The following is a 57,043-nucleotide window of genomic DNA, read 5'->3' on the forward strand; positions in this document are numbered from 1 at the left end:
ATGCGTACCAGCTTCGTGAACCCCCTCCCCCGCGAGGACATGTACGCACTCTCCCGCTACCTCAATGAAGCGATGGAAAAGATGGACGCCGCCGCGGAACTGGTGGCCCTGTACAAGCTTGACCGGCTGCCCCGGCGCGCAGCGGACCAGCTGGAGATCATCAGCAGGCAGGCCGAGCTGACCGTGGATGCCATGCGCCGGCTGGACAACCTGGACGACCTCGAGGACTACTGGATCGAGATCCTCCGCCTGGCGAAGCGGGCCGAAAGGACCCACCGCCTATGGGTGGCGGACATGATCACCGACATGAAATGGGCGCAGTACTCCCGCAACCGGGACGTGGCCAACCAACTGGTGGAGGTCACCAAGGATATGCGGCGGATCGCCACGCAAGTGGGCAGCATCATCGTCAAGGAATCCTGAGGTGGTGGCGGCCATCTTCGGCGTGGTGGTCCTGCTGACCGCCGGGTTTGCCTTCCTCAACGGCTTCCGGGATGTCTCGAATGCCGTGGCACTGGCTACGCGCACCCGGGCGCTGACCCCCAGTGTGGCAGTACTGCTGGCCGCCTTCTTCAACTTCATTGGCGCCCTGCTGAGCGCCACCCTGGCTGTCGCGGTGAGCCAGCACTGGATCACGCTGCCGCCGGGAACGGATGGCCTGAGCATCCTGGTTGCCGGGCTAATCAGCGCTTCCGTCTGGGGGCTGCTGATGTGGTGGCGTGGCATTCCCGCTTCCTCCACCCATGCCCTGGTGGGCGGCCTTGCGGGTGCCGGCCTGGCCAGCCTCGCCGTGGGCGGGGCAGGCGTGGGCGGCGTGGACCAGTCGCTGCTGTTCCAGGTGGTCCTCCCCCTGGTCCTGTCCCCGCTGGTGGCCTACAGCGGGGCGTTCCTGATGGTTTTTCCGGCCACCTGGGCGGCGCGGTACACCCAGCCCAATGTGGTGAACCAGCGGTTCCGCCGCAGCCAGGCCATCGCTGCGGGGGCTGTGGCATTCGGCCACGGCCTGCAGGACGGCCAGCGGGTCAGCGCGGTGCTGCTGCTTGCCCTGCTGGCCGCCGGCTATACCGACGGCGGGACCATCCCCCTGTGGGTGGCACTGGTCTCCGCGGTGATGATTACGGCCGGGACCTTGGGCGGCGGGTGGCGGATCTCGCACACCATCGGCTACAAGGTCACGCGCGTTGATCCGCTGCGGGGTTCAACAGCCCAGATCTGGAGTTCGATCATGCTGTTCGTGGGCGCCATCGCCCTGCATTGGCCGCTGTCCACCACCCACACCGTCACTTCGGCGGTTCTGGGCGCGGGCGAGAACCAACACTTTTCGGTGACCAACCGGAAACTGGTCATCCGGATCCTGGGGCTCTGGGCCCTGACCCCCGCCGCCACGGCCGCCACTGCGTTCGTGCTGGCACTGGCCATGTCGCCGCTTGTCGGCTGAGCGGCGGCCAGCCGTCCCGGGCGGTTCCTTGCAGCCCTGTACAGCCCGCCGCGGGTGACGTAGATTCAAAAGTACGTCCCTTGGCAATGCCGGGGACAGCCGCCCGCCGCCGTGTGCAGGCCCCGCGGGCGTTCGCCGCTGCAGCCAATCGGCGGCTTGGATGCACATTGCGGAAAAGAGCAGGCACCATGTCCATCCCGGATTCGCGCCGCCCTGCGCCCCAGCCGCGGCAGCTCCGATGCGAGACCTGCGGAACCGAACACCAGCTCACCATCCACGCCATCACGGCCCTCGGGGCCGGGGGCGGCGACCTCGTCACGGTCTCCTACACCTGCAACGACTGCAGCCTGTTCCAGGAGCACCTCGCCTATGCGTCCGACGTAGCCGCTGCCCTGCATCAGGTGCGATGGATGGCGCAGGTGATCATGTTCGGCGACGACTACATCCATTGCGGCTTCCCCATGGAAGAGGCCGAGTTCGAAATTGAACGGCTTTGCTACCGCAGCAGCAACAGCGGAAGCGGCCTCAGCGCCGTATGCCTGCCCACCCGGGTCCTGCGCTGCCGCTGCGGCTTCCAGCTGGAAGTTCCGGAATAGCCCCGGGACTTCCGCCGCATGCGCTATAGCGCTGCCGGAAAGGCAGGCGGCAGTTCCTCGAGGACCTCCGCCAGCTCCTCGGTTGTCAGGTTCGCCGCCTTGCACAGCTGGTCCTGCCCCACACCGGCGCCCGCGGCCTGCCGCAGTGCCTGCATCAGGGCTCCTTGCGCCGCATCGAGCTCCCAGTGCATGCTTTCGAGATGAGAGCTGGTCCGCCAGACGGCCGCCAGCAGATCACCGTCTTCACTGTCTCCGGAGCCCGGGACGGCCTGCCCCGCCGCTGCAAAAGGCTCGGCGGCCACGTCCTGCAGCATGGGAAAACCAAGGGCGAAGGGGTCTACGGGCTGGGAGTTGAAGGCCGGAGCGTGGGCTGAGCCGTAAAGCTGATGGCTCCGGGGATTGCTGGCGATCTGTGTCAAGGCAAATTCCTAGGCGTCTTATTACTAGCTCGAAAAGTATCTAGTTCAGCGTACTAAATACTTTCGGTGCTGGCTAGCTTCAGGGTTGAAGACCCGGTGGATGACGCCGCCGGCGTGCGCAGCAGTAGCTGGGGCTTATCCGAAGCGGCCGGAGACGTAGTCTTCAGTAGCCTTCTGGACGGGGTTGCTGAAGATGGTGTGCGTGTCACCATACTCAATCAGCTTGCCGGGCTTGCCGGTGCCGGCGATGTTGAAGAACGCCGTCCTGTCCGAAACACGTGCTGCCTGCTGCATGTTGTGGGTCACGATCACAACGGTGTACTGGTCCTTGAGCTCGTTGATGAGGTCCTCAATGGCCAGGGTGGAGATGGGGTCCAGGGCGGAGCACGGCTCGTCCATGAGGATCACCTGCGGCTCCACGGCGATGGCACGGGCGATGCAGAGACGCTGCTGCTGGCCGCCGGACAGGCCGGAGCCGGGCTTTTCGAGGCGGTCCTTGACCTCGTTCCACAGGTTGGCGCCCTTCAGGGAACGTTCCACCAGGACGTCGGCCTCACCCTTGGAGATCTTCTTGTTGTTCAGTTTGACGCCGGCCAGCACGTTGTCCCGGATGGACATGGTGGGGAACGGGTTGGGGCGCTGGAACACCATGCCGATCTGCGAACGGACGGTGACCGGGTCAACACCGGGGCCGTACAGGTTGTCGCCGTCGAGCAGGACCTCGCCTTCAACGCGGGCGCCGGGAAGGACCTCGTGCATGCGGTTCAGGGTCCGCAGGAAGGTGGACTTGCCGCAACCGGACGGGCCGATAAAAGCGGTGACGGACTTGGCCTCGATGTTGATGGTGACGTCCTCCACGGCGAGGAAGTCGCCGTAGTACACGTTCAGGTCCTTGACGTCGATGCGCTTAGACATGGTGTTCCTTCACTTGCTGGGTATGTATTGAGTCTAGGTTTCCGCCCGGCAGGGCGGTAGGGACAGCGCCGGGAAGCGTGCGTCAGCGGCCGGTCTTGGGCGCGAAGAAGCGTGCGATGAGCCGTGCGGCCAGGTTGAGGATCATCACCAGGATGATCAGCACCAAGGCTGCGCCCCAGGCGCGCTGGGAGGACGGATCCGGGTTGGCCGGCGAGGTGGGGTTCAGGATCTGTGTGTAGATGAACGTCGGCAGCGAAGCCATCCAGCCGCCGAAGACGTTCGAGTTGATGCTGGTGGCGAAGCCGGCGGTGACCAGGATGGGGGCCGTCTCGCCGATGACCCGGGCGATGGCCAGGGTGACGCCGGATGCAATGCCGGAGATCGCCGTCGGGATGACCACCTTGAGGATGGTGCGCCACTTGCGCACGCCCAGGGCGTAGGCCGCTTCGCGGAGTTCGTTGGGAACGATCTTCAACATTTCCTCACTGGAGCGCACCACGACAGGAATCATCAGGACGGAAAGCGCGACGGCGGCCACGGCACCTGTCTTGGTGCCCGGTCCCACCACGGCAAAGAAGAAGGCCGCGGCAAAAAGGCCGGCCACGATGGACGGGATGCCGGTCATGACATCCACGAAGAAGGTGATGGCACGGGCCAGGCGGCCGTCGTTGCCGTACTCCACCAGGTAGATGGCGGTGAGCAGGCCGACCGGAACGGAGATGAGCGTTGCCAGCAGGGTGATCTGGATAGTCCCCAGGAGGGCGTGGTAAATACCGCCCAGGACAGGCGCGCCTTCCTCCACGGCCCGGTTGTCGTAGACGCCGGTGACGCCGTTCATGGACGTGCTGAGGAAGCCGGGGGTCAGCAGTCCGGGTACGCCGTTCACCAAAACGGTCCAGATCACCGAAACCAGCGGAAGCAGGGCCACCAGGAAGGACCCGACCACCAGGCAGGTGGCCAGCTTGTCCTTGGCTTTGCGGGATCCCTCCACCGCGGCGCTCCAGGACACCAGCCCGACGGCGAACAGCAACGCCGAAACGATGCCCCAGCCGAAGGCATTGAAGCCCAGCAGGGCCAGGATGGCCGCACCGATGATGAGCGCGCCGGCCAGGACCACGTAGGGGGCGTACTTGGGCAGTTGGCCCTTGGTGAGTGCCGAGCGCTTGCTGCGCACCGGGGTAAGCGTGGAGGTCATTTAGTTGGCTCCCGAGAATTCTTTGTGCCGGCTGATGATCCAGCGGGCGATCATGTTCACGGCCAGGGTGATGATGAACAGGACCAGGCCGGCGGCGATCAGCGTGCTGACCTTGAGGCCGCTTGCCTCGGGGAAGTTCAGGGCGATCTCCGCGGCGATGGTCTGGTTGCCGGATTGGATCAGGCTGGCGGTCAGGGCGCCGGAGGAGAGCACCAAGGCCACTGCCATGGTCTCGCCGAGTGCGCGTCCGAGGCCCAGCATGACGGCGCTGATGATGCCCGGACGGGCGAAGGGGAATACGGACATTTTGATCATTTCCCAGCGGGTGGCGCCGAGCGCCAGCGCGGCTTCCTCGTGCAGTTTGGGGGTCTGCAGGAAGATTTCGCGGGACAGCGAGGTGATGATGGGCAGCACCATGACCGCGAGGACAATGCCGGCGGTGAGGATGGTCTTGCCGGTGGCGGAGGCCGGTCCCTGGAAGATGGGCAGCCAGCCCATGTTCGCCGCCAGCCAGTTGTAAGCCGGTGAGATTTCCTTTGCCAGGAACGCCGCGCCCCAGGCGCCGTAGACGACTGACGGGATGGCGGCGAGAAGGTCCACCACGTAGCCCAGGCCGGACGCGAGGCGGCGCGGCGCGAAGTGCGAAATGAACAGGGCAACGCCAATGGAGATCGGCGTGGCGATGACCAGGGCTATGACGGCGGCGATGAGCGTTCCCACCACGATGGGCCAGATGTAGGCGAAGAACCCTTCGCCACCCTGGATTTCCGCGGCGGGAGCCGTCAGTGCCGGGATGGCCTGCACTACCAGGAACAGCGCGACGCCGAACAGCACGGCAAGGATGAAGCAGCCGGCGGCCAGCGCGGCGGTGGAGAAGACTTTGTCACCGGCACGGCCGGCGCCCTGGGTGCTGGTCAGGGAGGTGGCGGTCATTCGACGGCCCTTCGATCGTTAACTGACACTGAAAGTTGGTGCGTCCAAACCCAAGTTCCCCGCGCTGCCTTTCGGCAGGCGGGGAACCCGGTTATTGGCGCGCTGGTTAGGACTTGACCTTGATGGACTCGATGGCCTTGGCGGCCTTCTCGGCCAGGGCCGGGGACAGCGGTGCCGACTTGGCGGAATCCGCGGCGGTCTGCTGGCCGTCCTCGGAAACCACGTAGCTTTCGAAGGCCTTGACCAGGTCGACGGTTTCCTGGCTGTCGTAGGCGCTGCAAACCACGTGGTAGGAAACCAGCACGATCGGGTAGGCCCCGGAAGCGGTGGTCTTGCGGTCCAGCTTGATCGCGATGTCGTTGGCGGAGCGGCCTTCAACAGGCGAGCCGGCCTCGACGGCCTTGGCTGCTGCCTCGGCGGAGATCTCGACGAATTCCTCGCCCACCTTGATGGAGGCGGTGCCCAGCGAACCGCCCACTGCGGACTCGTCAGCGTAGGTCACGGCGCCGGGGGTGTCGGTGACGGTCTTGACCACGCCGGAGGTGCCCTTGGCGTTCTCGCCCTGCAGGCTCGCCGGCCAGACGCCGGAGGACTTGTCCGTCCAGACATCAGGGGCTGCGGAGGCCAGGTAGTCAGTGAAGTTGGTGGTGGTGCCGGAGTCGTCAGAACGGTTCACCGGGGTGACCTTCAGGTCGGGCAGGGTGACGCCCTCGTTCAGGGCAGCGATCGCGGGATCGTTCCAGTTGGCGATTTCGCCGCGGAAGATCTTGGCCACCGTGGCGGCATCGAGCTTCAGCTCTTCGATGCCCGGCAGGTTGAAGGCCACGGCGATCGGGGAGATGTACACCGGGATGTTGATGGCACCGTCGGGGCCACAGACGGCCTTGGAGCTTTCAAGCTCCTCGTCCTTGAGGTACGCGTCGGACCCGGCGAACTGGGCTGAGCCGTCGATGATGGCCTTGCGTCCGGCTCCGGAACCGTCGGGGGAGTACTGCACGGTGGCGCCGGAGTTTGCGGCGGCGAAGCCTGCCTTCCAGGCGTCCATGGCTGCGCCGGTAGAGGAAGCGCCGATGCCGGTCAGCGTGCCGGTGACCTTGGTGCCCGAGGTCTGGCCACCGGCAGGAGCGGTGCCAGTGGCGTTGTCTGAACCGCAGGAGGTGAGCGCGAGTGCGCCCGCTGCGATAACAGCGATAGCCGCGTGGCGGCCGATGCGGAGTGCCTTCACTTAGATGTACCCCTTCCAGGGTTATTCAGGTGCGGGGCAGGGACGGAGAACCCTGCAGCGCGATGCGTACGTTTTGTACCTTCAACGAAGTTAAGGGCCGCAGGTAAAGGGATGCCCTGCCCAAGGTAAACGGAAGATTAACGACGACGGGATATTCACTTAAAACTGCCGGGTTCCCATTGCGCAGATCACATCTGCAGTCGTAGGGGCAAACTGCAAACTAGAAGGCCACGGGCAGCAAATAGACTGGACGGCATGGCCCCCGCAGCAGGACTCTCAGCAGGCAGGCGGTTCCTGCGCGGCAGGGTCCGCACCGGGCTGATCCGCAGCCGCAATTCATTGGTTCCGGCCATCCAGATGACCGTATGTGCGGTTGGCGCCTATGCCTTCGCCGAGTATGTGCTGGGGCACTCGGGCCCCCTGTTCGCCGCCACCTCCTCACTGATTGCCTTGGGCTTCTCCCGTGAGCCGCGGCTGCGGCGGGTGCTGGAGGTGGGCCTGGGCTGCACGATCGGGATCGCGGTGGGCGACCTGCTCCTGCACTGGCTGGGCGGCGGGATCTGGCAGGCCGCCGTCGTCCTTTTGTTCTCCATCCTGCTGGCCCGCTTCCTGGACAGCGGCAATATCTTTACCACGCAGCTGGCGCTGCAGTCCCTGCTGGTGGTGCTGCTGCCGGCGCCGTCCGGCGGGCCGTTCACCCGGAGCATTGACGCCGTCATCGGCGGCCTGTTTGCCCTGCTGGTAACCATCGTGGCGCCCAAGGACCCGCGCCGGGAGCCGCGCAAGGACGTCCGGAACCTGCTGCACGAGCTTGCGGAGGTGCTGCGTGAATGCGCTGAGGCGCTGTCGGACAGTGATTCCACCCGGGCATGGCACGCGCTGGTCCGGGGCCGGAACTGCCAGCCGCTGGTGGACGGCATGCGGCATTCCCTACGGGCTTCGGGCGAGGTGGCGAGGCTGGCGCCAGCGTACCGCCGGCACCGGGATGAACTTGACCAGCTGAAGCAGTCGCTGGACTTCATTGACCTCGCCCTCCGCAACAGCAGGGTGTTCGCGCGGCGGCTCACCAGCGCCATCAACCACGCGGCGTTGTCGGACGAGGCCACCGAAAACATCGCGGAGGTGCTCCAGGAGACCGCTGCCGCGATTGACGAGCTGTCGCTGGGGCTGGCGGAAACGCACGACGGCGTCCGCCGCGCCCACCTACGCACGGCCCGCCGGGACCTCAGCGAAATTGCGCTGCGGCTGCATCCGAAGCTCCTGGAAGTCCAGCGCCTGGAGGGCGAAACCGTGGTGATGCTGTACCGGCCGCTGATGGTGGACCTGCTGGAGGCGACCGGAATGGATGCCCGCGAGGCCAGGGACATCCTTCCGGCGCTCTAGCGCTCCATGATCAGCCCAGCCTCCCTATGTTCTGCCAGTCGCGTCCGGGGCGGTCTGGCGGGTAATGTCGGTGGCCGCCTTTAGGGTTGAACGCATGGCAACAAAGACTTCCCGGGCGTCCAAGGCGCCCGGCTACAAATGCGCTGAGTGCGGCTGGACCACCGTCAAATGGGTGGGACGCTGCGGCGAGTGCCAGGCGTGGGGCAGCGTCGAGGAAATCGGGACAGCGGTGGCGCGTACGACGGCGGCCACAACGGTTGTTGACCCGGCCCGCCCCATTGCCGAGGTGGACGCCACCACCGCTGCCTTCATGCCCACCGGAATGGATGAACTGGACCGGGTACTGGGTGGCGGACTGGTTCCCGGCGCCGTCATCCTGCTGGCCGGTGAACCCGGCGTGGGCAAGTCAACCCTGTTGCTCGACGTCGCGGCCAAGTTCGCCCGGACAGCCCAGGACGTCCTCTATGTCACCGGCGAGGAATCCGCTGCGCAGGTGAAGCTTCGCGCCGAACGGATCGACGCCGTGGCGGAATCCCTGTACCTCTCCGCGGAAACGGACCTTGGCCAGGCACTGGGCCAGGTGGAGAAGATCGAACCGCGGCTTCTGATCGTGGACTCGGTGCAGACCCTCAGCAGCGCGGACGTGGATGGCAGCGCGGGCGGTGTGTCTCAGGTCCGGGAAGTTGCGGCGTCCATTATCGCCGCCGCCAAGCGCCGCAACATGACCACGCTGCTGGTGGGCCACGTGACCAAGGACGGTTCCATCGCCGGGCCCCGGCTGCTGGAGCACCTGGTGGATGTGGTGTGCCAGTTCGAAGGCGAACGGCACTCCCGCCTGCGGCTGCTCCGCGCGGTCAAGAACCGGTACGGGCCCACCGACGACGTCGGATGCTTCGACCTGAATGAGAACGGCATTGAAGGCCTTGCCGATCCCAGCGGGCTCTTCGTCAGCCGCACCAAGGACCCGGTCTCCGGCACGTGCATCACGGTCACCATGGAAGGCCGCCGTCCGCTGCTCGCGGAGGTGCAGTCGCTGCTCGCCGAAAGCCCCAACTCGCAGCCGCGCCGGGCCACCAGCGGGCTGGACAGTTCGCGCGTTTCCATGCTGCTGGCCGTGCTGCAGCAGCGCGCCGGCACCCTGCTGCACAAGGACGACTCCTACGTGGCCACCGTGGGCGGGGTGAAACTCAGCGAGCCGGCCACCGACCTTGCGGTTGCCCTGGCCGTCGCATCAGCGAAGGCACGCAAGCCCCTGCCGGTCCGCCTGATCGCGTTTGGCGAAGTGGGGCTCGCGGGCGAGGTCCGGCCCGTGCCCGGGATCAACCAGCGCATCCAGGAGGCGCACCGGCTGGGGTTCACCCACGCGGTGGTCCCCGCCAGCCATACAGGTCCGGGTCCGGTGCCTGCGGGCTTCTCGGTGCGCGAGGTATCCCATCTGACGGAGGCACTCAGTCTCCTGATCGGGTAAGCGCTCCCGTCCGTCCGAGCCAGCTCTCCCACTGTGCCTGGCGGTGGCGGCCGGTGGGCGGTCCAGGACACAAAAGCAATTCCTTGTTCACCGCGCCCCGGTTCACCGGTAGCCTGAGGAAAAGCGCCTTCATGCAGACGGGGGTTTCTGTATTTGCGCTGGGGGCGGAAATGAAACAAGCCGTGGAATCCACTATCGACGCGGCCCGTGCCGGCAGTGCCGGGGCTCTGCCGGCGGATATGCCCGTGATCGGCCATCTCGACGGGCTGTTCGACGGCCTCGGAATCCGCAGCCGCATTGTGCTGGGCCAACTTCCCCTGACGGTGACGGTTGTCCTTGTGGCAGTGGCCGCAGCGGTCTTCAGCCCCGCAACCTTGGCCACCAACCAGTTCCAACTGGCCCTTCTGGCCCATACATTGCTCTTCGCCGCCTGTCTAGTCCTGCCGTGGAGCCGGCTGCCAGCCGGCGCGTTTGCAGCGATACCGGTCCTGGACTGCCTGGCCATCGGGTTCACCAGGGAGGCGGGGGGACCGCCGTTCAACGTCCTGAGCCTGATGCTGGTCTTCCCAGTGGTCTGGCTGGCCGCCCAACCGCGCCGGTACATGCTCTTCTTGGCCATCCTTGGCACGGTACTCAGCACTCTGGTGCCTTCCGCCGTCGCCGGTTCACCCCCCACGTCAGCTTCCATGATCCGCACCCTCGTCCTGCCCCTTATCCTGTCCGCCGTCGCGGTGACTGCACATGTGGTGTCACGGACCATCCGCCACCAGCGCCAAAAGCTGGTGGACAAAGAGCATGTACTGGAAGTGACACTCGCCGAAAGTGTCCGGAAGCAGCGGCTGTTGGACGCAGTGCTGGGGGCCGTTGGCGTCGGCGTCTGGGTGGTGGACCGGAACGGTTGCACCGTCCTGACCAACAAGGCACTTCAGGCGGACCCGGCGCTGGCCACCCTCCGCAAAAATGCCGGCCACGGCCTTCTTCTGCCGGACCGCGCTTCTGCCGTACCCGCTGACGCGTCGCCCATTGCCCGCGCCGCCGCCGGCGACGAGTTCCGGGACGAGCTGTACTGGGCGGGCGGCCCGCAGGAACAGCACGCCTACTCCGTCAGCGCGCACGGCATACCTGCCCACAATGGGAAGGACGGCGGCGCAGTTGTCACGTTTGTGGATGTGACAACCCTGATCCGCGCCCTGGCCGCCAAGGACGACTTTGTTTCGACTGTTTCCCATGAGCTGCGGACACCGCTGACGTCGATCCTGGGCTACCTTGAGCTGGTGCTGGAAGAGCCCGGCCACGAGGACATCCGGGAGGAACTCCTGGTGGTCCACCGGAACGCCGGGCACCTGCTGGCCCTGGTCAATGACCTGATAGCCGTTGCGTCGGGACGGGTGGACCTTTCACTGGAAGAGGCAGACCTTGCGCAATTGGTGACCGAAGTGGTCGGCGCGGCGGTTCCCAAGGCGTCCCTGAACGGACTCCAGCTCGACCTTGACGTCGAACAGCCGCTGCCGGCCCGCGTTGACCCGGGACGGATCCGGCAGGTTGTCCGGAACCTGTTCTCCAATGCGGTCAAGTACTCGCCGGGCGGAGGCCGCATCACCGTTTGTGCACGTAAAAGCGGCGGTCAGCTCACCTGTTCCATCTCCGATTCCGGCGTGGGGATGGATGCCGACGAGCAGGAGCAGGCCTTCACCAAGTTCTTCCGTTCCGCCCGGTCGCGGGCAACGGCCATCCCCGGGGCCGGCCTGGGACTGCCGGTGAGCAAGACCATTGTGGAAGGGCATGGCGGCTCCATCACCCTTGCCAGCGAACCCGGGAAAGGCACCACCGTTACGTTCACCCTGCCGGCGGCATCCTGACCACGGACAACAGGAGGGGCGCTGCCTACCGCCTAGTGCTGTGGAAGCTGGTCCGTATCGTCGCGGTGGGAATTGAAAAGCCAGCCGGACACGTCGCTGCGCAGCGCCAGCAGCGGACCGCCCGTGGCGCTGACGTTGCCGGTGGGGACGTAATACCCCCGTCCTGAACCGGGGCCGCCCGCAGCCCGGTCCAAAGCGTCCTGGAGATGCCGCGGCAAGTGGCCCTGCGGGCCCAGGCCGCGGAGCTCATCAAGTTCTTCCGGCGTCAGCCGACCCAACACTTCAGCAATATTGGCCATGACGGGTCCCCTTCGAGCAGAGTGCTTGAAGGAATAACCTAAAACAGCACCGTGAACTGCGGGTTAACACCGGACGGCGGATTCGGGACGTTTTTGGCCACACCAGGCCGCACCACTGGAGGAGATATGCCGGTACGAAGCGCAGGAATCCTGTTGTACAGAAGGGCGCACGGCGGGCCCGCGGGACTGGAGGTGTGGATCGCGCACATGGGCGGGCCGTTCTGGGCCCGCAAGGACACTCATGCCTGGTCCATCCCCAAGGGCGAGTACACGGATGATGAGGACCCGCTGGTGGCCGCCCAGCGCGAATTTGCCGAGGAGATGGGCACCGCGGCGCCGGACGCTGACTACCACCATCTTGGTGACTTCAGGCAGCCCTCCGGCAAGATCATCACCGTGTTCACGGCTGAGCAGGACTTCCGGCCTGGACCCATCACCAGCAACACCTTTCCGCTGGAATGGCCCAAGGGCTCCGGCCGGATCCAGCAGTACCCTGAAATCGACGACGCCCGCTGGTTCCCCGAGCACGAGGCCCGGCTGAAGCTCGTCAAGGGGCAGGTCCCGGCCCTCGACGCACTTGCGGAACAGGTCCGCCGTCGAACGTAAAAAGCCGGCGGCCCCTGCTGGGAACACCGGCTTTTCCTCCACAGGCGCAGCTAGGCAGCGGCAAACTCCCGCTGCCTGGCCACCTTGGTGACTGAGACGTCGTCGCCCGAATACACCATGGTCCGGCCGGCACCGTCGCTGCGGACCACCCAGAAGACACTCCGGTTTGCGGCGATCATGTCAATGGTTCCAGCGATCACCTCCCCGCGGGAGGTGCGCACCTCCACGTAATCCTCCCTGGCGAGTTTTGACCAGTCGGGCACCGGCGCCTGGGGATGTGCTGCTGCCCGCCCGACCGGGTTGTGCCTGTACATGCTGCTTCCGTCCTCCCGCTGCCTAGAAGTTTCCGCCGTCGGCCTTGACAGCGAGCACCGGCCGGTCCGCCTGCATCAGGATTTGCTGCGCGTGGCTGCCCAGGATGAACTTGCCCACCTGGGTGCGGTGCCGCAGGCCGATGACGATCAGCGAGGCGTCCTCCTGCCTGGCAACGTCAAGGAACTCGTCGGCGAGGTCGTGCTGATAGGGCGGCTGGATAACCCTCGCCGCCACGCCCGCGTCCGCTGCCCTCTTCGCGGCATCGGCCAGAACGCCCTCAGCGGCCACGGACTTGTCCACGAGCGCGCCCTGGCGGGCCGAATTCACGATGATGAGCTCCTGGTTGCGGAGCTTCGCCTCGGAAATGCCTGCGGCGAGAGCTGCTTCACCTGCCGGCGTGGGAACGAATCCAACGATGATGCTCATACCTTCTCCTTGATCTTGTTGGTGGCGGCCGAAGCCGCGGTGCCCTTGCGCTTGGCGATCAGGCTCCGAATTCCCGGCAGCACGGCCACCAGGACGAAGACCATCAGCAAGGTTGCCGAGATGGGGCGGGTGAGGAATCCGGTGGGGTCACCGCCGAAGACGAGCAGCGAGCGCCGCAGCGAGTTTTCCAGCAGTTCGCCAAGAACGAAGGCCAGGACCAGCGGTCCGGGCTCAAAGCCAAACTTCTTCATCAGGTAGCCCACGACCCCGAAGAACACCACCAGCGTGACATCGAACATGCTGTTGTTGATCGTGTACGCGCCCAGCAGCGTGATCAGCGCGGTGATCGGAGCCAGGATGGCCGCCCTGACCCGAAGGATCCGCACGAAGATTCCCACCAGTGGCAGGCTCATGATCAGGAGCAGGATGTTGCCGATGTACATCGAGTTCACCACGCCCCAGAACAGCTCCGGGTTCTGCTCTACGAGCTGCGGACCGGGCGTGACGCCCTGGATCAGCAGTGCGCCGAACATCAAGGCCATGGTGGCGTTTGCGGGAATACCGAGGGTCAGGAGCGGAATGAACGACGACGTCGCTGCCGCATTGTTTGCGGTTTCCGGCCCTGCAACGCCCTCCGGGGCGCCCTTGCCGAATCGCTCCGGCTGCTTGGCGCGCTTCTTCTCCATGGCGTAGGAGGCCATGGAGGCGATGGTGGCACCGCCGCCGGGCAGGATGCCCAGGAAAAACCCCAGCACTGAACCGCGTCCGATTGCTCCGGAGGCCTGCTTCAGGTCCCCCCTCGACGGCCAGACGTTGGAGACCTTCGACGGCGCTTTGGCAGCGCGGTGCCGTTCCTCCAGGTTGTAGAGGATTTCGCCGAGGCCAAAGATGCCCATGGCGATCGGAACGAAGTCGATGCCGTCGGCAAGCTGGAGGCTGCCGAAGGTGAAGCGGCTTTCGCCGGTGAACATGTCACGGCCTACCGTGGCCAGCAGGAGGCCGACGGCTGCGGCGATCAGCGCCTTGGCCTTTGCGCCGCTGCTGATGGTGGCAACCAGCAGGATGCCCAGCAAGGCCAGCGCGGAGTACTCGGGCGGGCCAAAGTCCAGCGCGAAGCTGGCAACGAGGGGGGCCAGGAAGGTCAGGCCGACGATCGCTGCCGTACCGCCTAGGAAGGATCCGATGGCGGCGAGGCCAAGGGCAGTGCCGGCACGGCCCTGCCGGGCCATCTGGTAGCCGTCGAAAACGGTGACCACGGAGGACGCCTCGCCGGGAAGGCGCAGCAGGACCGAGGTGATGGTGCCACCGTACTGGGCGCCGTAGAAGATGCCGGCGAGCATGATGATGGCGGTGACAGGTTCCACGCCGTAGGTCAGTGGAAGCAGGATGGCGATGGTTGCCGCCGGCCCCAATCCGGGCAGCACGCCGATCAGCATGCCGATGACGACGCCGACCAGGCAGTAGAGGAGGTTCGTCGGCTCCAGGACGACTGAAAATCCGTTGATCACAGGATTCAGGAAATCCATGGTGGTCTCCTAGAAGAGGTGGGGAATGGAGGTGCCGAGCGCCAGGACGAAAATCCCGTAGAACGCGGCGACGACGAGCGCACTGACCAGGAGCGTGGACCGCCAGGTCTCACCGCCGAGGAACCGCATCCAGATGATGCAGAGGATCAGGGCGGGTATCTCGAATCCGATAAGCGGCATCAGCGCCACCATGGCTGCGAGCGTCACCAGTCCGGTGAGCGGGGCGGCAGACATCCGGGTGAACTTTTCCGCGTCCCGGTTGTGCCGGCCCAGGATCAGCTGGAAAAGCCCCAGCGCTACCATGACGCAGCTGATCATGAACGGCCAAAGGCCCGGTTGCGGGCTTGCCGGGGTGCCCAGGCCCATGGCTACCGACAGGACGAGCGCACCGGTTCCGACGCCGAGCACCACCAGGGATGAGCCGGCGTTGGCGAGGGCGCCTGCCGCGGGGGGCTTTTCCGCCTCCCACTGGGCCGCCAGTTGCTCCGGGGTCAGCGCTTCGGGCAGGTCATTGGGGGCGTCCCCGCCGGACGGGACGGCTGAGCTGCCGTCCCGTCCGGCGGACACTGCTGGAGTGGTCTCCATTGCTGTTACTTGTTTCCGCTCAGGCTGATGTCGTACTTCTCCACCAGTTCCTTGTACTTCGCTGCATAGCCCTTCCACTCGGTGACGACTTCTTCACCGGAAATTTCCTTGGGGGTCAGCATGTTCTTCTCGTTGAACTCCTTGTAGGCGTCCGACTTGAAGGTTTCCTGGAACGCGGCGAGCAGCTTGTCCTTCACGTCCTGCGGGGTACCCTTAGGCGCTGCCACTGCCCGGTACTGGGCCACGGGAACGTCGTATCCGGCCTCCTTTGCGGAGGGAACGTCGGGAAGGAAGCTGTTGCGCCCTTCCGAGAAGACGAGCAGCGGTGAAACCTTGCCCGCTTCGATCTGGGGCATTGCCTCGCCGAGCTGGATGGTCGCCAGCTCAACCTGGTTGCCCATGACGGCAGTCAAGGCAGGCTTGCCGCTGTCGAACGGGACGTCGGTGCCCTGGACGTTGGCCTGCTTGAAGAGAACGGTCTGGGCCAGCTGGCTGCCCGTGCCGACGCCGGTGGTGCCGAAGGTGACGTTGCGCCCGGCGTCGGTGACGTCCTTGAAGCTCTTGAAGCCGGAGTCCGTGCTGGCGACGAGCACGTAGTCGTCCTGCGAAAGCCCGGCGATGACATCCAGATCGTCAATGTTGACGGCCTCGTCCGCGCTGACAGCAAGGGGAGTGATGGTGACCAGGGAGGCTGTCAGCAGGACGAGTTCCTGGCCGTCGGCGGGCTTGCCTGCGACTTCCTTGGTGGCCAGGGCGCCGTTGGCACCGGGCTTGTTCACGACCGGCATCGGGGCGCCGAGGGTCTTGGTGGCTCCTTCGGCAAGGGCCCGGGCGATGAGGTCGGTGCTGCCGCCCGCAGCCTGGCCGACCGTGAGTGTCACAGGGCCGCTGGGGTATTTGGACGTGTTGGCGGCACTGCCGCCGGCGACGTTGCCGCAGGCGGTCATGGCCAGGAGGGTGATGGCTGACGCCGCGCCAAGGACGGCGCGGCGTGTGGGGAAGTGCTTCATTGGAACTCCTCGATAAGTCTCCGGGCGGGGTCCGGACAATCTGTGAACCGGGTCACCCCGTTCGCTTTGTCGAGTGTAGGGAGGAGTTATGATGCCTGTCTAAGCCCAAAACTGCATCAAGTGATACCGTGAAGGCATCATGTTCACATTCGACCAACTGGCAGGGTTCATCGCCGTTGCTGAGGAATTGCATTTCGGCCGGGCGGCCGAACGCCTCAACATGACACAGCCCCCGCTCAGCCGGCAGATCCAAAAGCTGGAAAAGATCATCGGGGCCGAACTACTGGAGCGCGACAACCGGAAAGTCGAACTGACAAACGCAGGCAAGACCTTCCTTGAGGAAGCCCGCCGCCTCATGGCGCTGGCCGAACGCGCCCCGGTCTCGGCGCGCCGGATAGCTTCGGGAAGGTCGGGCGTCCTGCGCATCGGATTCACTGCCGCCAGCGGCTTCAGTATCCTTGGCCCGATGCTGGAAGAGATTGCGGCCATCATCCCGGACGTGGATGTGGATTTGCAGGAGCTCGTCACCGGGGAGCAGATCAGCCGGCTGATGTCCGGAGAACTGGATCTCGGACTCGCCCGGCCGCCATTCGACCGGGAAACGTTCGACTCCCACCTGCTGTACCAGGAGTCGCTGGTCCTTGCGGTTCCCGCCGGACACCCCCTGACGCTTCTGGCGCGGGAGATCACGGCTGAGGACTTCAAGGACGAGCCGCTCATCATGCATTCCCCCATCCAGGCCCGCTACTTCTACGACCTCGTGGTGAGGACCCTTCCCATCCACCACGCCAACGTGGTCCACACGGTAAGCCAGGTGCTGACCATGGTCTCGCTGGTTGCAGCCAAACGCGGCGTCGCTTTCGTGCCGCATTCCGCCACCCTGCTGGGGATCAAAGGCGTGGAGTTCCTGCGGTTGCCAGACAACCACGGCGGGCAGGTGGAACTGCACGCCATCTGGAACCGCAGGATCACCAACCCCGCACTGTCCCGCCTCCTGCGGGACTTCGAGTTTGCGATGGAGTGAGCACCCGAAGAATCAGCCGTAATGCGCTAAAGGTATAAATGCATTCAAAAGTGCACTTAGACAGGCATTACATCCTCTGCCTAACCTGAACAGGAATTCATCACCAGCGGCCAGTAGGCGCTCGAACCAGAGGACAAGATCGTGGCAAAGTACACCCCCCAGGAACTGGCAAACACCCTGAAAGACGGCCTGCTGTCGTTCCCGGTAACGTCCTTTGACGCCGCACTGCAGTTCGATGAGGAGAACTACCGCAAGCACCTCGCCTGGCAGGCCAGCTTCCCCGTTGCGGGCCTCTTCGCAGCAGGCGGCACTGGCGAAGGGTTCTCCCTGACCCCGGCGGAATCCGCCCGCGTGGTCCGTGCCGCCGTCGACGAGGTGGGCGGCCAGGTTCCCGTGCTGGCCTCCGCAGGCGGCTCCACCGCCCAGGCCATCGAGAACGCCCAGGCTGCCGAAGCTGCGGGCGCCGAAGGCCTTCTGCTGCTCCCGCCATACTTGACCGAAGCGGACCAGGGCGGACTCATCGACCACGTCAGCGCCGTCTGCAGCTCCACCTCCCTTGGCGTCATCATCTACAACCGCGCCAACGCCATCTACCAGGACACCACCGTGGCCACCCTGGCGGACCGCCACGAGAACCTGATCGGCTTCAAGGACGGCGTGGGTGACCTGGAACACGACGCCCGCGTCTACGCCAAGCTCGGCGGCCGGCTGTTCTACCTCGGCGGCCTTCCCACCGCAGAGACCTTCGCCCTTCCGCTGCTGCAGCTGGGCATGAGCACCTACTCCAGCGCCATGTACAACTTCGTCCCGCAGTTCGCACTGGACTTCTACCAGGATGTCCGGAACAACGACCGTGCGGCCGTCAACCAGAAGCTCAACGACTTCGTGATCCCCTACCTGGACATCCGTGACCGGGTGAAGGGCTACGCCGTCTCCATCGTCAAGGGCGGCCTGGACGCCATCGGCCGCTCCGCAGGCCCCGTCCGTCCCCCGCTGCAGAACATGGCCGAGAAGGACCTGGCAGACCTCAAAGCCCTCATCGCCCGCGTTTCCTGACCGTCCCTGCTACACCGCTACACAGGAGGAACCCACGTGACCCTCACCGGACACTCCCTGATCGCCGGACAGACCGTCGTCGGCGACGGCAAGACAACCTTCGGCTTCAACCCCGCCACCAACGAGGCGCTGGAGCCCGCGTACACGCTGTTGGCCGAAGAGCAGCTCAAGTCCGCCACCACCGCCGCGAAGGAGGCCTACCCGTCCTTCAGCACCCTTGACCCGGAAACGCACGCCGCGTTCCTGGACGCCATCGCTGACAACATCGAAGCCATCGGCGACGAACTGATCATCCGCGCCGGCCAGGAAACCGGGCTGCCCGCGGCCCGGCTCCAGGGCGAACGCGCCCGCACTACCGGCCAGCTGCGCCTGTTCGCGAACGTCGTCCGCCAGGGCGACTTCCGCGGCGTCCGCATTGACCCCGCCATCCCGGACCGCACCCCTCTCCCCCGCCCCGACATCCGCCAGCGCCAGATCCCGCTCGGGCCGGTCGCCGTCTTCGGCGCCAGCAACTTCCCGTTGGCCTTCTCCACCGCCGGCGGCGACACCGCGTCGGCCCTGGCCGCAGGCTGTCCCGTGGTCTTCAAAGCGCACAACGCCCACCCCGGCACCAGCGAACTTGTCGGCCAGGCAGTCACGAAGGCCGTCAAGGACTTCGGCCTGCACCCCGGCGTGTTCTCCCTGATCTACGGCCCCGGCGCCAGCATCGGCCAGGCCCTCGTTTCCGATCCCGCCATCAAGGCCGTCGGCTTCACCGGTTCCCAGGCCGCCGGCATCGCCCTGATGAAGACCGCCGCCGCCCGCCGCGAACCCATCCCGGTCTACGCCGAAATGTCCTCCCTGAACCCGGTCTTCGTCTTCGAAGGCGCCCTCAAAGGCGACGTCGACGCCCTGGCGCAGCAGTACGTCACCGCCGTCACCGGCAGCTCCGGCCAGCTCTGCACTTCCCCCGGCCTGCTGTTCGCCCCCGAAGGCGAGGCAGGCGACAAACTCGCCGCCGCCGTCGCACGCGCCGTGGCAGCCTGCTCGGGGCAGACCATGCTTACCGAGGGCATCGCGGGGTCCTGGAACGCCGGAACCGAAGCGCTCGGCAAGGCCGACGGCGTCGAACTCCTTGGCCAGGGCGCCCCTGGCCCGACGCAGAACGCCCCCGCACCCGCCATCTTCGGCACCGGCGTGGACCAGTTCATCAGCAACCACGTCCTGCACGAGGAGATCTTCGGCGCCGCGTCCCTGGTCATCCGGTACAAGAACGTCCAGGACCTGCTGCAGGCCGCCGGCCGCATCGAGGGCCAGCTCACCGCATCCCTGCACCTTACCGAAGCGGACTACCCGATGGCGGCACCCCTGATCCCCGTCCTGGAACAGAAGGTGGGCCGCATCATCGTCAACGGCTGGCCCACCGGCGTCGAGGTAGGCCACGCGATGGTCCATGGCGGCCCGTTCCCCGCCACCTCCGACACCCGCACCACCTCCGTGGGCACCCTCGCCATCAACCGGTTCCTCCGCCCGGTCGCCTACCAGAACATCCCCCAGGGACTGCTCCCCGAGGCCCTCCGGGACGCCAACCCCTGGCACCTCAACCGCCGCATCAACGGCGACGTGGTTCCCGCCGCAGAGAAAGCAGAGGTCAGCGCATGAGCCGCCAGCCCACCATCGCCGGAGTCGAGGTAGTACCGGTTGCGGGCTACGACAGCATGCTGATGAACCTCAGCGGCGCCCACGGCCCTTTCTTTACGCGCAACGTTGTGATCATCACCGATTCGGACGGGCGCACCGGCCTGGGCGAGGTTCCCGGCGGCGAGAAAATCCGCACCACAATCGAGGAAGCCGGTGCCCTCATCAACGGGAAGCCGGTGGCACGCTACCGCTCGCTCCTGCGTGAGGTGGCGGCTGAGTTCGCAGACCGGGACGCCGGCGGGCGCGGCCTGCAAACCTTCGACCTGCGCACCACGGTCCACGCCGTCACCGCCGTCGAATCAGCCCTGCTGGACCTGCACGGCCAGTACCTCGGCGTGCCGGTGGCGGAACTGCTCGGCGACGGCCAGCAGCGCACGTCCGTGCCGATGCTCGGCTACCTGTTCTTCGTCGGCGACCACGCGCGCACGGACCTGCCCTACCTGGTGGAGGACGCGCCCGCCGACCGGTGGGAAAAGCTCCGCCGCCAGGAGGCCATGACTCCGGACGCCGTCGTCGCCCTGGCCGAAGCCGCGCAGGAGCGTTACGGCTTCAGCGACTTCAAGCTCAAGGGCGGCGTGCTGTCCGGCGACGAAGAAGTGGACGTGGTCACCGCCCTCGCCCAACGCTTCCCGGAGGCCCGGGTCACCCTGGACCCAAACGGCGGCTGGCTCCTCGAGGACGCCATCCGCCTGGGCAAACGCATGCAGGGCGTCGTGGCCTACGCCGAGGACCCCTGCGGCGCCGAAGGCCGGTTCTCCGGCCGCGAGGTGATGGCGGAGTTCCGCCGGGCCGCGGGCCTGAAGACGGCCACCAACATGATCGCCACCGACTGGCGGGAAATGTCCCATGCCATCCGCAGCAACGCCGTGGACATCCCGCTGGCGGACCCGCACTTCTGGACCATGCATGGCTCGGTCCGGGTGGCACAGCTGTGCAACGAGTTCGGACTCACCTGGGGCTCGCACTCGAACAACCACTTCGACATCTCGCTGGCCATGTTCACGCACACCGGCGCTGCTGCCCCGGGCGAAATCACCGCGCTGGACACGCACTGGATCTGGCAGGACGGCCAGGGCCTCACCAGGGAACCGCTGCAGATCAAGGGCGGCGCCATCGAGGTGCCTAACGCCCCGGGGCTGGGCATTGAGCTGGACCGGGATGCCCTGGACAAGGCGCACCAGCTGTACCTCGAGCACGGCCTGGACGCCCGCGATGACAGCATCGGCATGCAGTACTACATCGAAGGCTGGTCCTTCGACCCGAAGCGGCCCTGCCTGGTCAGGTAAGCCGCAATCCACTGCGCCCTTCCCGGCAGTACGCCGGCATCAACTTCCGCACGGCCGGAACCTCCCCGCAACAGAGGCCGGCCGTGCGGAATTCCACCCTTAGAGCCCCCATGAATGCCCAAACGGCCCTCCTCGAACGCACACATGCAAGCGCGGCTGCATTTCACCCACAGCCGCGTCCCCTCGCTGGCAACAACCCGGCACCCGTAGGCGCCGACTGCGATGACGAGTGCCACTTTTGCCAGGGACCAGAAACAGACTGACCCGCACTTGGCGCTCCCCTCCCGCGCCGCCGCGGCAGGGGCGTCCCGGTGTCGCCTCTTCCGGGGCGACCATGCCGACAGGGCATGAAGCGATGCGGATTGCGTGTTGGACGCGCATCACATCGGGAACCTAAAGTAGTGGAGTCGCTGTGGCGGGCCCCACATCCCATCGCCCCGCAGCCGCCCTGCGTTACCCAACCCCCAAAGGAAACATTCGATGATGTCTGTGGACAATGCCGTCACGGACGTGGCCTCGGCCACGAAAAAATTCTTCAAGCGCGTGCTGCCCATCATGCTGGTCATGCTGGTCTGCAACCAGCTGAACCGCTCCAACATCGGCTACGCCCAGGACCACCTCCAGGCTGATGTTGGAATCGGCGCTGCCGCCTACGGTTTCGGCGCCGGGCTGTTCTTCATCGCCTATGCCATCTTCGAACTCCCCAGCAACGTCATGATGGAAAAGTACGGCGCCAAAGTGTGGCTGACCCGGATCATGATCAGCTGGGGCACTGTTTCTTTCCTCATGGCTTTCGTGCAGAACGAAACCATGTTCTACGTCCTGCGCTTCCTGCTGGGCGCCGCCGAGGCCGGGTTCTTCCCCGCCGTCATCTTCTACTTCGCCCGCTGGGTCCCGGCCGGCCAGCGCGGCAAGGCCACGGCCATCTTCATCGCCGGGTCCTCCATCGCCGCGGCAATTTCGGGCCCCATCGCCGGGGTGCTGCTGAGCCTCCACGGGGCTCTTGGCCTGCGGGGCTGGCAGTGGCTTTTCGGCTTCGAAGGCGCACTGTCCGTCGTGGTGGGCTTCGCAGTGTTCTTTGTCCTGGATGCCAAAATCAAGGACGCCAAGTGGCTGTCTGCAGCCGAGAAGGATGCACTGTCAGAGGCAATTGCCGCTGAGGATGCACAGCACTCCCAGGCCCACGCCGGCAAGGCCAACCGCTGGAAGATGCTCCTGAACCCGCAGATCCTGCTGCTGTGCGGCATCTACTTCTCGGTGCAGCTTTCCATCTACGCCAACACCTTCTGGCTTCCCAGCATCATCAAGCAGATTCCCGGGACCACGGACCTCACCGTCGGATTCCTTTCCTCCATCCCGTGGGTCTGCGCCGTGTTTGCCATGTACTTCGCCGCCAAGCTGCAGGACAAGGCAAAGTCGAAGCGTCCTCTGCTGGTGGTGGCGCTGCTGGTGGCCGCCGTTGGCACCTTCGCGGCCGCCGTCGCTTCGCCCGTCATGGCCCTGGTGTTCCTCGCCATCGCGGCCATGGGCTTCAAGAGCGCTTCGCCCCTGTTCTGGACCATCCCGCAGTCCGGGCTGCACCCGCTGGTGCTTGCCCCCGCGATCGCCATCATCAACTCGCTGGGCAACCTGGGCGGCTTCGTTGCCCCCTTCGGCTTCGGCATCATCAAGGAACAGACCGGCAGCGTCATCCCCGGCCTGTTCGCCCTGGCCGCCGCATCCACCATCGCTGCCGGCCTGGTCTACTTCCTCAAGGAAAGGCGGACTGACGGCGGGGAGGTTGCCCCGGAGGAGGAGCCCGTGCTGGCGGCTCCGGTTCCCAGTCGGGCCTGACGCCCCTTTACATCCGGATTGCCCGAGCGGTGCCGGAGTGCTGTAGCGATACGGCGTTCCCGGCACCGCTCCAGCATTTCCAGCGGAGGTTTCCGGGCGGCGCCTACCGGCCTGTGATGACCAGGGCGACGCTGTGCCCGCCAAAGCCGAAGGCGTTCACCAGCCCGGCCGGGGAATATCCTGCCCGGAGCGTGTGGACGTCGTCGGTGACGACGTTAAGGTCCACTTCCGGGTCCAGCTCTTCGACGTTGAGGGTCCCCGGCAGCTGGCCCGTGCGCAGCGCCTCCAAAACCACGACGGCGGCCAGCGCGCCGGCGCCGCCCAGCAGGTGGCCGGTGTGCCCCTTGGTGGAGGTCACCGGCACGTCCGCGCCAAAGATCGCGTTGATGGCCTGGCCTTCCAGCCGGTCCCCCACGGGGGTGGATGTTGCGTGGGCGTGGACGAAGCCGATGTCCGCGGGCTGCATTCCGGCCGATTCCAGGGCCTTCTGCATCACTCGCCGCTGCATGGCAGGGTCCGCTGCCACAATGTCGTTCGCGTCCGAGGTGACGGCTCCGCCGGCCACCGCACCCAGCACTGCCGCGCCGCGGGCACGCGCGTGGTCCTCGCTCTCCAGCACCACCACACCGGCGCCCTCGGCCAGCACAAAACCGTCCCGGCCGCCGTCGAACGGGCGGGAGGCGCGCTGCGGCTCATCGGAGCGGGTGGACAAAGCGCGGATCTGCGAAAAACCGGTGATCACGAGGTCGTTGACGGACGCGTCTACGCCGCCGGCAATCACGACGTCGGCCGCACCGGAGCGGATCATCTCCGCCGCCTGCACAATCGCCTCAGCCCCGGAGGCACAGGCGCTGACCGGCGTGCGGGCGCCGCCGCGGGCGCCGAGGTCGATGGACACCCAAGCCGCCGGGCCGTTCACCATGAGCCGGGTCAGTGTGTGGGGCGACACCTTGCGGGGGCCGGACTCGGCCAGGGTCCGGTCCTGTTCAAGGGTGGACCCCAGGCCGCCGTAAGCGGAGCCGATCACCACGGCGAAGCGTTCGGGGTCCACCTCAGGGGCGCCGGCCTGGGCCCACGCTTCGCGCGCTGCGATGAGCGCCAGCTGGCCGCAACGGTCCATCCGCTTGATCTCGCGGGTGCTGAGGTGGCCGGAAAGGTCAGCTGGGGCCTGGCCGGCGATCTTCACCGGAAGCTGCTCCGCCCACTCTGCGTCCAGCGCGGCAATGCCCGATTTTCCGGCTACCAGGGCGGCCCAGGTTTCGGCAACCGAGGAGCCGAGCGGGTTGACGGTACCGGCGCCGGTCACCACGGCGCGGACAGGTGATGGATTCAGTGTCATGGTGCCTTACTTCGCGGGGTTGTGCGTGCCGATGGGCACCAGGGTGAGGTCCGGGTGGTTCTTTTCGATCCGCCGCAGCGCCCAGACGTCGTTGAACAGGGCGAGGTATTCGCCGTCGGACCGCAGCAGCACCTCGGCGCCCGGCACGTTGGCCAGCGCGGGCATGGCCTCCGCCGTCGAAATCCTGGCCAGCGAGTAGGGCAGGCGTTCCAGGCGCATGGGGGCGCTGAAGTCGTGCGCCATGCGGTCCTCCACCACCTCGAACTGCATGGGTCCGACGGCGGCAAGCACCGGCGCCTGGTCGCCACGGACGTCGGAACGGAGCACCTGGATGACGCCCTCGTGCTCGAGCTGCTCGATGCCGCGGCGGAACTGCTTGAACTTGCTGGGGTCCTTCGAACGCGCCACCTGGAAGTGTTCCGGGGCGAACAGCGGGATGGCCGGATACTCCACCGGCTCCTCGAGGAACAAGCTGTCGCCAACGCGCAGGGATGAAGCGTTTACCAGTCCCACCACGTCGCCCGGGTACGCCTCGTCAATGACTTCGCGTTCCCGCCCGAACACCTGCTGGGCGTACTTGGTGGCAAAGGACTTGCCGGTGCGGGTCTGGGTGACCACCATGCCGCGCTCGAAGACACCGGAGCAGACGCGGATGAAGGCAACGTGGTCGCGGTGGGCCTTGTTCATGCCGGCCTGCACCTTGAACACAAACCCGGAGAACGGCGATTCGACGGGGCGGGGGCTGCCGTCCACATCGGGGCGCGGCGCCGCCGGCGGGGCGAAGTCCACCAGTGCGTCCAGCAGTTCCTTGACGCCGAAGTTGAGGGCGGCGGAGCTGAACAGGATGGGGGTTGCCTTGCCGGCGTGGAAGGCGTCGACGTCGAATTCCAGGTTCGATTCGATCACCAGGCCGGCCTCGTCCACGGCGTCGGACCAGTTGCTGCCCTGGCTTTCCGCGGCTTCCTCCGGGGTGAAGTATTCGGTGATGGCGATCTGCGCGCCGGCGTTGTTGCGCTGGAAGCGGGCAAAGCGGTCGTTGCGGAGATCCCAGACACCGCGGAAGTCGCCAGAGATGCCGACAGCCCAGGTCAGGGGCATGGGCTGCAGGCCGGTGCGTTCGGTGATCTCGTCCATCAAGGCCAGCGCATCCAGGCCGGGCCTGTCCCACTTGTTGATGACCGTGATGATGGGCAGGTTGCGCTGCTTGCAGACTTCGAACAGCTTCATGGTCTGGGTTTCCAGGCCCTTGGCTGCGTCCACGAGCATCACGGCGCAGTCGACGGCGGCGAGCACGCGGTAGGTGTCCTCCGAGAAGTCGGCGTGGCCGGGGGTGTCCAGCAGGTTGATGACCGTGTCCCGGTAGGAGAACTGCAGGGCGGCGGAACTGATGGAGATGCCGCGGTCCTTTTCCATCTGCATCCAGTCGGAGACCGTTTCCTTGCGGTTCGCCTTGCCGCTGGAGGCGCCGGCGGTCCCGATGACCTTGGCGTGCAGGGCGAGCGCTTCCGTGAGCGTGGACTTGCCGGCGTCGGGGTGCGAGATGACAGCAAAGGTCCTGCGGCGGCCGGCCTCTTTGTGAATCGCGGAGATCCGGGCGGGGGTCAGGACATCTTGGGACACGGTGCTACTTTCGCTGCGGTTGGGATTGCCCAGGCGCTGGCGGCGCCTTTCGAAGCACTGCGCTCCAGGCACTGCACTTAACGGAACGGCGGGCCGCGGGGCCGGTAGGCGGGCCGGCGGACAGCCAAGGTACAAGTTTATCGCAGCACCGCAAACCGGCTCCGTGCCCGCTTAACGCCCGTGAAACCAACCGTTCAAAACCGGGAAACGGCAGGCGGTTAGGTTGGCACCATGACGACGCAGGGCAAGCTGTTTTTCGATCCCATCACCACCGGTCCGGACTCCGCGCGGGACCAGGACCGTAATGCAAGCTCGGCGGGCCGCGGCACCCAGACGGCGGTGGAGCTGAAGGCGCTGCGGGCGGCGTCGCTGGCCGCCGTCAGCAGGGATCTGGAGCGCATGCTCCGGGAGCGCGCACGCCAGCCCTTTCCCGGATGAAGCTGCGGTAACGGCATGATTTGTTCATGCGCAGCATCGAGCTGGTCCTGGACGCCTCTTCCGATTCCCTCATCAGGGCCGACTGGGCAAGGCTCGCCGCTGCCGGCGTTCCCAGCCAGGCGGGCCATACGTCCGCCAGCAACAGCCCGCATATCACCCTTGCCGCCGGCCAGGACCTGACGGTGCCGGACAACGCCGATGACCTCTGGCAGGGACTGCCGCTGGGCATCGGGTTCTCCGGAGTCCAGGTTTTCGCTTCGGGGGCCGGCAGGTATGTCCTTGCCCGCTCGGTTGTGGTAACGGCGGCACTCCTTGACCTGCACCGGGCCCTCCATGATCGGGCGGCAGGCGCATTGCCGCTCACCCGGCCAGATGCCTGGACGCCGCATGTCACCCTCGCCCGCCAGGTTCCCGGGCATCTCGTAGCGACGGCGCTGGACCTGCTTGAGCTGCGAATGGAGGCCCAGTGCACCGCCGCCAGGCACTGGGACAGCACCACCAGGACCATCACTTCCCTGGGACCTGGCGGCCAGGCGCTTCCCCGGGTCCCGGGCTAACCAGGGGCAAAGTGGCCATCACCGGGCTGCAGGACAGGCCGGTTCGGCGGTACTTTCAGGAACCCCCTTAATGGGGCACTTTGGGGCTTGCCCGTGCGGAAGTTGGAGTTCTTGCCCCTATCATTGAGCTTGCGGGAAAATGAGCACTTTTTATCCTGCCGGCAAGTGTAAAAAGCCGGCATCTTGCGGGCGGCGGTCCGCACCTTTGAAGGGAATATCTATGGCGCGGAGCCCCGAGGAATCACTTAGGGCGACTCTGGGCAGAGTGGCACCCGGAACTCCCCTTCGTGACGGACTGGAGCGCATCCTCCGCGGCCGGACCGGCGCGCTGATCGTCCTGGGCTCGGACCGGACGGTCGACTCCATTTGCTCCGGCGGATTCGATATTGGCATCGAGTTTTCGCCCACCCGGCTCCGTGAGCTCGCCAAGATGGACGGCGCCATCATCTGTGACCGGGACGCCGGGAACATCCTGCGTGCGGCCGTCCAGCTGGTGCCCGATTCCAGCATTGAGACCCAGGAGTCCGGCACCCGGCACCGCACCGCCGAACGTGTTGCCATCCAGACCGGAGTCCCGGTCATCTCCGTCAGCCAGTCCATGCAGATCATCGCGCTGTACGTAAACGGCCTGCGGCATGTGCTCGAGGGCTCGGAGAAGGTCCTGGCCCGCGCCAACCAGGCCCTTGCAACCCTTGAACGCTACCGGTCCCGCCTTGACCAGGTGACCAGTTCGCTGTCGGCTCTGGAGATTGAGGCGATGGTAACTGTCAGGGACGTGGCGGTTACCCTGCAACGGCAGGAAATGGTCCGCCGGATCTCCGAGGAAATCTCCCAGTACGTCCTGGAGCTGGGCGAAGACGGCCGGCTCCTGTCACTCCAGCTCGATGAGCTGACAGTGGGCCGGGGCCCGGGCAGCGACGTCATCATCCGCGACTACGCCAGCCCGGACGCCTCGCCCGAGGACATCGAAAAGGCCGTCAGCGCGCTGGTTAATCTCGGTCCCACCGAACTGATTGACCTCGGCAAGATTTCGGGCATCGTGGGGTTCGCCGGCGGGGAGGCGAACCTCGACGCCGTGGTCCAGCCCCGCGGCTACCGGCTGTTGTCCGGCCTGAAGGCGGTTCCCAAGGCTGTTGCCGACCGCCTGGTGGACCACTTCGGCGGGCTGCAGTTCCTGATGGCGGCCACCATTGACGACCTCATGACCGTCGACGGCATCGGCGACCAGCGCGCACGCACGGTCCGGGAAGGCCTCAGCCGGATGGCAGAGGCCAGCCTGCTGGACCGCTTCCTGTAAAGACCCCGCGGAAAGTCAGTTCAGCTGGAAGACGGCTTTCGGGCTTGCCTTGGAACCCAGCTTGGCGGTGAAGATGTAGTACGCCCCGCCGGCACCGGGCTTGGCGTCCACCGCCTGGCACCCCTCAACGCTCCGGTTCCGGGGCCATGGGAAGTTGGCGGTTTCGCTGGCTCCCGGAGCGATCACCTTCACCAGGTCCTCGCTGGCCGCCTGGCAGTCCCTGGAAGAGAAGACCCTGTCCGGGCCGCTGGTCACCAGGAACTCCATCTGCGAGGTTCCGATGTTCACCTGGCACGGCACCTCTCCCCCGTTCGTCACCTTTAGGGTCAGCAGCGGGTTTTCGTCGGGCCCGTAGGCAGCCTTGTCCGTGGACGCGGAGACCGTTACGAGGTTCTGGTTGCACGTTGGCGTTGCGGAGGCGGTCGGCGTGGGGGCGGCGGAGGCTGACGCAGACACGGACGGGGAGGCGGAGGGAGCGACGGAAGCGGAACCGCTTGCCGGATCCGTGGACGAGGCCTGCTCGGAAGCCCCACCTAAGGCCCCCGCCAGGGCTAACCCGCCCACCACGAGAGCCAGGACCATCAGCAGCGCACCGCCAACCACCAGCCGCCGCCGGCGGTACACGGCAGGGCTGGGCTTCCGGACGCTGCTGGATCCGGATGCCGAAGCCTTGCCGCGTGCTGATGTAGTGCCCTGCTTGCCCATTCTTCTAGGCTAGGGAACCGCCCGGGTTCTGCCCCGCCACCACGCCGCCGGGCAGCCAACGCTGTCGGTCACATCCGGTTTCGGGCCTGCAAAACCCATCCACTACAGTGTTGGAATCGACACCAAGACTTACGCTCCAGCAGCCCCCGACGCCGCGCCAGGCACCGCGGGCGGGCTCCAGCAGCTTCACGCCAGCATCACCGGCTGGTTCGCCGAAACCGCACGCGACCTTCCCTGGCGCAGCCCCTCCTGCTCCCCCTGGGGCGTCCTGGTCAGTGAAATCATGCTGCAGCAAACGCCAGTGGTCCGGGTTTTGCCTGTCTGGCACGAGTGGCTTGAACGCTGGCCCAATCCCGCCGGACTGGCGGGCGAACCGGCCGGTGAAGCCGTACGCGCGTGGGGCAGGCTCGGATATCCCCGCCGTGCACTGCGGCTGCACGCCGCCGCCGCGGCAATAGTCCGGGAGCATGCCGGCAAGGTCCCGGACACCTACCCGGAACTGCTCGCACTCCCCGGGGTGGGAAGCTACACGGCCGCCGCCGTCGCGGCTTTCGCCTACGGCCGCCGCGAAACCGTGGTGGACACCAACATCCGCCGGGTACACGCACGCCTGGTGACGGGGTCCGCGCTGCCTGCCCCCGCCCTGACCGCTGCGGAGATGCGCCTGGCCGCCTCGCTCCTGCCCGACGACGAAGCCACGTCCGTGCGCTGGAACGCGGCAGTCATGGAACTGGGCGCCCTGGTCTGCACTGCCCGGGTGCCCAAATGTCCAGTGTGCCCGGTGAAGGACTCCTGTGCCTGGCTCGCGGCCGGCGAGCCCCCGCCGTCGTATGTTCCCAAGGGCCAGGCATGGCACGGCACCGACCGCCAGGTCCGGGGAGCCGTGTTGGCGGTGCTGCGCCTGGCCGATGCGCCCGTGCCGGCCGAGATGTTCCACCATGCCCCTGCGGACCTGGGCTACGCACCGGAGGGTATCGGCGTGCCGCTGGCCGCGCTGCACCGGCTGAACCCGCCCCCGGAACAGCTGGAGCGGTCACTGGCGGGGCTGCTGGCGGACGGGCTGGCTGAACTGCATGACGGCGGATACCGGTTGCCTGCCTGACGCCCGCCGGCGGCGCTCGGCCGAACTATGCACGGGATGGCATACTTTCTGGTGACCGGAACCGGGGGATGCCTTGCGAATCATCTTGTACGTTGTCTGGGCGCTCTTCGTCGCCGCAGCTGTCTTTGCCATGGTCCACGCCGCACGGAAAACCCGTCGGCAGGAACAGCTCATGGCACGCTGGCCCAAGGCCCAGGCAACTGTTACCGGCAGCGTTCCCGGCTGGACCAGCGGCGGGGGCGGCTCAAGCCGCAGCCGGCGGTTCTTCCCCACCTACCAGTTCAGCGATTCCTCCGGCACGCTGTACATGGGCAAGTCAGAGATTTCCCGGGCGGCGGAGCCCGTGCCCGGATCCCTTATCGAAGTGGCCTACAACCCGGACAATCCCAATGAATCCTTGCAGGTCTCCTCGGCGCCCCGGACCACGCTCGGCTGCCTTATCCCGTTCTTCGCCGTCTTTGCACTGGCACTGTTCTGGTTCATCGGCATCTTCCCGCTCGACTGACGCCTTCCTCAGTCTCCTTTTGGGTGTCAGCAGCATCCGGGCCATAACAATGCCGGTACTACTCGCCGCCTCCGGGCCCATCCGGCCCCGCGCCGTCCTACCCTGAAGTATGCGCAGGCAGGGACTGCTTTTGGTTTTGGTGACGACGGCGGGGCTCGCCTCCGGCTGCGGACCCGGCGCAGTTGCGTGCCCGGCAATAGCCCAGGCCACGGTGGTCTCGGTTACGGTCGCCGCGGACTACGCACGCCACGTCGATGCCCTCCATGTGAAAGCCTGCCAGGACGGCAGCTGCAAGGAGGCCGACGTCGAACTCCAGCCTGGCAGCGCCTCGATCGACCAGGGCTGCACTCCGGAAGGCGTCTGTTCGGCCACTGCCTCCCCGGACGGGACCAAGGTGGGGATGCTCATGCTGGACACCCTGACGGAAGCATTGATGACGGTGACGTCCTCCGGCCACGCGGCTGACGGGGCACCGCTGCCCGTGCATACCCTGGAGTTCCGGCCGAAGGCCGACTATCCGTTCGGAGTGCAGTGCGGAAAATTCATTTCCGCCTCCGTGATTTTGGACGGGACAGGCCTTCGCGAGCGCAGCTGAGGTAGCGTGCCCCGTGACTAGAAAAGCGCCGGCTGGCTGAAGGGCTCCCCTGCCCTTCCCCGATCCGAAGGCTCGACGCGCCATTCGAAACCCAGGTCCGCGAGCAGTTCCTCCACTGACGTCTGCCCGTCCAGCACTTCGATTGCCGGGTAGCTGCCTTCGGGATCCTGCCGTTCCATGCCATCGAGCTTATTCGCACGGGCAGGTGTAGCCTTTCGGAACACACCGCGTGGCAGGGATTTCGGCCGGAAGGGCCTTACGGCTCGCCAAAGCCCGCCTGCACCAGCCCGCCCACGTAGTTCACCGCCCGTTCGGCATCCACTCCGCGGGCCTCCACATGCAGGACGGATCCCTTGCCTGCTGCCAGCGTCATGAGCGCCGTCATGGATGCGCCGTCTACGCCGTTGACGGTGACTTCGGCGTCCAGGGCGGACAGCCCGCCGGCGATCTTTGCGGCGGGCCGGGCATGCATGCCTGCCTGGTTGATGAGCTCGAAGTCACCGGTGAAGTCCGGGCCCTGCCCGGTGACAGACCCCTCCAAGATCTCCCGCTGGGGCGGCGGTCCGGAATTTTGCGAGGGTCCACGGACAGCTTCCGCCGCACGCTTCACCGCCTGCACGTCCGCCCCGCCCTGCGCGGCCACGGACGCGGCCACCAGGCCCTCCACCAGCGGGGCATCGGCCAGCAGCACGCCGGCCGGATCCTCGGCGAATTCCAGGGCGGACTCCGCTGTCATCACCGCCGAACCAAGATCCGTGAGGATCACGGTACCGTCACCTCCGGCGGCGTTGTCCAGGGCGGCAAGCACTTTTTCCAGGCTGGTGCCGATCCTGCCGTCGGCGGTGCCCCCGGCTGTCAAAACCAGCACGTCGGGTGCCATCTGGGCGGCCAGCTCCGCCGCGCCGTCGGCAATCTTTTCGCTATGGGACACCACCACAATGCTGACCGTCACGCAGCAGCCCCCACCGCAGCCCGGAGGATCAGCGCGCTGGATGCCGCCCCGGGGTCACGGTGGCCCGCGCTCCGCTCACCCAGGTAACTGGCGCGGCCCTTGCGCGCCACCAGCGGATCAGTAGCCACGGCCCCGGCCTCGGCTGCCTCGGCGGCGGCGACCAGCACGCTCAGGACGTCCGGGCTGCCGGTGTCCGCGGCAGCCTTCGCGGCCTCGGCGGCGGGCGCCCAGGCATCCACCATGGTCTTGTCCCCGGGCTCCGCCTTCCCGCGGACCACGATCCCGTCCCGAGCGGCGCTGACCGCCGCGGCCCAGCCGGCGGGATCGATTTCCGCGGCATCCCCCATGGCTCCGGCGGCCCTAAGGAAAGCGGTGCCGTAAAGCGGTCCGGCGGCCCCGCCCACCTTGGACATGAGCGTCATTGCCGCGAGCTTCAGCGCCGCACCCGGAGTCTCCGGCGGTGCTTCCGCCAGCTTGTCCAGGACCGCCTGGAAGCCACGGTCCATGTTCTCGCCATGATCGGAATCACCGATCGCCCGGTCCAGTTCGATCAGCTCAACCCGGTGCTCGGCCATCGCCTGCGCGCACAAGGTCAGCCATTTCACTGCCCAGTTGACGTCCAGCACCACGGCTACGCACCCCACCGGAGGGCTGCGGTATGGACGGGCGCATCCCACAGTTCCGTCAGTTCGTCGTCCAGTCGGAGGACGGAGATGGAACAGCCCTGCATCTCCAGGGCCGTGATGTAGTTGCCCACCAGCGAGCGCTCAACCCCGGCACCCCTGTCCGCGAGGACCTGCGCGGCACGGCGGTAGACGATGTACAGCTCACTCAGCGGGGTGCCGCCCATTCCGTTGACAAAGAGCAGTACCCTGTCGCCCCCGCTGATACCGAGGTCCGAAAGGATTGGTTCCAGCAGCCTGTCCGTAATGCCGTCCGCGCTTTCCAGCGGGATGCGGTGGCGGCCCGGCTCGCCATGGATTCCAATGCCGATTTCCACCTCGTCCTCGCCCAGGTCGAAGCTGGGCGTACCGGCGTGGGGGACAGTGCAGGCGGAGAGGGCAACCCCCATGCTGCGGACATTGGCATTGACGCGCGAGGCTATCGCTGCCACCGGGTCCAGGCCGTAGCCGCGTTCGGCGGCCGCACCGGCGATTTTTTCCACCAGCACAGTCCCGCCCACACCGCGCCGTCCTGCGGTGTACAGGGAGTCCTCAACAGCAACGTCGTCGTTGACCAGGACGGTGCGGATGCTGATGCCTTCCGCCTCCGCAAGTTCCGCCGCCGTCTCGAAGTTGAGGACGTCCCCGGTGTAGTTCTTTACGATATGCACGACGCCGGCGCCCGAGTCCACAGCGAGGGTTGCGGGCAGGATCTGGTCCGGCGTGGGCGAGGTGAACACCGCTCCCGGTACGGCGGCGTCGAGCATCCCTTTCCCCACGAACCCCGCATGCAGGGGCTCGTGGCCGCTTCCCCCGCCGGACACGATGGCCACTTTTCCGCTGACCGGAGCGTCCAGGCGTCTGATGAACGTGGGATCCGTGCTAACCGCGACAAGGTCTGCGTGGGCCAGGCCAAAGCCCTGGACGGATTCGTCAACCACAGACTTGGGGTCGTTGATGAGTTTCTTCACGGCGGCTCCCGGCTGTGCTGCTGAAGGGTGTCTTTTCGACCCTACTACCGGGGCACGCCGGAACGGTAGGTTTCCGCTGGTGGGAGGCGAATGCGGCAAAGGGACAGCCCCCAATGACTGTCCCTTTGCCGGGCGCCCATCCCGGCCCGCTCAGTTTATCCATCAAATCGAGTAAAACCAAGGCCGGGGGCGGCAGTACATCGAGCGGCGGTCATTGGCAAGGACGGCCGCTCCCTCTTCCTCATCCCCTGCCACGCGAACCGCAGGTGCATGACGAACTGTCCGCGCAGGAAGCCCGGCACTTCTTCCAGCTCGGGCAACCGCAGGAATGCCAGCGAGGCGGACGCCTCCGGAGGCAGGCCCTGCGTCCTGCCGCGGAAACCGGCCAGGACTTCCCTGGCGTGGGCGCCAGCGTAGAAAATGCCGCCCGCAGAAAGTTCTCCGGCCGGGAATAGGGTGAACTCCATGGCGGTCACTATGCCGAAGTTGCCCTTGCCGCCCCGGAGAAGCGAGAACAGCCGCGGCTCGCTGCGGGCATCAACGCGCCGCAGCCTGCCGTCAGGGGTGACCAGGTCGAAGGCGATGGCATGGTCGGACGCAAAGCCGTACTTTCGGCCCAGAAGCGGCAGTCCGCCGCCGAGGGTGTAGCCCACCACCCCGACGTCGGTGGTGGAGCCGTGCAGGCCCGTGAGGCCGAACGGGGCGGCAGCACGGAGGACATCGCGCCAGCGCACGCCTGCACCGACTCGGGCCGTGTGCTCATCGGGGTCGATGGACAACTCAAGCATGTGGCGGATGCTGATCAGGAGCCCTCCGGTGATGGCATTGGCGGCGCCATGTCCGGTGGACTGCACGGAAATGGACATGTCACGGGCGGAAGCCCACTTGACCGCAGCCGCGACGTCGTCGGCGTCGACTGCGGCCAGGACCAGGTCCGGCGTATGCCGGGTGGCCAGATTGAAGGCGGCGGTTTCCGATTCAAAGGAAGCGTCGCCGGGGGCATAAACCAGCCCGCGGACAAGGAGCTGCAGTTCGGTTTTGGCCGTATGGAAACGGCCGGGACATGCCTCCTAAAGGAAGCGGATCATGCGGGTGTTACCGAGGGTGTTGGGCTTGACCCGCGCCAGGTCCAGGAACTCGGCGACGCCCTCGTCGTGGGATCGCAGGAGCTCCGAGTAGACCTCGGGATCCACGGCGGACTGGTCCGCCATGACTTCGAAACCGTGCCGCTTGAAGAAGTCCACCTCAAAGGTGAGGCAGAAGACCCGGGCCACGCCCAGGGCGCGGGCTTCGTCGAGCAGGCTCTCCACGAGCACGTGACCCACTCCCCTGCCGCGCCAGTCCTCGGAGGCGGCCAGCGTGCGCACTTCAGCCAGGTCCTCCCACATGACATGCAACGCCCCGCAGCCGATGACCTCGCCTTCGCTGGACTCCGCGATCCTGAACTCCTGGAGGCTTTCGTAGTAGGCCACCGTTTCCTTTGCCATCAGGATCCGCTGGTCTGCCAGCGGCGCCACCAGCTTCTTGATGGCGGACACATCACTCGTACGGGCAGGGCGGATATGGAAGGAGTCGGTCACAGGCCAATCCTAGTTCGCCCGCGCTCAAGGGCGGCGCTAAGTCAGTCCCGCAGCCTGGAACCTGCCCTCACGCCAGAGCCACAGATCAGGAGCTTCATAATCAGGGGTAGTAACAGCAATGCTTATGCTCGGACGCGCAAAACCGGGGCGACTCCGCAGACTTCCAAGATGCGGGCCGGCTGCGTTTGCGCAGGTGAAGCGCCACCCAGCAGTGTTTCGACTGTTACCCCCGTCACCCTATGGGCAACGTCGCCCGTCCCGGAGGAAAAATGGCTTTAGGCTCCCCAACCCTGTCAGACAGCATTACCGAGGAAGAAGGACAGCGGGGACTTCGGCGCTCCATGGAGGCCCGGCACCTCGTGATGATTGCGATGGGAGGTGTCATCGGCTCCGGGCTTTTCCTCAGCTCCGGCTACACCATCGCCCAGGCCGGCCCGCTCGGCGCGATTATCGCTTATCTCATCGGGGCCGCCGTCGTTTACATGGTGATGGCGTGCCTGGGTGAACTGGCCGTGGCCTACCCGGTGTCCGGCGCCTTCCATATCTACGCCGCCAGGGCCATCGGCCCGGCCACCGGGTTTGCTACGGCGTGGCTTTACTGGTTGTGCTGGGCGGTAGCGCTTGGCTCGGAGTTCACCGCCGCCGGGTTGTTGATGCAGCGCTGGTTTCCGCAGGTTGATGTGTGGGTCTGGTGCCTGGTTTTCGCCGCCGTCCTGTTCACGTTGAACGCCGTTTCCTCCCGCGTCTTTGGCGAATCTGAGTTCTGGTTTGCCCTGATCAAGGTCGCCGCAGTGATCGGACTGATCGTCCTGGGCGGCGCGGCTCTGCTCGGCTTCCATCCGCTGGCCGAGGACGGCTACCCGTTGCTGGGCGAGAACCTCAACACACCCCAGGGCCTGTTCCCCAACGGAATTACCGGCGTATTGATAACCACGCTTGCGGTCTTCTACGCTTTTTCCGGGTCGGAGCTTATTGGCGTGGCCGCCGGAGAAACAGCCAATCCCGCCGTCAACATCCCAAAGGCGATGCGGACCACCGTGATCCGGCTCCTGATCTTCTTCGTTGGCGCGATCACCGTGATCGCCTGCACCGTCCCGTACGAGGAGACGTCGCTCGAGGTCAGCCCCTTCGTCGTCGTCTTCTCGCAGCTGGGCATCCCCTACGCCGCCGACATCATGAACTTCGTCATCATCACGGCGCTTCTGTCGGCGGGCAACTGCGGCCTGTTCTCCTGCGCCCGCATGCTCTTCTCACTCGCTGACGAGGGACATGCACCGAAAGCGCTGGGCAGGCTAACCAAGAGGGGCATCCCGATGCTCGCCCTGTGCGTCAGCATGCTGGGCGGCCTTGCCTCGCTGGTCAGCAGCGTGGTGGCACCCACCACGGTGTACCTGGTCCTGGTGTCCATTGCCGGTTTCGCGACAGTGGGCGTGTGGATGTCCATCACGGCGTCACACTTTTTCCACCGCCGGGCATTCCTGCGCGCAGGAGGCCGGCACGCTGACCTCGGGTACAGGGCGCCGCTGTTCCCGCTGCTGCCCATCACCGCGTTCCTGCTGTGTGTGATCTCGCTGATCGGCATCGGCTTCGACCCCACCCAGGCCACGGCCCTCTACTTCGGAGTCCCATTCGTAGCGGCCTGCTACGCCTACTTCCACGTCAAATACGGCCGAAAGCGTCCCGTCGGTAAATAGATGCTCACGACGACGTAGGTGTCCCGGGGCGTTGCCAACGGGACATGAAGTACAAGCGCGCGCCGGGGCCATTTGTGTAGCTTGCGTCAAAGCGACGAAGGAGCAGCAAGCGGCAAATGACGCCGGCGGCCGCGCGCCCCGGCCAGAGGAACGCGCGGCACACTGTGGCTAAAGTCCCAGCTCCGGCGGGAGCGCAACCTCCTTGCCCAGGACGTTTTTGGCCAGGAACGATTCCACAACCTGGTACCAGACTTTGGCGTGCTGCGGCTGGAGGACCCAGTGGTTCTCATCAGGGAAATACAGGAACCGGTGGGCGGTCTGGCCGTCGGCGTCGGCGGCCAGCTGGGATTTGGAGAGCAGCTCGTACCAAAGCCTCAGGCCTTCCCCGATGGGCACCCGGTAGTCCTTGTCCCCGTGGATGACCAGCATGGGCGTGCTGATTTTCTCTACATGGAGGTGCGGAGAGTTCTCCAATGCCATCTCTTCCGTCATTTCCTTCAGCCAGTACTGGGAGGCGTCCGTGGTGGGGCCGAACTGGTCCAGGGCCCACAGGCTGGCATGGGTGACGATGGCGTCGAACCTGTCCGTTTGGCCGGCCACCCAGTTGGCCATGTAGCCGCCGAAGGAGCCGCCCATGGCAGCCGTCCGTGAGGCGTCAATGTCCGGCCGCTCGACGGCGGCGTCCGTCACGACCATGAGATCAGTAAAGGGTGCTTTCCCCCAGGCGCCCCATCCCCGCTGGATGTAGGCCTGGCCGTAGCCGGTGGACAGGGCGGGGTCCGGCAGCAGCACCGCATAGCCGCGGGCGGTTAGGAGCCACGGGTTCCAGCGCCACGTCCACGCGTTCCACGATGCCAGCGGCCCGCCGTGGATCCAGAGGAGCAGCGGGGCCGGGCTGCCGGCCGAGGCTTCCTCCGGCAGGGCAAGGTAGGCGGGGACCCGCGACCCGTCCCGGGCCGTGGCCGCGATGCGCTGCAGGCTTCCCGGACACGCGGGCCTTTCCGCGGGTGCCGGCAGCCGCGTGGTTTCCCCTGTTGCCAGGTCGATGCGTACCGCTTCGGGAGGAAAGGCATAGGAGCTGCGCAACGCGTAGGCAGCGCGCCCGTCCGGTGAAACCACGACGTCGGTATAGGCCGCCGCGTCCTGCGTCACCCGGGAGACGCTCACTTCAGCGGCAGACGCCGGAAGGCTGATCCGGAAAAGGGGCGACGCGCCGTCGTCGTCTGCCGTGGCCAGGATGGCTGAACCGTCCGGCAGCCAGGCAGCCGGCTTGGCCCAGCGGTCCCAGTCGTGGGCCAAGGGCCGCAGGTCCGCGGCCCCATCGGCGGGGTTCGAGACGTCCAGCAGGTGAAGCTTGACCTTCGGCGCCCGGCGCGGCGTGGAGTCGCTCTCGCTGACCACCACCAGCGTCCTGCCGTCGGGGCTGACGGGGCCGGGAAAGTAGCTCATGCCTTCATGATCCAGAACCACAGTCATGCCGCCGGACGCCACGTCCACGGCCACCAGGACGGACCGGCTGTCCGCGCGGGCGAGTGGCTTGGTCATGCTCGTGTAGATTGTCCTGCCGTCCGGGCTGGCAACCGTCTCCGCCTCCCGCAGCCGGTTCCCGGCGCCGGGTGTCAGGTTCCGCAGGGCCAGCGGTGCGGACGCATCCACCGTAGTCGGCTTGCCCGGCCCGCTGTCCTCTCCCGGTTCGACGGCGAAGATCCGCGGCTGCCCGGGCCCAAGGTCGGCATCCCAGAACCTCACGGGATATTCACTGTGCAGGATGGCCGAGACCTTGTTGTCCTTGCGGGCTTTGCGGCGCCGGGCGTCGTCTTCCTCGTCGGCGGAGCCGGCCAGGACCTCGGCGGTCACGAAGGCGGCGTCCGCGTCCCTGGCCGTCAACACCCCGGCGACACCGCCGGGCCGGTTGAGGACCACCCGCGCTTCACCGCCGTCGGCAGGAAGCAGCCAGAGGGCATTGACAGGATCCTCATCCGGGCTGTCCGGGTCGGGCCGCCCGGAGGTGAAGTAGACGTCCCCGTTCGCGGCGAAGGCGGCGCCGGCCTCGCCCTTGGCGCTGCGGGTGATGCGCCGGGCGTGCCGGTGGCCGGCCGGATCCAGCTCCCACAGCGCAGTGGCGAACTCGGTGCCTTCCCGTTCAGGGTGCTGACGGTTGTGACAAGGCGGGATCCGTCGGAGCTCAGGGTAAGCCCGCTAACCCGGGGGATGGACAGGTAGTGGTCGAGGTCGTGGAAAGGGGTCTGTGGTTGATCGCCCGGGATCACCGGGTTCAAAATAGCCATGCCTCAGATTCAACACCGTTTGTGCCCCGCATCACAGTACCGGCGGCCGTTTCGCCATACCGTGCGGCAGGGATGCAAAAGCCCCGCCGGCTCCTTTCGGAGCGGCGGGGCTTTTGTGGAGACGGAGTTAGACGCTCGGAGCGATCTCCGGGATGCGCGGCTTGGCGTTGCCGGCGAACGTGAACTTGGCGTCGTCGCCTTCGCCTTCCACGTCCACCACCACGATGTCGCCGGCGTGGATGTCGCCGAAGAGGATCTTCTCGGAGAGCTGGTCCTCGATCTCGCGCTGGATGGTGCGGCGCAGCGGCCGGGCACCCATTGCGGGGTCATAGCCACGGGTTGCCAGGAGCACCTTGGCGGCCTTGGTGAGCTCGATGCCCATGTCCTTGTCCTTGAGGCGCTTCTCCAGGCGGGTGACGAACATGTCCACGATCTCGATGATCTCGTCCTGGGTGAGCTGCGGGAACACCACTACGTCATCCACGCGGTTCAGGAACTCGGGGCGGAAGTGCTGCTTGAGTTCCTCGGTCACGCGGGCACGCATCCGGTTGTAGCCGGTCTGCGTGTCGGTGCCGGACTGGAAACCGGTGGCAACGCTCTTGGAGATGTCCCGGGTACCCAGGTTGGTGGTCATGATGATCACGGTGTTCTTGAAGTCCACCACGCGGCCCTGGGAGTCGGTCAGGCGGCCGTCTTCCAGGATCTGCAGGAGCGAGTTGAAGAGGTCAGCGTGGGCCTTCTCAACTTCGTCGAACAGCACCACGGAGAACGGACGGCGGCGGACCTTCTCGGTCAGCTGCCCACCCTCTTCGTAGCCGACGTAGCCCGGAGGGGCACCGAACAGCCGCGAGACGGTGTGCTTCTCCGAGTACTCGGACATATCCAGCGTGATGAGGGCGTCCTCTTCACCGAACAGGAACTCCGCGAGTGCCTTGGCCAGCTCGGTCTTGCCGACGCCGGTGGGGCCGGCGAAGATGAACGAGCCACCGGGGCGCTTGGGGTCCTTGAGCCCTGCACGGGTGCGGCGGATGGCCTGGGACAGTGCCTTGATGGCCTCGTCCTGGCCGACGACGCGCTTGTGCAGTTCCTCTTCCATCTTCAGCAGGCGCGAGGACTCTTCCTCGGTCAGCTTGAAGACGGGGATGCCCGTGGAGTTGGCCAGCACCTCTGCGATGAGGTCCTCGTCCACCTCGGAGATGTCATCCATGCCGCCGGACTTCCAGTGGCGTTCCTTCTCGGAACGCTCGGCGATCATCTTCTGCTCCTTGTCGCGGAGCGAAGCTGCGCCTTCGAAGTCCTGCGCGTCGATGGCGGATTCCTTCTCCATCTTCAGCTTGGCGATGCGCTCGTCCATGGCCTTAAGCTCCGGCGGAGCGGTCATGCGGCGGATGCGCAGCCGTGCGCCTGCCTCGTCGATCAGGTCGATCGCCTTGTCCGGCAGGAAGCGGTCCGAGATGTAGCGTTCGGCGAGGCTGGCGGCAGAGGCCAGGGCGCCGTCGGTGATGGTGACGCGGTGGTGTGCCTCGTAGCGGTCACGCAGGCCCTTGAGGATCTCGATGGCGTGCGCCACGGAGGGTTCCTTGACCTGGATCGGCTGGAAGCGGCGCTCCAGCGCGGCGTCCTTCTCGATGTGCTTGCGGTACTCGTCCAGCGTGGTGGCACCGATGGTCTGCAGCTCACCGCGGGCCAGCATGGGCTTCAGGATGGACGCAGCATCGATGGCGCCTTCGGCGGCACCGGCACCAACCAGGGTGTGGATTTCGTCGATGAACAGGATGATGTCGCCGCGGGTGCGGATCTCCTTGAGGACCTTCTTCAGGCGCTCTTCGAAGTCACCACGGTAACGGGAGCCTGCCACCAGGGAACCGAGGTCCAGGGTGTACAGCTGCTTGTCCTTGATGGTCTCCGGGACGTCGCCGCGGACAATCGCCTGGGCAAGGCCTTCGACGACGGCGGTCTTGCCGACCCCGGGTTCGCCGATGAGCACGGGGTTGTTCTTGGTGCGGCGGGAGAGGACCTGCATGACGCGTTCCATCTCCTGCTCGCGACCGATTACCGGGTCCAGCTTGTTCTCGCGGGCAGCCTGGGTCAGGTTGCGGCCGAACTGGTCCAGGACAACGGAACCGGCGGGAGCACCTTCGGGCTGGCCCGACCCGACGCCGGCGCCGGTGCTTTCCTTGCCCTGGTAGCCGGAGAGGAGCTGGATGACCTGCTGGCGCACGCGGTTGAGGTCCGCACCCAGCTTCACCAGCACCTGGGCGGCAACGCCCTCACCCTCGCGGATGAGGCCGAGCAGGATGTGCTCGGTGCCGATGTAGTTATGGCCCAGCTGGAGTGCCTCGCGCAGCGAGAGCTCCAGTACCTTCTTGGCACGGGGGGTGAAGGGGATGTGCCCGGACGGCGCCTGCTGGCCCTGCCCGATGATCTCCTGCACCTGCTCGCGGACGCCGTCGAGCGAAATGCTCAAGGACTCAAGAGCTTTGGCGGCAACGCCCTCACCCTCATGGATCAGACCCAAGAGGATGTGTTCGGTACCGATGTAATTGTGGTTCAGCATGCGTGCCTCTTCTTGGGCAAGCACAACTACGCGACGGGCACGGTCCGTAAATCGCTCAAACATTTCGCCACACTCCTAGCTACGACGTACTTTGATGCTACGTGGCGGGCCCGGACTTGTGGAGCGTGTTCGCCACAGGGGAAACCCGCACAGTTCGGGAATATCCCGCAGGCGTTCCCTCCCGGCCCATCCCGGCCACCGGGGACAGGCCGGAAACGGGCCTCCGCCTCCTGTTAAAGAGCCCGTTGGCGAAGGTGGCGCCGAACTTTTAAAAGTACTGCAGCATCCCTATGCAGGCTGCACCGGTAAATTGCACCGAGGGCGCCACCGGACCCCTCCTCTTTTTTGTGCGCGGAAACAGAAAAAACCCTGCTTCCCGGTGAGGGGAAGCAGGGTTTAACCAGATCCTGGCTGCTGCTAGGAATTTGCCTTTTGGTAGGCTTCCTGGATTTCCGCCTGAATTCGGCCCCGGCTGTTTACGGTGTACCCGTTATCCCGGGCCCACTGCCTAATCTGGGCTGAATCATTGCTGCGGCCGCCGGCCGGAGCCTTGGGCGTGCGGGCGGCGGTGCGGCCTCCCGATGCCTTCCGTGCAGCAGCTATAAAGCGCTCCAGCGAAGACCGGAGTTCAGCGGCATTGGCCGCCGAAAGGTCAATCTCGTAGTTCGTCCCGTCAAGGCCGAACTTCACATTCTCGTCTGCGGATCCCCCATCCAGATCATCAACGAGGATGATGTTTACTTTCTGTGCCATTTAACGTCTTCCTCTTGGAAAGGGTGGTTTTTCAGAAAAGCAGGATGTTTCCCTAAAAAGTATGACTCTCTTTATGGCAACGCGTCAAAGCGCCTAATGGTTCCATGGGGATAACCGCAGAAGATTAGGGGTTTTTATTTGGCTTCGGGGTTCGGCTGGCCGGACGGCGGCTCGTCGGTCTGCCGGCGTTCGGCGGACTCTGCCGCCCGCGCGTCGGCCTCGGCCTGGGCACGGGCTTCCGCCTGCCGCTCTGATTTGTCGGCATTGAAAATCGCCTTCATGGCAAACCAGAAAAGGAGGCCCACCACTACGGAGGGCAAGAGGACGGCTACATATTCCATTCCTACTGGCCTTCGGGCTTTAGCAGGGGGAAGAGGATGGTCTCCCGGATGCCTGCGCCGGTGAACAGCATCACCAGGCGGTCAATGCCCAGCCCGATGCCGCCCATGGGCGGTGCGCCGTACTCCAGCGCCCGCAGGAAGTCCTCGTCCAGCTGCATGGCCTCGTCATCGCCGGCGGCGGCGTGGCGGGACTGCTCCGTGAGCCGCTCGCGCTGGATGACGGGGTCGATCAGTTCGGAGAAGGCCGTGCCGCGTTCCATGCCGCCGATGATCAGGTCCCAGGCTTCGATGAGCCGGCCGTCCTTGCGGTGCGGGCGTGCCAGCGGCTGGGCGGAGGGCGGGTAGTCGTAGACAAACGTGGGGTTCAGCAGGGTGGGTTCCACGATCTCGCCGAAGAGCTCCACGGCCAGCTTTTCGGCGTCCCACTTGGGGTCCACCTTGACCTCGTGCTTTTCCGCCACTTCGCGAAGCACCTCAAGCGGGGTGTCCGGAGTGATTTCCTGCCCGACGGCGTCGGACAGCCCCGGGTAAACGGCAAGCCAGGCCCACTCGCCGTCGAGGTTGATCTCGCCGGCCTCGGTCTGGATGGTGCGGCCGGCGCCCACGGCGTCAGCGGCGTCCAGGATGATCTCCTTGATGCGCTCCGCCATGACGAACTGGTCAGCCCACGCCTCGTAGCACTCAAGGGTGGTGAATTCGGGGCTGTGGGTGGAGTCCACGCCCTCGTTCCGGAACACGCGGCCCATGTCGTAGACGCGGTCGATGCCGCCCACCACGGCCCGCTTCAGGTACAGTTCGGTGGCGATTCGCAGGGTCATCTTCTGGTCGAACGCGTTCATGTGCGTCTCGAACGGACGGGCCAGTGCGCCGCCGTGGACCAGGTTAAGGATGGGGGTTTCGACTTCCACGTAGTTGTGGCGGAACAGCGTTTCGCGGATGGAGCGGGTGATGGCAGCGCGGGTGTACACCATCTCGCGCGCTTCGTCGCGGACCATCAGGTCCACGTAGCGCTGCCGGACACGGGTTTCCTCATTCAGTTCGGCGTGCAGCACCGGCAGCGGGCGCAGCGCCTTGGAGGCCATGGCCCAGGAGTCGGCCATGATGGAGAGCTCGCCGCGGCGGGAGGAGATGACCTCGCCCTTGATGAACACGTGGTCACCAAGGTCCACCAGGGCCTTCCAGTCGGCGAGCGCTTCCTCCCCGATGCTGGCCAGGCTGAGCATGGCCTGGAGGCGGGTTCCCTTGCCGTCGGTGCCACCCTCCTGGAGGGTTGCGAAGCAAAGCTTGCCGGTGTTGCGGATGAACACCACGCGGCCGGTGACGCCAACGATGTCTCCGGTGGTGTCGTCCGCCTCGAGGTGGGCGTACTTTTCCCGGATCTCGGCGAGCGAATGCGTCCGCTCCACTCCCACCGGATAGGCCTCCGTGCCGCGCTCGATCAGTTTGGCGCGCTTCTCCATGCGGATCCGCATCTGCTCGCTGGCGTCGAGGGGCTCGGGGGCGTTCTTGGGGGCGGGGGTGTTTTGGGAAGTCACAGTCATCAAGTTTACCGGGACTTCGCGCGCCCGCTCCCGCCTAGGATGGGGCGGGTGAAAGAACGGTTCCTTCCAACACACGACGGCGGCCGCCTGGCCTTGTACAGCTACGGCACGGTGGGTGCCCCGGGGGAACGCCGGGTGGTGCTGATCGGTGGAGCGTTCCTGACGGCCCTGATCTACCGGCCGTTCTCCATCGCCCTCGCCAAGGGCCTGGGTGAGGGCTGGGCAGTGGACGTGTACGACCGCCGGGGACGCGGCCGTTCCTCCGAACAGCCGGCCGATTACAGCATGGGCACCGAGATCGCCGACGTCCGCTCGGTCCTTGAGGCCACGGGTGCCAGGAACATCCTGGGCCACAGCCTGGGTGGCTCCGTGGCCTTGAACGCGATCCAGGAGTTCACCGGAAGCCCGCATGTCCCGGACAAGCTCGCCGTGTACGACGCAGCCGTGAACATCGACGGCAGCATCGATACCGCCTGGCTGGACGGGTTTGAGGACGCGGTCAACAACGGCAGGGTGGGCCACGCCCTGGCGCACATGAAGAAGGCGACATCCCCGGGGTCGGCCCTGGCCCGTATCCCGGAACCCGTCCTTGCCGGGCTGATGGCGTTGCTCTCACGGACCAAGGTCAACAGGATGTTCCGTGAGGTGATGCCCAGCGGCGTGCGCGAACTGCGGGCCGCCTACAAGGAGGCCGACCATGCCAGGGACTTCAGCGTGCTGCCCGCCAATACCCATTTCATGGCGGGCGGCAAGAGCCCCAGCTACTACAAGGTCACGGCGGAGCGGCTGCACGCTGCCGTTCCGGGGAGCACCTACGAGCTCTCCCCCAAAGGTTTCCACGGCTCGATCCCGGCGGCGGTCAACGAACTGGTGGCGGACATCTCGGCGTACTTCAAAGGGTGAGCCCACCACAGACGCTTCTATGTCTGTCAAGCGGGTGGAATGGGTGCAGGCGTGGACCCTGTTGTCGCCTGGGGCGGTTGTGGTGACCGGCCAGCGTCCCCTCTCCCCCCTTGTTGTTTTGGCTGCTGGCGAAGCTTGCGGAGCTGTGGCCGACGGAGGCCTGTCTACCCGTAAAGGGCAAGGGGCGGGAAATTCCCGGAGGAAATCAGCGACGAAGGAGCGCCGCAGGGACATTTCCTGCACCGCAGGCCCCGACGAAGGAGGGGCTAGACGGGCCGGAGCGGACACGTACAATCCGTCAGGACAGCAGCCAAAACAGAAAGACGCTTCTACAGCCCGAGCGAAGCGAGGCCCTTTTCATCGTTAAAGGGCTGTGGCCGGCCCCCTTGGGGCCGGCCACAGTTTTCCCTCAGCAAAAGGAAACTCAGTGCTGCAGCGTCATCGTTGCAGGAATTTACAGGTCCAGCGGGGATTTCTCCCAGGAGATATCAACGATGGGGGCGCTTGGCTGCGGCACGGTTAACATGGAGAGCTCGAGGATGTCCTGGGCATGGGTGGCATCGGCAGGTGCTGCGTCGTCGTCCGTCAGGATGTACTCGTGGCTCATGTGCTGCCCCCAGGCTCTAGTGGATCGTGTTCCTTTTCCACTGTAGCCCGGCGTCCGGCCGTTTCCCGCTTGTGGCGCTGCGCCCGCGCCAGCGGGGGAGGCCGCCCGCGCACTTCGGGGCCGGACCGTTGTCCCGGTCCGGCCCCGCCCTTCTAGCGGTGCCGCTTGTAGGCGGTGTCCTGGTTCTTGGCGACCGGGGCGATCGTTCCCCGGCCCACCAGCTGGTCCATCAGTTCCGCGAGCCGGTAACCCGGTGTGTCAGCCAGGGCCAGCTTGAAGTGGTTTCCAGCTACTGACGACTGGCCTTTGAGGTATGCCAGCCACCCGATCAGGGTCAGCAGGGGCGCCCGGTAGCCTTCCGGCGCGGCGTCGATGAGGTCCCGTGCGGTTTCCTGCGCCCGGTCCACGCGGTCCCAGTCAGGCGTGATCCCCTCCCCCACGAGCAGGTTGCCGCTTCCCTCGGCGTCCGGCAACTCCGGGTCGATCACGTTGCAGAACAACGTGTCGCGCAGGTCCGGGCGCTGGAAACAGGCCAGCAGCTCCACAGCTGTGTCCGGATCCATCCATCCATCCCGGGTCAGGGCCTCGGCCCAAAGTTCCCGGCCCGGGGCCAGCTGCGCGCCGAGCACTCCCGGGAGCGCGTGACGAATCTGTTCCTCCCTGTCTTCCGGGCCTGCAAACCGCGCGTAGGTCGTGCCGGGCGTCTTTTGGTAGCTGCTGCCACGGAACACCAGCTCCGCGTTCAACTGCCCGTCCGTGATGGATTCCAGCGGTTCGGGCGGGCAGCACCCGGCGTCACTGTCGCACAGCAGGTTCTGCCAGTGCGACGGAGTGACCAGCCACGCGTCCCGCAGCGGAGTCCCTGCAGTGTCCAGCGCCTCGATAACGGCCTCGACGTGGTCGTGGAACGGGCGAGGCTGCCCGGGCGCGGGGGTGCTGGCCGTGTAAATGGCCAGCAGCACCGCCGTGGCCTGAGTGTCCAGCGCGAGGTATTCCCTCATGGAGGCGGCGAAACCGGCGGGTTCCGCGGCCGCGGGAGCGTCGACGCGGAGCGTCGCGCCGAGCGTCTTACCCCGCGTGGTCAGGAACACAAAGGATTCACGCGGTACGAACCCGAGGGAGTGCGGGATGAAACCGAGGATGTCGGCGGGGCTGGAAATGCGGATTGCATCAGTCATGTTGAAAGTCCTTTGCTGAGGATGATGGTGGGTGGGGCGGCTAATGGTGACCGGCCAGCTCCTCTCTCCCCCTTGTTGTTTTGGCTGCTGGCGAAGCTTGCGGAGCTGTGGCCGACGGAGGCCCGTCTACCCGCAGGGCAAGGGGCGGGAAATTCCCGGAGGAAATCAGCGACGAAGGAGCGCCGCAGGGAAATTCGCGCGCCGCAGGCCCCGACGAAGGAGGGGCTAGACGGGCCGGAGCGGACACGTACAATCCGTTAGGACAGCAGCCAAAACCGTAGACAGATCAGAGCCAGGGGCGGCGGAGGCCTGCGGAGCCGGCACTGGACCCACAGCCGGCCGCGCCAGCGGACGCCCTTTCCTGGTGAGCTCAGCGAACCTTCCCTCAGCACCCCGGGCTTGCTTTCGGCACCTCGAACTTCGGCGGCCGCGCGCCCATGGTCGCCGGCACAGTGTTTGCGAAATGGCGGTCCGCCGCTACCAACCACAGCGCAAGCGGGCCACGACGGCGGACCGCTCGCGGTGACCGCCCCGGAAACGGGACGGCCACCTGAAGGGCTCAGCCTGCGAGGAGTTCGGCCAGTTCGGCCGCGTCGGACACCAGCACCGCCCCGCCTTCCTTCAGGAGCCGGTGGCATCCTGCCGAGTTGGCGCTGTGCACGCTCCCGGGGACGGCCGCGACATGCCGGGCAATGGTTTCGGCGTGGTGGGCGGTGTTCAGTGCCCCCGAGCGCCAACGGGCTTCCACGACACAGGTCACCCCGGCTAGGGCGGCAATGATGCGGTTCCTCTGGAGGAACCTGTACCGGGTCGGGGCGGAACCGGGCGGGAGCTCTGAGAGCGTCAGGCCGTTGCCGCGGATCGCGGCCGCGAGGTCAGCGTTGCCGGACGGGTAGTCCCGGTCAAGGCCTCCGGCCAGTACCGCGAGGGTCGCCGGTCCTTCTCCCTGGCTTCCGGCCAAAGCGGCCCGGTGCGCGTGCGCATCGATGCCATAGGCCAGCCCTGAGATCACGCAGATTCCACGTTGGGCCAACCCATACGCCATGTCCCCTGTCACGGAGGCGCCGTAGCTGGTGGAGTCCCGGGAACCGGTCAGTGCCACGCACCGGGACGGTGCGGGGATGCCGTTGTCGATGTTACCCCGGTACCAGAGCCCGTAGGGTGCGTCGGGCAGGTCGTCCAGGCCTTCCGGCCAGTGCTCATCTCCCGGGATGAGGAACCCGCCGCCCAGGCGTTCGATGGCGGCCAGGTCCTTTTCCGGGTCAAGTTCCGGCACCCGGGGCGCCCAGCGCTTCAGCGCGGCCGCCAGTTCTTCGGCCGTGATATCCGGAAGGCTGTGGGTGGGTTGGGCCCCGGTCGCGAGCCGCAACGCGGCGTACGCGCCGAGCCTGCCCACGAGGGCCAGGCCGATGCGGTCGCCGGGTTCGAAGAGGCGGGTCAAGGCTACGCGTGCAATGCGATCGTTCATGGTTTCTCTCGTCCTTTGCTGAGGATCCGGTGAGTGGGGCGGCTTTGGTGACCGGCTAACGTCCCCTCTCCCCAGGGCGTTTTTTGCCTGCTGGCGGAGCAGCGCGGAGCTGTGCCCGACGGAGCCGGGGCAACCCGAAGGGCAAGCAGCGGATGGCTTGTAGGAGGAAATAAGCGAAGCGCCGACACAAGGCATCGGCTGCGCAGCCGTCCGCAGGACGGTTGAGCCGGTGGAGCGGGCACGTACGATCCGAAGGACAGCAGCAAAAAACCAGAAAGACGCTTCTACAGTCCGAGCGGAGCGAGGTCCGTGCAGTGGACCTGGGCCCTGGCCAATTAGGGCCGACAACCCAGTCTTCAGCAGCTCGTAGTTTCCGAGCTAGGCCGTGGTGCTCTCGCGTGCAGCGCGGGCTTGCTGGTGGCGGTAAAGTGTTGCGCGGCTCCAGCCAACGAGACGTGCAGCGTCCTCGGCGGTGCGTCCCTTGGCGCGGGCGTCCTGGGCGATCGCGAGTTTGTCCGCGATAACGGCCGGGTCGGACAGCGGGCGGCCGAAGCGTGAGCCGTTTTGTCGCGCGGCGGCGATGCCTGCATTGACCCGCTCGACGATGAGCTCGCGCTCATACTCGGCAAGGGTTGCGAACATGTTCAGCATCAGCCGGCCGGTCGAGGTTGCAGGGTCGATGCCATCGGAAATAGACCGGACCTGGATGCCGCGGCCGCGCAGCAGGGCCACCGTGTTCAGCACGTCAATCAGCGACCGGCCCAGCCTGTCAACCCGCCACACAACGACGGTGTCGCCTTCTTCGGCGTACTCGAGGAGTCTTTTCATTCCCGGCCGTTCGATCGCCGTCTTGCTTCCGGACGTCACATCGGCGAAGACGTCACGTCTCTGCACACCGGCCGCGACCAGTGCATCCAGCTGCAGCTGGCCGTCCTGGCTGGAAGTACTGACCCGGGTGTAACCCAGTTGCCTCACTAGACCATTCTGACTTGGAAATCCCCTTTCGTCCCCTATGGAGCTTTAAGAAGCGGGATATTAGTAGAAGCGAAGAACGTAATTCCGGCGACACGCCGATAAATTACGGGAGACATTTCCCACACTCGCCCTACGATTTAAGAGTCGCCGGGCTTAGGCATGGCGGAAGTTTGGCCCTGCATGCAAGCAGAAATGGCCACGCGGAAAGTAGGTGATTGATATGGCAGGGAAGGGAAAAAGCAGCAAGGGCTCCGGTAGCGGACACTACCGGAGCGCCATCACTGGCCGTTACGTGACTAGCAAGCACGGAAAGGCAAACCCGAACACGACCGTTAAGGAGAAGTAGCGGCCTGTTCGTTTCTACAGGTGGGGACTCGCCCAATGGGTGGGTCCCCGCCTCCGGTAGATACAGCGTAGTACGGGCAAAGCATTGCGGACACGCATTGCCCTCGAATCGTTATGAGGCGTGTCACAGCGAGTTCTCCACGACGGGCTCGCCTGGCATCTCGTGGACCACTATGGGCGCCTATGGTTTGCCTGCCAGTTCCCTCAATTGTTGAGCCACCGTATTCAGTTGGCCGCCGCACTCCTCAAGCCATGGTTCTGCACCATTAGGTGATATTTCAAGCCACCAGGTTTCGCCGGAGCCCGCACCAGTATGTTGCCCTTTCGTTCCTATGACATGGGTATCCAGAAGCGCTTTCGGGATTAACCAGGCATTCATGTCGAAGGGGGCTAAGCCAAAGCAAAGGCAGTAGTCGTAGTCCTTCGCGCGGATCTGCTGGAAGCGGTAATAGCCAGTGTCCCAAAGAGTAGAGAACTTCACTTGGATGAGGACATCATTCAGATCCAGGTACATCTGATTGTCCTTCGTAACCTGCAGGGGGAAGAGTCCGTGCAGGTTTGCCCATGCCGTGACGAGCTGGCGAGCAATTGAGCCCTTTGCCGCTGAGGGTTGGGTAAGGACCCACTTGAACGGACTTTCGTCCCATGCCTGTGTCCTTGGATACTTCGATTCAAGGCCTCCGAGTATCAGCGTCAAGAACTCGAGATCCTTTTCGGAAGGAACATTACCCATGACTAGAGACCCCCATCTCGACCACAGTTACTGTGGAGTAGCACAAGGGTAACTGGCGACTGTACTGACCTGTCTATAGTGCCGGGCAAGTCACCAGCCGATCCCTTCCCCTAGCGGACTGTCCTGACTCGAAAAGTCCCCGAGGCGCCTGCACCGAGACGATTTGTGGTGAGACGTATTTCTGAGACGAAGGGAGCCCCTGTTTTCCTGCCCACTCGACAGGCTCAGACGCCCTTGGCCACGTGTCTTGAAAAGCTGTTGATTTCTAAGACAGCTGACAAGGAGCTCGCTGTACCCACTGCCCTGGTGATTGCGTTGATCCTCCTGCCTCACGTCAAGAGCACCTTAATCTAGTGGCCTGCCCCGTACCGAAAGCTGTCGTATGACAGGTGATTGTGGCGCGGGTTTTGGGACAACATATGGGACGGCCAGATTACGGGGAATCCAGCCAATCCGGATCCGCGGGGAGTGTCCCACCGGGGGTGTCCCTTTTCCAAGGAAGTGGAACACAACCGGCCTCACATAGAACGAGTTGGGGCGCTACTATCTGTTGCTCCTTCTCCAATTGAGGAGCAAAATCCCGACGCTGACGATGAGCAGAGTAGCTGGGATTGCTATCAAATCGGTTCGATTGACGGCCAGGAGCACCACTATGAGTGCGGCCGATAATACAGCTACAACCACGAAAACTGCTCTTGCCATCTTGCCCAGCATCAATAACACCCGTCCTTTATCGCTGATATTCCGGAGAATACGACGCCAGCGCCGCCGGCGGCGACTAGAAGACCCGTGCCGAAAGAAAATGGCGCCGAGAGAACACCTGCTCCGAAGGCGACTATGCCGGTCGTCAGCCCGAACCAGTTCGTAAAGCACGACCACGAATCCAGCCCCGTAGGATCAGTGACATTGCAAGGGTTGGCGACCGCGTACAGGTAACGGTTGGCTTCTTGGCCGGATGGGTCGGGTTGGGTGAAGCGGCCGCGGGCGGGGTGGTAGTAGCGGGCTCCGAATTTGATGCGGTTGCTGGTGGTGTCATTGTAGCCGCCGGCGTAGGTCCAGGGGTTGGTGGCTGCTTTGGTTCCTGTGGTGCCGGTGCTCTCTCCCCAGGAGTCGTAGCCGTAGGTGGCGGCTTTGGCTTGGGCGCTGTCTGTTAGCAGGATGACGGAACCCAGGGCATCGGTCGTGTAGTAGTGGCTGGCGCCGCCGCTGTCGCGCATGCTGACGAGGCCGCCGTCGGGGTCCCTGATGAACGAGGTTGTCCCGCTGCTCCTGGTGAGCCGGGTGATGCCCAGGGAGCCGTTGAGGAACGAGGCTGAGCCGGCGCTGGTGCGTTCGTCGTTGCGGGTTCCGGCGTAGGTGTAGTTGGTCGTCGTTGAGCCGTTAGTACCGGACGTGAATTGGTCGAACACGTTATACGTGAGGTTGGAGGCGGAGCCGCCGCCGGTGAAGTTGCCGTTCGCGTCGTAGGTGTACTTGGTGGCTCCCGTGGTCGGGGTTGCGCAGTTACCGGCGTTGGGGCCGTACCAGCAGAGCTGGTCCGCGGCGTTGTAGGTGGAGTAGATGGTGGCGGCTCCGGTTTTGGCTTCGGTGAGCCGGTTGCTGTTGGCGTCGTAGGTCCAGGATTCGGTGATGGTGCCGGCGACGGCGGAGGTGAGCCGGTTGAGTTTGTCGTAGCCGTAGGTGGTGACGGTGCCGGTCTCGGTGGTCATGGTTTTGCGCTGTGCGCCGTCCTTGGCCCCGTTGAGGGTGTAGGTGTAGGCGCGGCTGGCCAGGACAGTGTTGCCGGTGTTGGTCGCGGTGATGCCGGTGATCTTGCCGGCCCCGTCGTACGTCGTGGTGTTTTTGACCCCGTTGGGGTACTTGGTGACCGTGCGGCGGTTTGCGTTGTCGTAGTCGAAGCCGGTGCATTTGGTGCTGTTCGGGAATGCCGGGGTGGCGGGGCATGAGCCGCCGGGTTCTGCCAGGGCGGTCAGCCGGTTCGCCGCGTCGTACCGGTAGTTCACGGTGCCGAGCGGGTCGACGAAGGTGAGGATGTTTGAGGCGCCGTCGTAGGTCAGGGTGGTGGTGACCCCGCCGATGGTTTTCCCGGTCGGCCGGTTCTGGGCGTCCCAGGTGTAGGTGGTGGTTCCGGCCGCGTCGACCCTAGTGGTGAGGTTCCCTGCTTTGTCGTAGGTGTAGGCGACGCAGCTCGCCGACACACAGGTTGTGGCGTAGCGGATCTGGGTGACGCGGTCGTTGTTGTCGTAGGTGTAGGTGGCGGTCTGGTTCTTTCCGTCCTTGGCCGTCGCGATCCTGCCCGCGGCGTCGTACGTGTAGGTGATGGAGCCGAGCGGCGCGGGCCTGGTGATTGTTACCGGGTTGCCGGCGGCGTCGTAGGCGTAGCTGGTTTCATTGCCTTTCCCGTCGGTGGACCGGCACACGGCCCCGGGCTTGGCGCCGCAGGTCGTCCCTTCCGCGTCGCCTTGGTAGTACTTCCTGGGTGTGCCGCCGAGGTTGTCCGGGGTCAGGAACGCCGAGGGGCTTTTCGTGTTCGGATCGTACTGGATGGTGCTGGTGTTGCCCTCACTGTTCGTGGTCGTGTCAGGACGGTAGTTCAGCAGCGGATCCCCGACCGCGGTCGGGTAGGTGAAGGACACATCCCCGGCCGTGCCGGTGGCCCCGGCCAGCGGGGAAGTGATCTTGGTCAGGGAGTTGTTCACGTTGTACGCGGCGGTGGTGGTCTGCCCCAGGCCGTTCGTGGTGGTGAGGCGGTTGTCGTGTCCGTCGAAGGTGGCCGTGGTGTTGTTGCCGTTCGGGTCCGTGCTTGTCAGGACCCGGGTCTTGCTTCCGTCCAGGGTGAAGGTGGTCTGCTTGCTGTTCGGGTCGGTCAGGTAGGTCAAGCTTCCGTCGGCGTTGTGGGTCAGCGTCCACGTCGCGGCCACGGACGTGCCCTGCCCGTAGGTGAGGGTGTTCACCCAGCCGTCCGCCGCGTACGCGAGGGCGGTGACGTTGGTGCGTCCGTCGGTGAAGGAGCTGAGCTTGCCGTTGGTGTAGGCGAAGCTGTGGACCGCTCCAGTCGCGTCGGTGATCTTGGACATCCGCCCCTCGCCGCCGCCGTATTCGATGCTCACGGTCCGGTTCAGTGAGTTGTCCGTGATCGCGGAGGGCTGGTTCAGGTTCCGCGAATCGTTATAGACGTAGGAGACGGTGCGGCCCTGGGTGTCCGTGGTCTGGGTCAGGCGACCGTTGCCGTAGGTGTAGGTCACGGTGTTCGGGTTCGTGGTGTTCGCATCAAAGGACTGAACCAGGGCGAAGTTCGTCCCATCGTCCTGGTACACGTTCGTGATGCCGGTGTCGTTGAACCGCAGCCGGTACTCGCTGGCCGAGATCTTCGTCAGCGAGGCGTTCAGCTCCGGCGCCATCGCGTACGTGCCTGCGGTGAGGGCGAAGGTGTACCAGCCGCCGTCCGGGGCGGTGTAGATCATGTTCCCGGTCGACGGGTCGATCCGCAGCGCTGTTTCCAGCCGCCCCATCGACAGGGTCGGGCGGTGGTCATACCTGGAGTTGTAACGCCAGGCGAGGTTCACGTCCTGCCCGATCCCCCGGATATTGAACAGCCGGCCGGTCAGGACAGCGTTGCCGTTGGTCGGATTCAGATCCAGTTTGGCCGCATCGGTCAGGGTATGCGGGATCATGGAGGCTTTACCCCGTGACCCGGATTCGGTTCCGCTGACGGTGACAGGCGGCAGCAGGTTGGCAGTCTTGAACCAGCCCTGCGAATCAAGGATGACATGGACAGAGCTGGCGCCTTCGTTGTAAATCATGATCTTGCCCGTGGTCGCGCTGGGCCGCACCACGACGGTGTTGGAGACCGAATCCACGTTGTAGTTGACCATGCTGACATCGGACTCGGGCTCGTCCGAGGGCCACAACCGCAAGAACCCGAACCCGCCGCTCAAGGGCGTCACGTTCATGACAACACCGGCAAGGTTCGTCGACGCTGCAGGAAGTCCTCCAACTCCGGCGATCTGCACCTCGACCCTTCCGCCCGCCGGGATCGGAGAGTTGAGCGCAGGAGTGTCATAGATCCGCGACTCGACAGTGGTGAAGGCACTGTCGGAGACCTGCCCGTCAAAGTAGCCCTGAATATCCACCACGACCTGGACACCTGTCGCTGACAGGGAATGGCTGATATCCACCACACCTGCCGCATTCAGATTCAGCACCGCCGCCACGGCGGTGATTTCATTGCCCCTGAAGCTCAGTGATGTTCCCGGCCCTCCCCCACCGTCGAAGCCGCCACCAGGAAGCGTCGCGATCACAGGGTGCGCAGCGTCGGTGCTGATCAGGGTGATGTTCGCGAAGACCGCCGACGCCGTATCCGGCACGCCGCCCTTGCCCTTCAATGTCAGGCTCTTGATGCCAGTTCCCGTCCAGGCACCGGCCGGGTAACCGATGCCCACACGCGTGTCGATGACCCGGGAGGCAGGCACAGACACGAAACCACCCGGCGCCGGTATATCGCCCGCGGTGAAGTAGCCCTGCACATCGACCATGAACTGCTGTGGTGTGGAAGAAATCAGGGCGAGCTTCCCGTCGCTGCCGACGGCAATGATCGCCGAGTTCGACACCGTGTCGCTCACGCCAGAGAAGAGCACTGTGGTTTCCCGCTGCCGAGCCGTGTTCGGCACCAGTTGCGCTGCGTTGGCCTCGGTTCCGCCCACCACCGTAAGGGTCACCAGCACGGCATCCACACCAGTAGAAGGAACCCCAGCTTGGCCCAAAATCTGGAACGGGTACCAGGTGTTAGGGGTAACAGGCCCGGTGATGCCACCAAACCCAATCTGGGTGTCCAGCGCTCTGCCCGTTACCGGGACAAACACACCCGCCTGCACCGAAGGCGTCGACTGCGCCGGAGCCACCGCCGGAGCCTGCAAAAATGTTGAGGCCGCCGCCGCAGGCTTCGCAACCACCGAAGGTGCGGCAAACGCCGGGGCGCTGAACCCCGCGATGGTGAGACTGACGACGGCAAGCACGGTGACAAGGCCTCTTACCGCATGAAAACCGGGACGGGCGAACCGAAAAATGGCAGGCCGAATAAGGCCCTGAAGTGTAGACATCCCCCACAGACTTTCTACGAAAAGATCCGCGGCAATCCCCAATTACCGAAAGCCCGAACCCCCAACGAGTAATGACCCGACGCTAGACCCCCTCGCACGGACCCAGCAACAACCTTGATCCAAACCTTGGACAAACCTGCGCAAACCCTCAGCAGAGCGCTACAAGTAGCTGGGACTCTCTTCGTCCTGCCCCGGCGCCGGCTGATGGGATCGGCTCCGCGGTGGTGGCGTAGAGGGCATTGAGTTGGCGGTAGAGGATTCGGGCGATGTAGCGCTTGAGGGATCTGCGGATTTCACGGTAGCTACGGCCTTCTTGCGTGCGTTTGGCCACGTAGTCCCGCGTTCCAGGGTCATGAGTCATCCGGGTCATGGTGATGGTGTGCAAGGCCCGGTTGAGGCGCCTATCACCACCCCGGTTGAGCCTGTGCCGGACAGTGTTCCCGCTTGAGGCTGGTAAGGGATTCACCCCTGCCAGTGAGGCGAAGGCAGCTTCGCTGCGGACCCTTCCTGGGTGCGACCAAGCTGTCAGGACCGTAGCGACCGTGACGGCCCCTGCTCCCACCATCTCCAATAGCGGCGCTGCGGGGCTTTGCTGGATCAGCTCTGTCATGCGCTTCTGGTTCGCAGTTAGCTGGGTGGTCACTTCGAGGACGCGGCGCGCCAACCGGACTGCTTCCTCGCGGGCGATTGATAATTCGATCGGTTCCTGTCGTTCCCGCCATCTCGTGATCGTGACAATCTGGGCGGGAACCAGCGGTTTGCGTGCGTCGATCCCAAGATCATGTGCCCGGAGTAGGGCGAGGAGTGCGTTGGCATTCAATGTACGGTCCCTGGCCAACTGATCCCGTGCTGCGCTCAGGATCCGGAGTCCGGCACGGGTTCCTTCATCCCGTCTCGGAGCTCGGAGCTGGGACTCCTCCAGGCCTAGGACAGCGGTTCCGATGGCGGCCGCGTCCAACGGGTCGGATTTGCCGATCCCCCGACGACCCCGGGCGTTCATCCGTGGAGCTTCGGTGACATCGTAGCCGGCGTCGGTTACTGCCCTGGCCAGACGTGCCCCATAGGAGCCGATACCCTCGACGGCCCATAGACAGGCCATATCGCCGTCTGTCCTTCGGCCTACCCAGGCAAGTGCACGGGAGAGCCCTGCCGGGGTGGTCG

At 65.6% G+C, this 57,043-nt stretch carries 51 protein-coding genes and 1 pseudogene (2 of these 52 running past the window's edge); 20 read left to right on the forward strand and 32 right to left on the reverse strand.

From position 1 onward, the window contains the following. The 3 genes from AC5RUO_RS15615 to AC5RUO_RS15625 all read left to right on the forward strand — a co-directional run. Positions 1–423, forward strand: partial view of a DUF47 domain-containing protein gene (locus tag AC5RUO_RS15615; protein ID WP_494011829.1) — the 3' portion only. It extends 195 nt beyond the left edge of the window; 423 of the gene's 618 nt are visible here — the last part of the coding sequence; its start codon lies off the left edge, out of view; it ends in the stop codon at positions 421–423. Between the two features lies 1 nt (position 424). After that, a complete protein-coding gene (locus AC5RUO_RS15620) occupies positions 425–1,438 on the forward strand; it encodes an inorganic phosphate transporter (RefSeq protein ID WP_494011830.1) in 1,014 nt (337 codons plus the stop codon). A 188-nt stretch (positions 1,439–1,626) separates the two neighbouring features. After that, a complete protein-coding gene (locus tag AC5RUO_RS15625) occupies positions 1,627–2,034 on the forward strand; it encodes a hypothetical protein (RefSeq protein ID WP_494011831.1) in 408 nt (135 codons plus the stop codon). A gap of 23 nt (positions 2,035–2,057) precedes the next feature. On the opposite strand, the gene AC5RUO_RS15630 is transcribed toward AC5RUO_RS15625, so the two are convergent. The 5 genes from AC5RUO_RS15630 to pstS all read right to left on the reverse strand — a co-directional run bounded on the left by AC5RUO_RS15630 (position 2,058) and on the right by pstS (position 6,721). Then, the gene (locus AC5RUO_RS15630) at positions 2,058–2,453 is read right to left on the reverse strand and encodes a hypothetical protein (RefSeq protein WP_494103987.1); all 396 of its coding nucleotides are present in this window, start codon (positions 2,451–2,453) and stop codon (positions 2,058–2,060) included. Between the two features lie 135 nt (positions 2,454–2,588). Further along, the gene (gene pstB / locus AC5RUO_RS15635) at positions 2,589–3,368 is read right to left on the reverse strand and encodes a phosphate ABC transporter ATP-binding protein PstB (protein ID WP_494011833.1); all 780 of its coding nucleotides are present in this window, start codon (positions 3,366–3,368) and stop codon (positions 2,589–2,591) included. An 82-nt stretch (positions 3,369–3,450) separates the two neighbouring features. Continuing rightward, positions 3,451–4,563, reverse strand: coding sequence for a phosphate ABC transporter permease PstA (gene pstA / locus AC5RUO_RS15640; RefSeq protein WP_494011834.1), 1,113 nt, complete (start codon positions 4,561–4,563; stop codon positions 3,451–3,453). Beyond that, positions 4,564–5,496 (reverse strand): phosphate ABC transporter permease subunit PstC, encoded by a 933-nt coding sequence (pstC, locus tag AC5RUO_RS15645; RefSeq protein WP_494011835.1) that lies wholly within the window; start codon positions 5,494–5,496, stop codon positions 4,564–4,566. It lies immediately after the preceding gene. Positions 5,497–5,602: 106 nt separating this feature from the next. Then, on the reverse strand, positions 5,603–6,721 hold the full coding sequence (gene pstS / locus AC5RUO_RS15650) for a phosphate ABC transporter substrate-binding protein PstS (RefSeq protein ID WP_494011836.1): 1,119 nt from the start codon (positions 6,719–6,721) through the stop codon (positions 5,603–5,605). Positions 6,722–6,976: 255 nt separating this feature from the next. Between pstS and AC5RUO_RS15655 the strand changes: the two genes are divergently transcribed. The 3 genes from AC5RUO_RS15655 (at position 6,977) to AC5RUO_RS15665 (ending at position 11,431) form a co-directional block, all read left to right on the forward strand. Then, complete coding sequence (locus AC5RUO_RS15655; protein WP_494011837.1) at positions 6,977–8,104, forward strand: FUSC family protein; 1,128 nt, start codon at positions 6,977–6,979, stop codon at positions 8,102–8,104. A gap of 94 nt (positions 8,105–8,198) precedes the next feature. Beyond that, entirely contained in the window at positions 8,199–9,572 is a 1,374-nt protein-coding gene (gene radA, locus AC5RUO_RS15660; protein ID WP_494103988.1) for a DNA repair protein RadA, read from the forward strand. Positions 9,573–9,754: 182 nt separating this feature from the next. Continuing rightward, positions 9,755–11,431, forward strand: coding sequence for an ATP-binding protein (locus AC5RUO_RS15665; protein ID WP_494103989.1), 1,677 nt, complete (start codon positions 9,755–9,757; stop codon positions 11,429–11,431). A 32-nt stretch (positions 11,432–11,463) separates the two neighbouring features. Here AC5RUO_RS15665 and AC5RUO_RS15670 read toward each other — a convergent pair whose 3' ends face one another. Continuing rightward, positions 11,464–11,730 carry a hypothetical protein gene (locus tag AC5RUO_RS15670; RefSeq protein WP_494052588.1) on the reverse strand — a complete coding sequence of 89 codons (267 nt, stop codon included), beginning with the start codon at positions 11,728–11,730 and terminating at the stop codon, positions 11,464–11,466. Positions 11,731–11,856: 126 nt separating this feature from the next. On the opposite strand from AC5RUO_RS15670, the gene AC5RUO_RS15675 reads away from it, so the two are divergent. Next, a complete protein-coding gene (locus tag AC5RUO_RS15675) occupies positions 11,857–12,336 on the forward strand; it encodes an NUDIX hydrolase (RefSeq protein WP_494103990.1) in 480 nt (159 codons plus the stop codon). A gap of 50 nt (positions 12,337–12,386) precedes the next feature. Here the strand turns inward: AC5RUO_RS15675 and AC5RUO_RS15680 are convergent, their stop codons facing one another. The 5 genes from AC5RUO_RS15680 to AC5RUO_RS15700 are packed head-to-tail and all read right to left on the reverse strand — an operon-like array spanning position 12,387 to position 16,198. Next, positions 12,387–12,650 (reverse strand): hypothetical protein, encoded by a 264-nt coding sequence (locus AC5RUO_RS15680; protein ID WP_494103991.1) that lies wholly within the window; start codon positions 12,648–12,650, stop codon positions 12,387–12,389. Between the two features lie 22 nt (positions 12,651–12,672). Next, the gene (locus tag AC5RUO_RS15685; RefSeq protein WP_494103992.1) at positions 12,673–13,077 is read right to left on the reverse strand and encodes a universal stress protein; all 405 of its coding nucleotides are present in this window, start codon (positions 13,075–13,077) and stop codon (positions 12,673–12,675) included. Continuing rightward, positions 13,074–14,603 (reverse strand): tripartite tricarboxylate transporter permease, encoded by a 1,530-nt coding sequence (locus AC5RUO_RS15690; protein ID WP_494103993.1) that lies wholly within the window; start codon positions 14,601–14,603, stop codon positions 13,074–13,076. Before AC5RUO_RS15690 ends, AC5RUO_RS15685 begins: the two co-directional genes overlap by 4 nt. A 9-nt stretch (positions 14,604–14,612) precedes the next feature. Then, positions 14,613–15,188: a tripartite tricarboxylate transporter TctB family protein gene (locus AC5RUO_RS15695; protein WP_494103994.1), complete on the reverse strand. Its 576-nt coding sequence runs from the start codon at positions 15,186–15,188 to the stop codon at positions 14,613–14,615. Positions 15,189–15,193: 5 nt separating this feature from the next. Further along, on the reverse strand, positions 15,194–16,198 hold the full coding sequence (locus AC5RUO_RS15700) for a Bug family tripartite tricarboxylate transporter substrate binding protein (protein WP_494103995.1): 1,005 nt from the start codon (positions 16,196–16,198) through the stop codon (positions 15,194–15,196). 139 nt (positions 16,199–16,337) lie between these two features. On the opposite strand from AC5RUO_RS15700, the gene AC5RUO_RS15705 reads away from it, so the two are divergent. From AC5RUO_RS15705 to AC5RUO_RS15725, 5 genes are all read left to right on the forward strand, one after another. Next, on the forward strand, positions 16,338–17,222 hold the full coding sequence (locus AC5RUO_RS15705; protein ID WP_494103996.1) for a LysR family transcriptional regulator: 885 nt from the start codon (positions 16,338–16,340) through the stop codon (positions 17,220–17,222). 141 nt (positions 17,223–17,363) lie between these two features. Beyond that, positions 17,364–18,278 (forward strand): 5-dehydro-4-deoxyglucarate dehydratase, encoded by a 915-nt coding sequence (gene kdgD / locus AC5RUO_RS15710; RefSeq protein ID WP_494103997.1) that lies wholly within the window; start codon positions 17,364–17,366, stop codon positions 18,276–18,278. 36 nt (positions 18,279–18,314) lie between these two features. After that, complete coding sequence (locus tag AC5RUO_RS15715) at positions 18,315–19,919, forward strand: aldehyde dehydrogenase (NADP(+)) (protein ID WP_494103998.1); 1,605 nt, start codon at positions 18,315–18,317, stop codon at positions 19,917–19,919. Then, entirely contained in the window at positions 19,916–21,244 is a 1,329-nt protein-coding gene (locus tag AC5RUO_RS15720; protein ID WP_494103999.1) for an enolase C-terminal domain-like protein, read from the forward strand. The genes AC5RUO_RS15715 and AC5RUO_RS15720 overlap by 4 nt, the downstream gene beginning before the upstream one ends. 480 nt (positions 21,245–21,724) lie before the next feature. Continuing rightward, complete coding sequence (locus AC5RUO_RS15725; RefSeq protein WP_494104000.1) at positions 21,725–23,077, forward strand: MFS transporter; 1,353 nt, start codon at positions 21,725–21,727, stop codon at positions 23,075–23,077. Positions 23,078–23,180: 103 nt separating this feature from the next. Here AC5RUO_RS15725 and AC5RUO_RS15730 read toward each other — a convergent pair whose 3' ends face one another. Together AC5RUO_RS15730 and AC5RUO_RS15735 are read right to left on the reverse strand one after the other, a co-directional pair. Continuing rightward, on the reverse strand, positions 23,181–24,416 hold the full coding sequence (locus tag AC5RUO_RS15730; RefSeq protein ID WP_494104001.1) for a beta-ketoacyl-[acyl-carrier-protein] synthase family protein: 1,236 nt from the start codon (positions 24,414–24,416) through the stop codon (positions 23,181–23,183). 6 nt (positions 24,417–24,422) lie between these two features. After that, on the reverse strand, positions 24,423–26,036 hold the full coding sequence (locus AC5RUO_RS15735) for a peptide chain release factor 3 (RefSeq protein WP_479773586.1): 1,614 nt from the start codon (positions 26,034–26,036) through the stop codon (positions 24,423–24,425). Between the two features lie 231 nt (positions 26,037–26,267). On the opposite strand from AC5RUO_RS15735, the gene AC5RUO_RS15740 reads away from it, so the two are divergent. The 3 genes from AC5RUO_RS15740 (at position 26,268) to disA (ending at position 28,328) form a co-directional block, all read left to right on the forward strand. Next, complete coding sequence (locus AC5RUO_RS15740; RefSeq protein WP_494011854.1) at positions 26,268–26,474, forward strand: hypothetical protein; 207 nt, start codon at positions 26,268–26,270, stop codon at positions 26,472–26,474. A gap of 26 nt (positions 26,475–26,500) precedes the next feature. After that, the gene (locus AC5RUO_RS15745) at positions 26,501–27,031 is read left to right on the forward strand and encodes a 2'-5' RNA ligase family protein (RefSeq protein ID WP_494104002.1); all 531 of its coding nucleotides are present in this window, start codon (positions 26,501–26,503) and stop codon (positions 27,029–27,031) included. 220 nt (positions 27,032–27,251) lie between these two features. Next, entirely contained in the window at positions 27,252–28,328 is a 1,077-nt protein-coding gene (disA, locus tag AC5RUO_RS15750; protein WP_009357808.1) for a DNA integrity scanning diadenylate cyclase DisA, read from the forward strand. A 15-nt stretch (positions 28,329–28,343) separates the two neighbouring features. Here the strand turns inward: disA and AC5RUO_RS15755 are convergent, their stop codons facing one another. Continuing rightward, a complete protein-coding gene (locus AC5RUO_RS15755; protein WP_494011857.1) occupies positions 28,344–29,033 on the reverse strand; it encodes a hypothetical protein in 690 nt (229 codons plus the stop codon). 283 nt (positions 29,034–29,316) lie between these two features. Between AC5RUO_RS15755 and AC5RUO_RS15760 the strand changes: the two genes are divergently transcribed. The 3 genes from AC5RUO_RS15760 to AC5RUO_RS15770 all read left to right on the forward strand — a co-directional run bounded on the left by AC5RUO_RS15760 (position 29,317) and on the right by AC5RUO_RS15770 (position 31,235). Continuing rightward, positions 29,317–30,135 carry an A/G-specific adenine glycosylase gene (locus AC5RUO_RS15760; protein ID WP_494104003.1) on the forward strand — a complete coding sequence of 273 codons (819 nt, stop codon included), beginning with the start codon at positions 29,317–29,319 and terminating at the stop codon, positions 30,133–30,135. A gap of 73 nt (positions 30,136–30,208) precedes the next feature. After that, positions 30,209–30,640 (forward strand): DUF3592 domain-containing protein, encoded by a 432-nt coding sequence (locus AC5RUO_RS15765; protein ID WP_494011859.1) that lies wholly within the window; start codon positions 30,209–30,211, stop codon positions 30,638–30,640. Positions 30,641–30,749: 109 nt separating this feature from the next. Next, complete coding sequence (locus AC5RUO_RS15770; RefSeq protein ID WP_494011860.1) at positions 30,750–31,235, forward strand: hypothetical protein; 486 nt, start codon at positions 30,750–30,752, stop codon at positions 31,233–31,235. Between the two features lie 17 nt (positions 31,236–31,252). Here the strand turns inward: AC5RUO_RS15770 and AC5RUO_RS15775 are convergent, their stop codons facing one another. The 6 genes from AC5RUO_RS15775 to AC5RUO_RS15800 all read right to left on the reverse strand — a co-directional run bounded on the left by AC5RUO_RS15775 (position 31,253) and on the right by AC5RUO_RS15800 (position 35,400). Then, positions 31,253–31,414, reverse strand: coding sequence for a hypothetical protein (locus AC5RUO_RS15775; protein ID WP_494104004.1), 162 nt, complete (start codon positions 31,412–31,414; stop codon positions 31,253–31,255). 77 nt (positions 31,415–31,491) lie between these two features. Next, entirely contained in the window at positions 31,492–32,187 is a 696-nt protein-coding gene (gene dhaM / locus AC5RUO_RS15780) for a dihydroxyacetone kinase phosphoryl donor subunit DhaM (RefSeq protein WP_494011862.1), read from the reverse strand. Next, the gene (dhaL, locus tag AC5RUO_RS15785) at positions 32,184–32,816 is read right to left on the reverse strand and encodes a dihydroxyacetone kinase subunit DhaL (RefSeq protein WP_494011920.1); all 633 of its coding nucleotides are present in this window, start codon (positions 32,814–32,816) and stop codon (positions 32,184–32,186) included. Before dhaL ends, dhaM begins: the two co-directional genes overlap by 4 nt. Before the next feature lie 2 nt (positions 32,817–32,818). Continuing rightward, complete coding sequence (gene dhaK, locus AC5RUO_RS15790) at positions 32,819–33,820, reverse strand: dihydroxyacetone kinase subunit DhaK (RefSeq protein ID WP_494011863.1); 1,002 nt, start codon at positions 33,818–33,820, stop codon at positions 32,819–32,821. Between the two features lie 155 nt (positions 33,821–33,975). After that, positions 33,976–34,851: an FAD-binding oxidoreductase gene (locus AC5RUO_RS15795; protein WP_494011921.1), complete on the reverse strand. Its 876-nt coding sequence runs from the start codon at positions 34,849–34,851 to the stop codon at positions 33,976–33,978. A gap of 39 nt (positions 34,852–34,890) precedes the next feature. Next, positions 34,891–35,400 carry an amino-acid N-acetyltransferase gene (locus AC5RUO_RS15800; RefSeq protein ID WP_494011864.1) on the reverse strand — a complete coding sequence of 170 codons (510 nt, stop codon included), beginning with the start codon at positions 35,398–35,400 and terminating at the stop codon, positions 34,891–34,893. Positions 35,401–35,669: 269 nt separating this feature from the next. Here AC5RUO_RS15800 and AC5RUO_RS15805 point away from each other — a divergent pair, with 269 nt between their 5' ends. Beyond that, complete coding sequence (locus AC5RUO_RS15805; protein WP_494011865.1) at positions 35,670–37,094, forward strand: amino acid permease; 1,425 nt, start codon at positions 35,670–35,672, stop codon at positions 37,092–37,094. 168 nt (positions 37,095–37,262) lie between these two features. Here AC5RUO_RS15805 and AC5RUO_RS15810 read toward each other — a convergent pair. The 5 genes and pseudogenes from AC5RUO_RS15810 to lysS form a co-directional block, all read right to left on the reverse strand. Further along, positions 37,263–39,382: pseudogene (locus AC5RUO_RS15810) on the reverse strand (S9 family peptidase). Positions 39,383–39,509: 127 nt separating this feature from the next. Then, the gene (locus AC5RUO_RS15815; protein WP_494011867.1) at positions 39,510–42,002 is read right to left on the reverse strand and encodes an ATP-dependent Clp protease ATP-binding subunit; all 2,493 of its coding nucleotides are present in this window, start codon (positions 42,000–42,002) and stop codon (positions 39,510–39,512) included. Positions 42,003–42,356: 354 nt separating this feature from the next. Further along, entirely contained in the window at positions 42,357–42,692 is a 336-nt protein-coding gene (locus tag AC5RUO_RS15820) for a histone-like nucleoid-structuring protein Lsr2 (protein WP_494011868.1), read from the reverse strand. A 134-nt stretch (positions 42,693–42,826) separates the two neighbouring features. Further along, the gene (locus tag AC5RUO_RS15825; protein ID WP_494011869.1) at positions 42,827–43,033 is read right to left on the reverse strand and encodes a hypothetical protein; all 207 of its coding nucleotides are present in this window, start codon (positions 43,031–43,033) and stop codon (positions 42,827–42,829) included. Positions 43,034–43,035: 2 nt separating this feature from the next. Next, on the reverse strand, positions 43,036–44,574 hold the full coding sequence (gene lysS / locus AC5RUO_RS15830; RefSeq protein WP_494011870.1) for a lysine--tRNA ligase: 1,539 nt from the start codon (positions 44,572–44,574) through the stop codon (positions 43,036–43,038). 48 nt (positions 44,575–44,622) lie between these two features. Between lysS and AC5RUO_RS15835 the strand changes: the two genes are divergently transcribed. Beyond that, on the forward strand, positions 44,623–45,477 hold the full coding sequence (locus AC5RUO_RS15835; RefSeq protein WP_494011871.1) for an alpha/beta fold hydrolase: 855 nt from the start codon (positions 44,623–44,625) through the stop codon (positions 45,475–45,477). Between the two features lie 454 nt (positions 45,478–45,931). Here the strand turns inward: AC5RUO_RS15835 and AC5RUO_RS15840 are convergent, their stop codons facing one another. The 7 genes from AC5RUO_RS15840 to AC5RUO_RS15870 form a co-directional block, all read right to left on the reverse strand. Next, positions 45,932–46,084 (reverse strand): hypothetical protein, encoded by a 153-nt coding sequence (locus tag AC5RUO_RS15840; RefSeq protein ID WP_494104005.1) that lies wholly within the window; start codon positions 46,082–46,084, stop codon positions 45,932–45,934. Between the two features lie 152 nt (positions 46,085–46,236). After that, positions 46,237–47,262 (reverse strand): DUF4192 domain-containing protein, encoded by a 1,026-nt coding sequence (locus AC5RUO_RS15845; protein WP_494104006.1) that lies wholly within the window; start codon positions 47,260–47,262, stop codon positions 46,237–46,239. Positions 47,263–47,821: 559 nt separating this feature from the next. Next, positions 47,822–48,730, reverse strand: a complete 909-nt coding sequence (gene dprA, locus AC5RUO_RS15850; protein WP_494104007.1) for a DNA-processing protein DprA — start codon at positions 48,728–48,730, stop codon at positions 47,822–47,824. A 378-nt stretch (positions 48,731–49,108) separates the two neighbouring features. Further along, the gene (locus AC5RUO_RS15855; protein ID WP_494104008.1) at positions 49,109–49,705 is read right to left on the reverse strand and encodes a recombinase family protein; all 597 of its coding nucleotides are present in this window, start codon (positions 49,703–49,705) and stop codon (positions 49,109–49,111) included. 526 nt (positions 49,706–50,231) lie between these two features. Next, entirely contained in the window at positions 50,232–50,747 is a 516-nt protein-coding gene (locus AC5RUO_RS15860) for a hypothetical protein (RefSeq protein ID WP_494104009.1), read from the reverse strand. 749 nt (positions 50,748–51,496) lie between these two features. Continuing rightward, positions 51,497–55,516 carry an RHS repeat domain-containing protein gene (locus AC5RUO_RS15865; RefSeq protein WP_494104010.1) on the reverse strand — a complete coding sequence of 1,340 codons (4,020 nt, stop codon included), beginning with the start codon at positions 55,514–55,516 and terminating at the stop codon, positions 51,497–51,499. 514 nt (positions 55,517–56,030) lie between these two features. Then, positions 56,031–57,043, reverse strand: partial view of an IS110 family RNA-guided transposase gene (locus tag AC5RUO_RS15870; protein WP_494104011.1) — the 3' portion only. Its footprint extends 118 nt past the window's final position; 1,013 of the gene's 1,131 nt are visible here — the last part of the coding sequence; the start codon falls outside the window, past its right edge — the gene reads right to left on this strand; it ends in the stop codon at positions 56,031–56,033.

This window comes from Arthrobacter sp. Y3221087, assembly GCF_059089905.1.

What these genes read in the sequence shown, in the direction of transcription:
- pstA (WP_494011834.1), bottom strand. Translation starts at nt 4,563, where the DNA reads ATGACCTCCACGCTTACCCCGGTGCGCAGCAAGCGCTCGGCACTCACC.
- lysS (WP_494011870.1), bottom strand. Translation starts at nt 44,574, where the DNA reads ATGACTGTGACTTCCCAAAACACCCCCGCCCCCAAGAACGCCCCCGAG.
- AC5RUO_RS15770 (WP_494011860.1), top strand. Translation starts at nt 30,750, where the DNA reads ATGCGCAGGCAGGGACTGCTTTTGGTTTTGGTGACGACGGCGGGGCTC.
- pstB (WP_494011833.1), bottom strand. Translation starts at nt 3,368, where the DNA reads ATGTCTAAGCGCATCGACGTCAAGGACCTGAACGTGTACTACGGCGAC.
- AC5RUO_RS15825 (WP_494011869.1), bottom strand. Translation starts at nt 43,033, where the DNA reads ATGGAATATGTAGCCGTCCTCTTGCCCTCCGTAGTGGTGGGCCTCCTT.
- AC5RUO_RS15820 (WP_494011868.1), bottom strand. Translation starts at nt 42,692, where the DNA reads ATGGCACAGAAAGTAAACATCATCCTCGTTGATGATCTGGATGGGGGA.
- AC5RUO_RS15760 (WP_494104003.1), top strand. Translation starts at nt 29,317, where the DNA reads ATGCTGCAGCAAACGCCAGTGGTCCGGGTTTTGCCTGTCTGGCACGAG.
- radA (WP_494103988.1), top strand. Translation starts at nt 8,199, where the DNA reads ATGGCAACAAAGACTTCCCGGGCGTCCAAGGCGCCCGGCTACAAATGC.
- AC5RUO_RS15670 (WP_494052588.1), bottom strand. Translation starts at nt 11,730, where the DNA reads ATGGCCAATATTGCTGAAGTGTTGGGTCGGCTGACGCCGGAAGAACTT.
- AC5RUO_RS15815 (WP_494011867.1), bottom strand. Translation starts at nt 42,002, where the DNA reads ATGTTTGAGCGATTTACGGACCGTGCCCGTCGCGTAGTTGTGCTTGCC.
- AC5RUO_RS15740 (WP_494011854.1), top strand. Translation starts at nt 26,268, where the DNA reads ATGACGACGCAGGGCAAGCTGTTTTTCGATCCCATCACCACCGGTCCG.
- disA (WP_009357808.1), top strand. Translation starts at nt 27,252, where the DNA reads ATGGCGCGGAGCCCCGAGGAATCACTTAGGGCGACTCTGGGCAGAGTG.
- AC5RUO_RS15695 (WP_494103994.1), bottom strand. Translation starts at nt 15,188, where the DNA reads ATGGAGACCACTCCAGCAGTGTCCGCCGGACGGGACGGCAGCTCAGCC.
- AC5RUO_RS15805 (WP_494011865.1), top strand. Translation starts at nt 35,670, where the DNA reads ATGGCTTTAGGCTCCCCAACCCTGTCAGACAGCATTACCGAGGAAGAA.
- AC5RUO_RS15675 (WP_494103990.1), top strand. Translation starts at nt 11,857, where the DNA reads ATGCCGGTACGAAGCGCAGGAATCCTGTTGTACAGAAGGGCGCACGGC.
- AC5RUO_RS15775 (WP_494104004.1), bottom strand. Translation starts at nt 31,414, where the DNA reads ATGGAACGGCAGGATCCCGAAGGCAGCTACCCGGCAATCGAAGTGCTG.
- AC5RUO_RS15845 (WP_494104006.1), bottom strand. Translation starts at nt 47,262, where the DNA reads ATGACTGATGCAATCCGCATTTCCAGCCCCGCCGACATCCTCGGTTTC.
- AC5RUO_RS15680 (WP_494103991.1), bottom strand. Translation starts at nt 12,650, where the DNA reads ATGTACAGGCACAACCCGGTCGGGCGGGCAGCAGCACATCCCCAGGCG.
- AC5RUO_RS15705 (WP_494103996.1), top strand. Translation starts at nt 16,338, where the DNA reads ATGTTCACATTCGACCAACTGGCAGGGTTCATCGCCGTTGCTGAGGAA.
- pstC (WP_494011835.1), bottom strand. Translation starts at nt 5,496, where the DNA reads ATGACCGCCACCTCCCTGACCAGCACCCAGGGCGCCGGCCGTGCCGGT.
- AC5RUO_RS15745 (WP_494104002.1), top strand. Translation starts at nt 26,501, where the DNA reads ATGCGCAGCATCGAGCTGGTCCTGGACGCCTCTTCCGATTCCCTCATC.
- AC5RUO_RS15730 (WP_494104001.1), bottom strand. Translation starts at nt 24,416, where the DNA reads ATGACACTGAATCCATCACCTGTCCGCGCCGTGGTGACCGGCGCCGGT.
- AC5RUO_RS15840 (WP_494104005.1), bottom strand. Translation starts at nt 46,084, where the DNA reads ATGAGCCACGAGTACATCCTGACGGACGACGACGCAGCACCTGCCGAT.
- AC5RUO_RS15725 (WP_494104000.1), top strand. Translation starts at nt 21,725, where the DNA reads ATGATGTCTGTGGACAATGCCGTCACGGACGTGGCCTCGGCCACGAAA.
- AC5RUO_RS15755 (WP_494011857.1), bottom strand. Translation starts at nt 29,033, where the DNA reads ATGGGCAAGCAGGGCACTACATCAGCACGCGGCAAGGCTTCGGCATCC.
- AC5RUO_RS15685 (WP_494103992.1), bottom strand. Translation starts at nt 13,077, where the DNA reads ATGAGCATCATCGTTGGATTCGTTCCCACGCCGGCAGGTGAAGCAGCT.
- AC5RUO_RS15720 (WP_494103999.1), top strand. Translation starts at nt 19,916, where the DNA reads ATGAGCCGCCAGCCCACCATCGCCGGAGTCGAGGTAGTACCGGTTGCG.
- AC5RUO_RS15625 (WP_494011831.1), top strand. Translation starts at nt 1,627, where the DNA reads ATGTCCATCCCGGATTCGCGCCGCCCTGCGCCCCAGCCGCGGCAGCTC.
- dprA (WP_494104007.1), bottom strand. Translation starts at nt 48,730, where the DNA reads ATGAACGATCGCATTGCACGCGTAGCCTTGACCCGCCTCTTCGAACCC.
- AC5RUO_RS15700 (WP_494103995.1), bottom strand. Translation starts at nt 16,198, where the DNA reads ATGAAGCACTTCCCCACACGCCGCGCCGTCCTTGGCGCGGCGTCAGCC.
- AC5RUO_RS15690 (WP_494103993.1), bottom strand. Translation starts at nt 14,603, where the DNA reads ATGGATTTCCTGAATCCTGTGATCAACGGATTTTCAGTCGTCCTGGAG.
- AC5RUO_RS15655 (WP_494011837.1), top strand. Translation starts at nt 6,977, where the DNA reads ATGGCCCCCGCAGCAGGACTCTCAGCAGGCAGGCGGTTCCTGCGCGGC.